The organism is Jeotgalicoccus aerolatus, assembly GCF_014635205.1.
Lineage (GTDB): Bacteria > Bacillota > Bacilli > Staphylococcales > Salinicoccaceae > Jeotgalicoccus > Jeotgalicoccus aerolatus.
Genome location: NZ_BMCN01000002.1, coordinates 345,768 through 401,705 on the forward strand (window position 1 = coordinate 345,768; position 55,938 = coordinate 401,705).

Below are 55,938 nucleotides of genomic sequence, written 5' to 3' on the forward strand. Positions count from 1 at the left end.
CGTCAGCTTTGTTCATCAAAACTTGTGTGCGCAAATTATTTACTGCAGATGCAGCATCGTCACGATAATACTTTCCAGGCTGCTCGCCAAGAATATTTTCACCGATAGAGTCTGATAAATCGTGGTCCGTTTGAGGTGATACAAAAGTTAACGGTAAATCTTTTTCTTTTGCCAGAGTTTCAACTTCTTCTCTCCAGCTGCTGTGTATTTCTCCTGCTAAATATACTGTTAAATCCATGAAATAACCTCCTAAATAGTCATTGCATATTAGTATATACCCTAAACTATTTATGGTAAAATATTTAAAGTAGACTAATTTTCCATGGAAAGGAATAGACCGAAATGAAAGTGGCATTATTTGATTTTGACGGCACGTTATATCCGCACGAAACATTTGAGACACTCCGTGCACATTTAAAAGATCATCCGAAATTTAAGAAGAACTATAAACACTTTGTCCGTCATTTTGCGCCGACATATTTTGGCTACAAAATGAAATTGGTGCCGAAAATTAAAATGCAGCACAGAGCGCTGGAATCATATGTTCTCTCTTTCAAAGGTTATTCCAAAAAAGATATAGACGGTTTTTTTGCAGATGTTGCGAAATCGATGAGTACAGAGCTGAGGACTACCCTGCTTGAGAAAATAAAAGAACTTAAAGATGAAAACTATTATGTTGTACTCATTTCCGGAGCTTTTATTCCCTTATTGGAATCGTTATTTAAAGGTGTTGGTTTTGATTATATTGTCGGGTCGAAGATTCACTACAAGGGTGAAACACTCGATTATAAATCGCGGTTTGAACGTGTTTTTGCTGACCGCAAAATTGATATTATTAAAGAGCATTTTAAAAATAAGGAAGTAGACTGGAAAAACAGTCAGGCATACAGTGACAGCATCACTGATATAAAAATGCTGGAGCTGGTAGGACAGCCGGTGGCTGTGACTCCGGATAACGACTTATTATCAGTCGCACAAGATAAAAATTGGAAAATACTAACGGATCTTTAGGAGGATAATGGTGGACTTAATTAATTTAACAGAAGCGGATCTTTATCCGACAGAGAAATTTGGACCTTCACTGGAAGGAACATTGTTGTACAAAGTGAGAGACCAATCTCACTTCCCAGGGGCATACATGACAACGAATGAGCGTCTGTTCATGAATGTGGATATGAATGGAGAAGCATACACGAGAGTATTCGCTTACCAGGACATTGTCCGCGCTTATGTAGAAGATGAGGTGCTGTTCATAGAATTTCCGGAAGGCATGGGTAAAATTGCTATGGTAGAAACAGTCTCAGGCGACATTGAAGCATTCGCTGATTACGTTAACGATAAAGCGGGAAAATAAGTGAGAAGAAGGATGTGCTGACACAGTACATCTTTTTTTGAGGCAATTAGTATAACACTTTTAGCAATTAGTATGACACATTAGATGATAAGGCTTTCAGATTATAAAAAAAAAGAGTATACTGTTATTGAATATTAATATACTAAACACGGATAAGGGGCATCAATTTAAGTATGACGACTTCTATCAGCAAAACGGATGTTGTTCTAATTGGTGGCGGGATTATGAGTGCCACACTTGGAACACTGTTAAAAGAATTAAAACCTGAATGGAACATCAAAGTTTTTGAAAAACTGGACGATGTGGCCATCGAAAGTTCAAACGCATGGAATAATGCCGGTACAGGGCATTCAGCCTTATGTGAACTGAACTATACACCAGAGCTGGCAGACGGCTCGATAGATACGACAAAAGCAATTAAAATTAACGAACAATTCCAGATATCTAAACAGCTTTGGTCTTATTTAATAGAGAAAGGCGATATCAAGAATCCTGAAGACTTTATTCGTACAGTTCCGCATATGAGTTATGTGGAAGGTGAAAAAAATGTCGAGTTTCTTAAGAAACGTGTGGATAAATTGACTGAAAGCCCTCTGTTTGAAGGCATGGAGTATACAGATGATCACAATATTCTGAAGGAATGGCTGCCGCTCATGATGAATGGCCGTACTCCAGATGAAGAAATTGGAGTCACGCGTATAGATTCCGGTACGGATATTAACTTCGGCAGTCTGACAAAAAAACTGTTTGATAAACTCCAGGAGCAGGGTGTGGAGCTGAATTTTAAACATGCTGTTCAGGATCTCCGCCGTACTCAAGGTGACAAATGGCAAGTAAAAGTGAAAAACTTAAACAACAGCAAAATGGAATATCATACTGCTGACTTTGTGTTTATTGGTGCGGGCGGCGGCAGTCTGCCGCTGCTGCAGAAAACGAACATTCCTGAATCTAAAAATATCGGTGGATTCCCGGTCAGCGGTCTGTTCTTAGTTTGTGACGACGAAGAAGTCGTCAATCAGCACGAAGCGAAAGTATACGGTAAAGCAAAAGTAGGCGCACCGCCTATGTCTGTGCCTCACCTTGATACACGTTATATCGACGGTAAACGCTCACTGTTATTTGGACCTTTTGCCGGATTTTCACCGAAATTCCTTAAAACAGGTTCATACTTTGACTTAATCGGCTCTGTTAAACCGAATAACGTTCTGACAATGCTGTCAGCAGGTGCTAAAGAAATGGGGCTCACTAAATATTTAGTGCAGCAAGTTCTGCTGAAAGACGAACAGCGCATGGAAGAATTGCGTGAGTTTATTCCAGAAGCACGTTCAGAAGACTGGAAAACAATCACTGCCGGTCAGCGGGTTCAAATGATTAAAGACACTGACAAAGGTAAAGGAACTCTAATGTTCGGTACAGAAACAATCGTATCAGAAGATGGTTCTATGACTGCACTTCTCGGTGCATCACCAGGTGCATCTGTTTGTGTAGATGCAATGCTGGAAATGCTGGGACGCGCTTTCCCAGAAGAATTCAGTTCATGGGAAGCTAAGATTAAAGAAATGATTCCAACTTACGGTATTTCTTTATCGGATAACCCTGATGTATTTAAAGAAATGAATGAAAGAACGACGGACACTTTAGGACTGAAAAGTCATAAAACAGGTGCCTTGTTGAGCTAATAATACAAAACGGCATCGGATTGTTAATATCCGATGCCGTTTTTTTGTTTAATTTTTTGCTTGGTTTAAGGCCTGTTCAATATCTTTAATGATATCTTCAGCATTTTCAATGCCGATAGATAGCCGGATTAAAGAATCATCTATACCGCGTTTGATACGCTCATCATCCGGCATTTCTGCATGAGTCTGTGTAAATGGAAATGTAATGAAAGTTTCCGTTCCGCCGAGGCTCTCGGCGAAAGTACAGACTTCAATATGTTCTAAAAAGGTGTGTACACTATGTGTATTTTTAAAACGCAGGCTCAGCATTCCGGTCGTCCCTGCGTAGAGCACCTGATCGATTGCCTCATGATTTTCAAAGTGTGTCGCAACTTTTCTCGCATTTTCAATGGACCGATCCATTCGAACGTGAAGTGTTTTTAAACCGCGTAGCAGCAGAAAACCATCAAATGGTGACAGTGTGGCGCCGATCATATTATGGTAAAGACCGAGAGTTTCTGCGAGTTCTTTATCTTTTACAGTGACAACCCCGGCAAGAACATCGTTATGCCCGCCGATATATTTCGTTGCGGAATGAAGGACGATATCAGCCCCGTCTGTCAGCGGACGCGATAAGTAAGGTGTTAAAAATGTATTGTCTATAATCGTTAAAATATTATTCTTTTGAGCCAGGTCATAAAGCGGTGCAAGTTCAGTCTTTTCCATAGAAGGGTTAGTAATCGGTTCAATGAAAAATGCCCGGGTATTACTGTTAATTGCTGAGAGCAGCTGCTCTTGATTATTAAAATCTACATAATGAAATTTAACATTATATTTCTCTTCGTAGAAATTAAAGATGCGGAATGTTCCGCCGTATAAATCAAAGCTCACGAGCACTTCATCATTAGTATTAAATAAATTACAGCACAATTGAACGGCGGCCATGCCGCTTGAAGTTGCAAAAGATTGAACGCCGCCCTCTAAGTCAGCGAAAGCCTCTTCAAATTGAGAACGGGTCGGATTTTTAGTACGTGTGTAGTCGAAGCCTGTCGATTTTCCAACCCCCTCATGTTCAAATGCAGTTGATAAATATATCGGGCTTGTTGTTGCCCCTGTATGATCCGGTTTTAATGAAATTTGAGAAAGCTTAGTATCCAATATTTATCATCCTTTTGCTCTGTATTTTTAGAAAGATATGTTAAATATATAAACTAAGGTGAGACAAGTCAATGATTTCATGGAATATTTAGAAAATTCTATAATAGTAACGGTGATATAATGCATAATATACGGTAGATAAAAATAACGATAAGCGTTATAATAGGGATAATTAAATTACAGGAGTGATACGAGTGAGTCAGTCACAGAACGTTATATACTATACAACAGCTCAAGTAACAGACATGGTGGAACTGTCTGATCAGAACGTTAGAAAGTACGTTAGATTACTTGAAAATAGAAATTATGAAGTTGCTAAAGATGAGCATAATAGACGTCTGTTTTCTAAAAAAGATGTGAATGTATTAAAAGAAATGATTAGAATTGCAAAAGCTCCGGGCAATACGCTGGACTCTGCAGCAGATACAATCATTGAAAGTCAGGATGAATTTGAAGAAACGGAAAGTGAAAATCAAGTATCGAAAATGTCGGATAATGATATTTCCCGACTGCTTGCGATAGTACTTGAAAAGCTCGATGAAATTCAAAATGAAAATAAAGAATTAAAATCTAATATCAGTACACTCGTTCACAGATTAGAAGAATATGATCTGAAAGCACTTGAGTATAGCCCTGAAAAATCAGAAGAAGAAGAAACGGCTTTTGTGGAAGATACTTTTGAAGAAGAGGAATCGCCGCAAGTGACAGAAGAAACTGAACCTGAAGTCGAGGCAGCAGCTGTTGAAGAGGAAACGGTTGAAGAAGAAATGTCAGAAGAGGAAACGGCAAGTGCAGCAGAGACTGTCGAGGAAGCAACTGTTCCAGCTTCGGAGGAACTTGTTGAAGAAGCACCGGCAGAAGAAAGTGCTGATGAAGAAGCTGCTGCAGAACCGGAAGTTCAGACGGAAACAGCAGCTTCAGAAAAAAATAACGGTACAGTTGATCTAAGTCAGCAGGAAGAACAAACACAAACGGTCACAGAAGAAAAAGAAGTAAATAGTGAAGATATAGCAAAAGAGCAAATCGAAGCCCCGAAAAAAGGGTTCTTTGGTAAACTGGCGAGCATGTTTAAAGGATAGAATCGAAATTTATTTCGATTCTTTTTTTATTTTGTGTCACTATCATTGACTTATGATATTAAAACCACTACAATACCTATTGGCGAACGAGATTATAATATAAGTTAAATAATATACGGATTAGAGGAGCGTTTTATCATGGATAGCGTTTTTGATTATGAGGATATACAGTTAATTCCGAACAAATGTATTGTAGACAGTCGTTCTGAATGTGATACTTCTATAAAGTTTGGGAAGCATACATTTAAACTGCCGGTAGTACCTGCGAATATGCAGACTATCATTGATGAAAATATTGCAACTTACTTAGCAGAAAACGGATACTTTTATATCATGCACCGTTTCAACCCTGAAACACGCATTGAATTTATTAATAAAATGAAAGAAAGAAATCTTATTTCTTCTATAAGTGTGGGTATTAAACCCGAAGAATATGATTTTGTACTGAGCCTGAAAGAACAGAACCTTGTACCAGATTACATGACGATCGATATTGCACACGGTCACTCGGACAGAGTAATGGATATGATTAAACACATTAAAAAACATATTCCTGAAACTTTCCTAATCGCAGGTAATGTGGGAACACCTGAAGCAGTGAGAGAATTAGAGCACGCTGGTGCAGATGCGACTAAAGTGGGTATCGGTCCAGGTAAAGTATGTATTACTAAAATTAAAACAGGCTTTGGCACAGGCGGATGGCAGCTCGCTGCACTGCGTTTATGTGCAAAAGCAGCATCTAAGCCGATTATTGCAGACGGCGGAATCCGTACACATGGAGATATCGCTAAATCTGTAAGATTTGGAGCATCTATGGTGATGATCGGATCACTATTTGCAGGGCACGAAGAATCACCAGGTACAGTTTACGAAGAAGATGGCAAGAAATATAAAGAATATTTCGGTTCAGCATCTGAATTCCAAAAAGGTGAACACAAAAACGTTGAAGGTAAAAAAATGTATGTAGAGTATAAAGGACCTTTAGCTGATACTCTGACAGAAATGCAGCAGGATCTTCAGTCTTCTATCTCATATGCCGGCGGCAATGAGCTGGACTCAATCCGCACTGTAGATTACGTCGTAGTTAAAAACTCAATCTTTAATGGCGATAAAGTATACTAATCGAATTTAATTTTCAGGACCGCATGTGCGGTCCTTTTTTTGTTGGATTTTGATAGGGGGTGAAGTGGTGGTGTTGCCCTGTGTTTATAAGCTGAGTCCTGTTCACAGTGTCATTCAAACCCATTTGTCTGACAGTGTGGCCCTAGAAGTATCTGATTTGACTCTTTTTTGAGCTGGACCCTGTTCACAGTGTCATTCAAACCCATTTGTCTGACAGTGTGGCCCAAAAGTATCTGTCTCGACCCGTTTTTGAGCTGGATCCAGCCCACAGTGTCACTCAAACCCATTTGACTGACAGTGTGGCCCGAAAAGTATCTGTCTCGACCCATTTTTGAACTGGATCCAGCCCATAGTGTCATTCAAACCCATTTGTTTGACAGTGTGGCCCAAAAAGTATCTGTCTCGACCTTTTTTTGAGCTGGATCCAGTTCACACTGTCATCACCCGCAACAAAAAACTCCCAAAACAAAAAGCACCGGATTCGCAATGAATCCGGCGCCAACTGGCTATCACATCTAATAAGCGATATTTTCACTTAAAGTTATTCAATATTGTGCAAATCTTTATAACGCTTCGTACTTTCAAGCATCATTTCTTCCATTGTTTCAACGTCTTCGCTTTGTATGGCGTGATTGAGTTTATCGAGCTGGGTTTGAAAGTTGTCGATGTGTTTAACGAGGTGATCTTTATTCATCATAAACAGTTCTGGCCACAGTTTTTCATTGATGTTCGTAATGCGTGTTAAATCCCGGTAACTGTCACCTGTGTATTTTTTAGTATTGCGGGCAACATCATCGCTGTTTATAAGTGATATTGCGATGACGTGAGCGAGCTGGCTGGTAAATCCAATGACTTCATCGTGGAAGTCGGGTGTAATGACTGAAATCGTGCCGAATCCCAGCTTTTTAACAAATTTTTTCAAGTAATCGATATTTTCTTCTTTATTACGCGAGGTCGGTGTGATTAAATAGTTCGCACCTTCAAATACTTCTTTGCTGCTGAATTCAAGTCCGCGATTTTCCCGGCCGGCCATAGGGTGGCCGAAAACAAAGTCTGCATGTGCCGGCAGCAGGGGTTCTACATCACCGATAATTGAAGTTTTGACACCCGTCACGTCTGTTATGATGCAGCCTTCTTTTAAATAAGGCGCATAGTCACTCACCAACTGGACGAGCAGTTTTGGATAAACGGCGAAGATGATTAAATCTGCGTCAGGTATCACTTCTTTAAAGTCCAGTGAGCCGTCCTTTATAATATTTTGTTCTTTAGCTTTCTGTATGGCAGCGGCATCGATGTCTACAGCATATGTTTCAGCTTCTGGTAAATTTGCTTTGATAGACAGAGCGAATGATCCGCCGATGTTTCCTAAACCGATAATTGCAATTTTCATATATTTCATGCCTCCGTATTTTCCCGATTATACTATAAAATTGAATATACCTTAATTAACTAAATTATGTAAACATTTAATCAATTCAAATAAATAGTTTGACAAATTAAATAGCCCGGCATATAATTACATTCAAATACATTACAAAAGGAGCGGTTATTATGTTAACCAACACCACTTCACAACTTAATAACCATCTTTACTTTAGCTATTTTTGATACCGTTTGTACTCATCATTTGTACAAACGTAAAACAAACTGTTTGTATCAATGATGGCTGAAGATTTTGTAATGTCTAGCCATTTACTTTAAATAAGTGGCTGGGAGTCAGGACTTCTACATATTTTTCTATACTCACTGCCACTTAATTTATAGTTAAGTGGCAGTTTTATTTTTAAAAATTTTAGGAGGCTGTTTAATTATGATAATTCATGTAAAGCGCGATGCAACTGAAAGTAATATTAAAGCACTTGTTTCTAACATTGAGGAAGCTGGCTTCAGAGTACACCGCTCTGATGGTGAAAGACGTACGATTATTGGCTTAATCGGTGATACATCTAAAGTCTCCGAGAATGATTTTAAAAAATACAGTATCGTAGACGGGGTGTACAGAATTCAAAAGCCATACAAGAAAGCGAATAGAAGTTTCCAGGAAGATGACAGCATTATTGATGTCGGCAACGGCGTTAAGGTCGGTGCTGAAAACTTCATGGTCTGTGCAGGTCCATGTTCCGTAGAGGATCTGGACAGTACAGTAGAATTAGCAATTAAATTAAAGGATGCAGGGGCAAACTCACTGCGCGGCGGAGCATTTAAACCGCGTACTTCACCGTACAGTTTCCAAGGTCTCGGTGTCGAAGGGTTAAAAATATTAAATGAAGCGAAGAAAGAAACGGGGCTGCCGATTGTTTCAGAGCTGATGGGCACAGATCACTTAGATACTTTTGTCGACATGGTCGATGTAATTCAAATTGGTGCACGCAATATGCAGAACTTTGATCTGCTGAAAGCACTCGGTCAAACAAACAAACCGGTTTACTTAAAACGCGGAATGTCTGCAACGATTCAGGAGTGGTTAATGTCTGCTGAGTACATTATGGCCGGCGGCAACAACAATGTCGTTCTAGTTGAACGCGGTATTCGTACATTTGAAACAGCGACACGCAATACACTCGACATCCAGGCAGTACCGGTGGTTCAAAAAGAGTCTCACTTGCCAATTATCGTTGACCCTTCTCATGCAGCAGGAGTCAGATATTTAATTCCTTCAATGGCGAAATCAGCTGTCATGGCTGGAGCAAACGGACTGCAAATTGAAGTTCATGAAGATCCGGAAAATGCATGGAGCGATGGTCAGCAGTGTCTGACACCAGCTGAGTTCAAAGAGCTAATGGACACGATAAAAGTCTTGCTGGAAATTGAAGGTAAAACGATTAACGAAATCGTTCAAACAAAATAAAAAGGAGGCTAACCATGGGGAAACATGAAGCGTTGCGTCAACAAATTGATCAGATAGACCGCGAGCTCGTTCAGCTTTTCGAAAAAAGAATGGAAGTATCGACGGAAATCGCAGCTTATAAACTTGCGAACGATATCCCTGTGCTCGATGCTGAGCGTGAAAAAACTGTGATTAATAAAAATATATCCTATTTACACGATCGTACATTGGACAGTTACGTCTCAGAATTCAGCAAACACCTCATGGAGCTTTCCAGAGCAAGACAAAAAGAATGTCTCCACACACAGCATTCAAAAATGTCTTAAAAAAGAGCGCCGTATAGGCGCTCTTTTTATTTCAATTCATGAAGTTTAGTAAGATCATATAAGGTATTTTGATACGTTTCGTTCAACCAGTTGTTAAACAGCAGGTGGCCGTGGCTTCGCCATTGGAATTTCGGGTTTTCCGACGGATTATCATTTGGATAGTAGTTCACTGGGATGTCAACATCCTGCATGGATTCTATATCGCGATCATATTCTTTCTTTAAAGTCTCTCTATCGTATTCAAGGTGACCAAAAATATAAATATCACGCTGGTTTTTAGAAGTGATAATATCCGGCCCGAGCTGACTGTTCGATGTTAAAATTTCCAAGTCCGGTATATCATTTAAAGCAGTATAATCAATTCTAGTGTGTCTGGATTGGGGCACCTGATAGATATCATCAAAGCCTCGGATATAAGGGTGTTCGGGTTTGACGTTCTGATAATCAAAGACACCAAACAGTTTTTCAGTTAAAGCAATCTTTTCTATATTATAATAGTGATTCAATGCAAACTGTGCGCCCCAGCAAATGTAAAAGCGGGAAAAGACATGTGTTGCTGCCCAATCTGTAATTGCTCTAAGCTCGTTGATATATCCGACCTGGTCAAACTCAAATTTTTCAACTGGAGCACCGGTTACTATCATACCGTCAAAGTAATCATCTTTCACTTCTTCGTGTGTTTTATAAAACTTTTGCAGATAACTGGTCGGCGTATTTTTACTTTGATGCGTCGACATATGTAAAAATTCAATATCAATTTGAAGCGGGGAGTTGCCAAGCAGACGGAGCAGCTGTAATTCTGTCGTTTCTTTTAAAGGCATCAGGTTTAAAATAAGAATTTTTAATGGACGAATGTCCTGAGATATCGCGCGGGAAGTTTCTATGGTATATACTTGTTCTTGCTGAAGTTTTGTCTTTACAGGAAGCCCCTCTATAATTTTAATGGGCATACATCCACATCCTTAAGTAGCAATTTAGTAAGTATTATATAATGTAACAGTGAAAGCGAATAACAGTCAATGTCAAAATTGTCTAAAAAGTTTGAATGATTTAAAATTCAGATGTTTTGGAGGTAAGTAAATGAATTCAGTTTTAATTGCCATTCTAGTAATGGTCATCTTAAGCTTGTGCCGTCTTAACGTTATACTGGCATTATTTATTGGGGCTTTGGCCGGCGGTCTTGTGTCGGGCATGGGTGTCGATGAAGTCATCAGTGTTTTTACCGGCGGTATAGTTAACGGAGCAGAAATTGCACTCAGTTATGCACTGCTTGGCGGTTTCGCTGCATTAATCGCCTACAGCGGTATCACCGACGTTATGGTCGATAAAATACTCAGTTTGTTAAATTCATCAAAAACAGCTAAAGCACGGGTCATTGCGAAAGTATCGATTATTGTAACGCTGCTCGTTATTTCTATGATCAGCCAAAATTTAATTCCTGTACATATTGCTTTTATTCCTATCTTAATACCGCCGCTGATCAGCTTATTTAATGAACTGCAATTAGATCGCAGATTATTGGCGATTATTATGACTTTTGGTCTGACGTTCACATACGCAGTATTACCTTTCGGTTACGGGCAAATATTTCAGAATACAATTGTCACAAGTTTTCAAAGTGCTGGAGTCACGATTGAATTTGGTGATGTCGCACCAAATATGATTATTCCTGCGCTCGGTTTCGTAGCGGGTTTGATTATTGCCTTCTTTTATTTCAGAAAGCCGCGTAAGTATTTAAATAAAGACAGTGAATTATCTGCAGAGAAAATGAAAGTCAGTACGAAAACAATTGTAACTGCGACAATCGCTATCATTGTGACATTTACAGTCCAGTTCTTTACAGATTCTATGATTTTTGGTGCCTTAGGCGGGATAATGGTTTTCTTCTTGTCACTGCAATTTAAATGGGCAGATCTCGACAGAGAGCTCGTTAACGGTATTAAAATCATGGCCTATATCGGTATGGTTATGCTGGCTGCCAATGGCTTTGCCGGCGTTATCACTTCGACAGAAGACGTGCTGCCTCTAGTTACTGGAATCTCAGATGTACTCGGTAACAATAAGGCACTGATTGTTATGGGAATGCTCGCTGTTGGTCTAGTCGTAACGATGGGCATCGGTTCATCGTTTGCGACACTGCCAATTATCGGTGCAATCTTTGTGCCGATGGGCGCAGAGCTCGGTCTGTCCATGGCTGCGATTATAGCAATCGTCGGTACTGCCGGTGTGCTGGGTGATGCAGGATCGCCTGCCTCTGATTCAACACTTGGACCGACTGCAGGTTTAAATGTAGACGGCCAGCATGACCATATATGGGATACTTGTGTTCCAACATTTATCTTCTTAAATATACCTGTTCTTATTACAGGATTTATAGCAGGTATGATACTATAAAAGAAGACACTGTAATCTAAGGTTAAAATATCATCGTTATCTTGAAAAGTAAGGGATAATGTAGTTTAATTAATCTACTGAGTAAAACAGTCACTCATTGGCAGCGAACTTGTCCGGAGCTTCATATTAATCAGTAATCGATTCGTCGATGTGAGACGGATTGTATAAGCTCTCGATAATTAATTACATTTTGAACAGGTGATTATATGGAGACAGATTTAAACATTTTAAAAGGCAATTTAACTGCATATCAAATCAGTGAAGCGATTGGTATTTCAATTGAAGAGGCGGCAGATTTACTTGAACAGCGTATTACAGTAGAGTCCCTTGATGAGGAAAACCAGGAAAAGTTGAAACAATTAGAAGCAGTTCTATTTGACTAGCAAAAAAACAGCGTTATTATATTAAACATAAATATGAGACTGACATTGTCAGTCTCATTTATTTTGTTCGGAGGGTGTCATGGATAAGATAAAAGAAAATATCCCATTTATATTGCTGCTTATCGTCATGGCGTTATTTATACTGGCATTCTTCGTGTCGGAAACATCATTATTTAAAACGGAGGAGATTTCTACGTATACTTTTGATGAAGCAGTCAGTATGCAAGTCAATAATAATACTGATGACTTAAAAATGACGGGGAATACTGCTGAATATGCAGATGAGAACGATGTAAAAGAAGCGATGACTATGAGTAACAGCAATGATTTTCAATTCTTGCCGCTGGATACTGAGTCAGGAGCAACGGCTGAACAGCTGAACAGCATTTTGGAAGATAAAGGAGTCTTGGAAGGCAGCGGTGAAGCATTCGCTGAAGCTGAAAAAACTCATAACATTAATGCGCTCTATTTGATCAGTCATGCACTTCTTGAAACCGGACACGGCCAGTCAGAGCTGGCATCTGGCATAGAAGTAGACGGGGCGACGTATTATAACTTCTTCGGGATTGGCGCTTTTGACCATGCTGTAGTTGCAGAAGGTTCAAGTTATGCACGTGAAGCGGACTGGACATCGCCAAAAGCAGCGATTATCGGCGGGGCTGAGTTTATCCGCAGCAATTATTTAGACAACAATCAGGACACTTTATATCGTATGCGCTGGAATCCAGCTGAACCGGGCACACATCTCTATGCGACGGATATTGCATGGGCCGAAAAAATTGCGAGTATAATGAACACCTTTTACAATGAACTGGGTCTCGATTACGAAGAATTAGACACTGAAAACTATAACGAACAGTAAAAAAGACTGGATCATAAATATCTGCAAAATAAATCCGTACACCAGACTCCGAGGAGAATAGTGTACGGATTTTTTGTCTTGTACTAAATTGATGACGTTCTATGACCTTTTGTCCAGCCTTATTCTTGTCTCTTATTCGAGGTCATCTGATCCCGTAATACGCCAAGGATGGCTGTATATGTTAAATGAACTGCCACGGATAAATCCTGCAGCTGTAATATTTAAATCGTGTGCCAGCTTAATCGCAAGATCTGTCGGTGCAGATTTACTGAGTACAATACCGACACCGATTTTTGACGCTTTTGTCAATACTTCAGACGAGATGCGGCCGCTGAACACAATGACCTTATCTTTAACGGAAATATTATTCTGCAAGCAGTGGCCGTATAGTTTGTCGAGTGCGTTATGACGGCCGATATCACCTTTATGAACAATCGTGCCTTCCGGTGAAGCGATACTGGCATTATGAATGCCGCCCGTATCTTTAAAGATAGTACTCTCTTCCTGCATTTCTTTCATCAGGCTGATGCATTGTTCTGGTGTCAATTTTGTATCTGACAGAGAAAATTTAGATGTTTCAACATCGGCCTGGAAGTAAAATTGACGGCTTTTGCCGCAGCATGAGCCGAGCACGCGTTTTGAGAATGAGCCGTAATCTTTCGGCAATTCCCGCGATACTTTAACATGGCAAAAACCGCCGCGTTCATCGATATTCATCGATTCAATTTCCTTAAATGAACGCAGTGCCCCTTCAGATGCTAAAAACCCGATTACGAGCTCTTCGAGATCATCCGGTGAACATACTAAAGTAGCAAACTCAACATCGTTTAAATATATAGTCAGTGGAAATTCTTCGGCAATGATATCGTCCGTTTCGATAAATTTCCCGTCCGTGTACCGGCGGATTGTATTTTTAGTAACGATTTCCATAAGACATACTCTCCCACTTTAAAACTTATTGTAAAGGCTTCCTTTTCTTTATATAATCACATTTAAGACGAAATTACAATTTTCGAAATTCCGTCAAAACAATAGGGGGAAGCAAAATGCAAACAAAGAAAAATCGATGGCTGATTGCACTAGCCGGGGTGGGGATACATATTTCCATCGGTTCGGTATACGCATGGAGTGTATTTACTACACCGCTTCAAGAGTCAATAGGCTGGTCACTGAGTCAAGTTTCTATTACGTTTAGTATCGCTATTTTATTTTTAGGACTTTCCGCGGCATTCATGGGACATTTTGTAGAAGCGAAGGGGCCGAGAAAATCGGGATTAGTTTCTACAGTATTCTTTGCACTCGGAATGATTACTGCAGGATTTGGCATACAACTTGAGATGCTTTGGCTTTTGTATGTCGGCTACGGTGTACTTGGAGGCATCGGGCTCGGTATAGGATATATCACGCCAGTATCAACATTAGTAAAATGGTTCCCGGACAGAAGGGGGATGGCGACAGGCTTAGCAATTATGGGATTCGGTTTTGCTGCAATGATTGCCAGTCCGGTAATGCGTATGCTGATTGAATCCGTCGGCATTCCAAACACATTCTTTACGCTCGGTGCAATTTATTTTGTAATTATGCTTTGTGCCAGTCTTTACTTGGAAAAACCGCCTGAAGGATATCATCCAAAAGGAGCTGTTGCACAAGACAATGAGTCTCCAGTTGCTAAAGATCTTGCACAGCTGACGGCGAATGAAGCAGTAAAAACGAAACGCTTTTATTTCTTATGGCTGATGCTGTTTATAAATGTTACTTGCGGTATAGCAATTCTTGCAGTAGCGAGCCCGATGGGTGTTGAAATCGCAGGATTAAGTGCAGGTGCTGCAGCATTTATGGTGGGTATTATGGGCGTATTCAATGGTGCCGGACGTTTAGTATGGGCTTCAATTTCGGATTACATTGGAAGAACGAACCTTTATACTCTATTTTTTGTCCTCCAAATAGGGATTTTTGCTATATTGCCGTTCACTACAAATGAATGGGTATTCCAAATTTTACTGTTTATTATGATTTCATGTTACGGTGGCGGCTTCTCAGCAATTCCCGCATATATCGGAGATATCTTTGGCACGAAACAGCTCGGAGCCATTCACGGCTACATTTTAACGGCTTGGGCAGCTGCCGGACTTGCGGGTCCATTTATAGTCGCGAGAATTTATGAAGCAACACAAAGTTATGCTTTATCGCTCTACATTTTTGCCGGCTTATTTGTAGTCGCTCTCGTAATTTCACTTTTAATTAGACAGGATATTAAGAAACTCAAAAGAAAAAATGAGCTGGATTCTGTCAGCGCTTTCGTAAAATAGTGTACAATGGAATTACTATAATATAGAGGGAGTGTCTACATGGGGAAAACTCTGCACCCGGGTCCAATTAATAAAACTAAAAAGTGGGATCCGAAATTATGGGTCAGTCCTGTGCCATTCGGTTTAACGAAAGTAAAGCCGCATCATATGAGAGATACGGCGAAAATCGTCTGGAAAAACAGAGATAATCTAAACTATGCGAAGAACATTATATTAAAAGGTGTGTGTGACGGCTGTGCGCTCGGCGTATCCGGCCTTCAGGACCAGACCTTAAACGGTCCGCACATGTGTACAACTCGGTTTAACGTCTTGCGTTTAAATACTGCACCGCCGATTAAACCTGAAATTCTACATCAGGATATCGATGAATTGCGTAAAATGGACAGTACAGAACTGCGCGAACTTGGCCGCATTCCGTATCCAATGATCCGCCGTAAAGGCGACCGCAAGTTCATCAGAGTCTCTTGGGATGAAGCGATGACAACGATTGCAGATAAGATGAAAACGCTCGATCCAAAACAATATGCGTTTTATTTAACGAGCCGCGGTATTACGAATGAGTCGTATTATGTTGCGGCGAAAACGGCGCGTTATTTAGAAACAAACCATATTGATAATGCATCACGTATTTGCCATTCACCGAGTAAATCAGCAATGAAACGTTCGGTAGGCGTCGGTGCGTCAACTTGTAACTACCAGGATTGGCTCGGTACGGATGTTCTCGTATTCTGGGGCAGTGTGGCATCGAATGCTTCACCCGTATCGACTAAGTATATGATGGAAGCTAAAAAACGCGGTACGAAAATTATCGTTATTAATCCATACAGAGAACCATCGATGGAAAACTACTGGGTACCTTCAGTAGTTGAATCTGCACTTTTCGGTACAGAAATTGCTGACGAATTTTACGAAGTGAACATTGGCGGAGACATTGCCTTAATGCACGGTGTGATGAAGCACTGGTTTGATCTTGAAGCAGAAAATGAAGGATCAGCTGTGAATCACGACTTCGTTAAAGAACATGTTAATAACTATGAAGATCTTAAGGCGAACGTTCAGTCTCAAAACTGGGATGATATTGTTCAGTCTTCTGGTGTGTCAAAAGATAAAATTATCGAACTGTCAAACAGTCTCGCTAAAGCTAAAAATGGTGTCATGGTCTGGGCACTTGGCTTAACGATGCACAAACATGCAACAGACAATATTTCTCAAGTTGCTAACCTGGCGCTCTTACGCGGCTGGTTAGGCGGTAAAAATAAAGGGCTTATGCCGCTTCGCGGCCATTCATCTGTACAGGGTTCAGGTGAAATGGGTGCAGATCCATTTTCACTGCCCGGCGGGGATTACAACGATGAAAACCGTCCGCGCATCGAAGATTTATGGAAATTTAAGTTACCTTCATGGCCGGGAGATACAGTCGGCGTAACGATTGAAAATGCTATGCTTCCGGAAGATAACGAAAGAAAACTTAAGCTCTACTATATGTCAGGCGGTAACTTCCTGGAAACAATGCCGGATCCTAATTTTGTCAGAAAGGCCTTAGAGAACCTTGATATCCGTGTTCACCAGGACATCATTTTAAATACATCAACGCTGCTTGATGCGAAAGAAACTGTAGTCGTTCTGCCTGCTAAAACACGTTATGAACAAGATGGCGGCGGACTGTCAACGTCTACTGAACGTATGATTTACTTCTCGCCTGAAATTGAAGGCAACCGCAACCGTATTGCTGAAGCGAGAAGTGAATGGCAAATTTATGTGGATCTTGCTAAACGCGTCAAACCGGAAGAGTCACACTTAATTGATTTCCAGTCAGGACAGGAAATCCGGGATGAAATTGCCAAAGCGAACCCGCAGTATGACGGCGTGCAGCACTTGAAAAAAGCCGGTGATGTTTATCAGTACGGCGGCGCCTGGTTATGTGAAGGCGGCGTTTGCCCGACACCTGACGGCAGAGGCAACTTGATTACAATGGATATACCGGATAACAACAAAAAAGCCGGTGAATTTAAACTCTTAATGAGACGCGGTAAACAGTTTAACGCGATGATTTACGGCGATCACGATGCCTTTAATAACATGGGACGCTACGACGTTCTTGTCAGTAAAAATGATGCGCGCCGCGAAGGTTTAGAAGATGGTGAAGCGGTCGTTCTTTATAACAAGAATGGTGTGTTCCAGGGATTCGTTAAATACGCAAGTATTAAAGACGGCAACATCGGGGTACAGTTCCCTGAAGGTAACTTCTTAGTAGAAAAAGGTATTTACGAAAGTTTCGTCGAAATGCCTGACTATGTTACCGATGTGAAGATGGAAAAAGCAGACCACTTTAACGCAAATAAAGACCGTATGTATTTGGAAAAATCGATACCTGAACTGGAAGATAATCCAAACTAAGCAGTCAGATGACATGTGTCTTGAACCGGGAGAGATGACTCTCCCGGTTTTTTCTTATATAACAATTCGCTTTAGTGTGGTAAAATACCAACATTAATGATTGAAAAGAGGTATAAATTTGTCGGAGAATAATTGGAACTCAAGAATAGGTTTTATACTGGCTGCAGCAGGGTCTGCAATCGGTCTCGGAGCAGTATGGCGTTTTCCGTATATGACAGCTGAACACGGCGGCGGAGCATTCCTATTCGTCTTTTTATTATTTACCATTCTTATAGGGCTGCCGCTTTTAATCAGTGAATTTGTTATCGGCCGGGCGTCTGGAAGAAATCCGATTGATGGTTTCGAGTATTTAAGCGGTAAGAAAAGCTTAAGACTCTTCGGCTGGATTGGTCATTTCGGAACGATGCTGCTGCTGTCATTCTACAGTGTTATCGGCGGCTGGATATTAATTTATCTGCTGATTGCTTTATTAGATCTCTTGAATCTGTACACTGTCAATGATTATACAGCTATGCTTGGTGATGTAATCTCAAACCCTGTATACGTTATAGCCGCTCAAGGTATCTTTATATTTATTACGGCATTTGTCGTTGCACAGGGGATTCAAAAAGGCCTGGAACGCGCATCAAAAATTATGATGCCGCTGCTGTTCATTTTATTCCTGTTTATTATTATCCGGTCACTGTCGCTGCCAAATGCGATGGAAGGTGTGAAGTACTTCCTGACACCTGACTTCAGCGAGCTGAGTGCCAATGGTGTGATGTTCGCGCTCGGTCAGTCGTTCTTTGCGCTCAGTGTCGGTATTACTCAGATGATGACTTATGCTTCGTATTTAAAAGCAGATCAGAATCTGCCTAAATCTGCATCGTATATTGTGCTGATGAATATCGCAGTATCCGTAATGGTCGGCCTGGCAATTTTCCCGGCTATCGCATCCTTCGGCATGGAGAGCGTAGAAGGTCCTGGACTTGTATTTGTTGTCCTGCCTGAAATATTTAACGCGGTTCCATTCGGTATTATTTTCTATCTGATGTTCTTGCTCGCATTCCTATTTGCGACATTGACATCCGCTTTCTCAATGATAGAAATTAATGTAGCGAATACAGTAAAAGGCGACCAGTCTAAACGTAAGAAAACGACTTATATTTACGCTGTGATCGTGTTTGCTATCGGTATACCGTCTGCACTTTCGGAAGGACTGCTGAATGATTTTCAATTCTTTGCCGGAACGATATTCGACAATGTCGATTTCCTGGTATCGAATATACTGCTGCCGGCAGGCGCCTTATTCTCATCCATTTTTGTCGGTTATATATTAGACAAACGCATTGCAATGGAACAGTTGAATGTGACAGAAGGCAGCAAGTCAATGCTTGTATTTAAAGGCTGGATCTTCATGCTAAGATATATTTTACCGGCGATTATATTATTTGTATTTATTATGAATATCGCCGGAGTATTTTAATTCAGCGGAAAACAAGTCCTGATTCAGGGCTTGTTTTTTAGTTTAAGGTAAAATGTTAATTGCGTGTAAAAACTGCTTGTGGTAATATTTGCACATGAGTTTTCAACATGATTGTCATCAAATTATATTAAGGGCGTGGGGTATGGAAGGTTTAACCAGAGACAAAATTATTGATATTGCAAAAGCAGAAAACGTCAGGTTTATCAGACTTCAATTTTCGGACATTCTCGGAACGATTAAAAACGTGGAAGTGCCGCTGAGCCAAATTGATAAAGCACTGGAAGGCCAAATGATGTTCGACGGGTCTTCTATCGAAGGATTTACGCGCATTGAAGAATCGGATATGTACCTGGTACCTGATTTAAACACATGGACGATATTCCCATGGACAACATCCAGAGGGGACAAAGTAGCACGTTTGATTTGTGACGTTTATAAAATTGACGGCACACCATTTGAAGGCGATCCCCGGACTAATTTAAAAACTGTCTTAAAAGAAATGGAAGATATGGGCTTCACTTCCTTTAATCTTGGACCAGAACCGGAATTCTTTCTGTTTAAACTGGATGAACGAGGAAAACCAACGACTGAATTAAACGACAAGGGTGGATATTTTGATCTGGCTCCGACGGATTCAGGTGAGAACTGCCGCCGTGATATCGTTATTGAGCTTGAGGACATGGGCTTTGATATCGAAGCATCCCATCACGAAGTAGCAGAAGGACAGCACGAAATTGATTTTAAATATGCAGATGCTGTTACAGCATGTGATAATATACAAACGTTTAAACTGGTAGTAAAAACAGTCGCAAGAAAACATAATCTGCATGCAACATTTATGCCGAAACCATTGTTTGGTATTAACGGCAACGGCATGCATTTTAATGTCTCTCTGTTCAGAGGAAATAAAAATGCATTCTTTGATGAGTCTGCAGAAGATGGTTTGAGTGAAGAAATGAAATACTTTATGGCGGGTGTGCTGAAACACGTTAAAGGATTTACTGCGGTCACAAATCCGCTTGTAAACTCATACAAACGTCTGGTGCCGGGTTACGAAGCACCCAGTTACATTGCCTGGAGTAAAAAGAACCGCTCTCCATTGATGAGAATCCCTTCATCGCGCGGTTTATCAACGCGTGTTGAAGTCCGTTCTGTCGACCCATCAGCGAATCCTTATCTGGCACTTGCTGTTATATTAAAAGCAGGGCTTGATGGCATAAAAAACAAACTGGAATTGAGAGAGTCAATCGACTTAAATCTCTATGAACTGACGAGAGAAGAACGGATTCACCATGGTGTGGAAGATTTACCGTCAACGCTGTATAATGCATTAAAAGTAATGCGGGACAGCGAGATGACAAAAGAGGCACTCGGCAGTCATATATTCAAAGCATTTTATGAACACAAGATGCTCGAATGGGACGGATACCGGGCCAATGTATCGGATTGGGAAATCAATCAGTACATGGATAAATATTAGAATGAGAAAAACGCTCAGGGAATTTTCCCTGAGCGTTTTTAATATCAGTCGTAAACTGTAAAGTCATCGTGTAAGAACTCTTCATTGACGATGTTTAAGTTTGTCTCTGTAATATTTCTTGCATTGTAGCCAATACGTTCGAGATTACTGATTAATTCTACATAAAGTGCGCCGCCGTCCGTTGAACATTCGCCTCTTGAAAGGCGTTTGATATGTTCTTTGCGGAGTTTGTTTTCAATTCTGTGAGATTTCTGGCTTAATCTAATCACCTGTTCAAGCGCTTGAGGATTGTACACATCAAGTGTTTCAAGTGACTTGGTGAATGATTCGTAGACGTGACTGTATAAGTCTTCCAGACCATCTTTCGCTTCATCTGACAGCTGAATTTTATTTTCGTACTTCATGTGGTACTGATCAGCAAGGTTTTTAGCTTGTGTACTGACTTTTAATAAGATTCTCGAAACTTCAAGCAGGGTACTGACCCGTTCGGTGTCTTCCTGCGAAATCTCGTACTTGGAAGCGTCGAGTAAGTAGCTGCGTATGCTGTCTTGCAGCGTGCCGGTGACATTGACTTTATCTTCAATCTGCTTAAAGAGTTTAGCGTCCTCTTTGTCACTGTACTTACGTGCATCCTGCAGTGTGCTGAGAACAAGTTCTCCTAAATTTTTTACTTCACTTTGAGCACCCTGGATTGCGATACCCGGTGATTGTTTTAATAATAACGGGTCTAGATGCTGAGGCGTAAAGTCTTCTGAGAAATCCCGCCCCGGAATAATTTTAACAACCAGCCATGCGAGGGCACCAACGAATGGTATATGAATCAAAGTGTTGATAATGTTATAGGAACCATGAGCAAAGGCAATTGTCATTGGTTTATTCAGGCTGAGGAAATCTTCCAGAGAGCCGACATACATTATAAACACAGGCATCAGAATCATGAATATCGTTGCCCCGATTAAGTTGAACGTTACATGGACGAGTGCAGCGCGTTTTGCTGCAATAGATCCTGCTAAGGCTGCAAGTACTGCTGTAATTGTCGTACCGATATTGTCGCCGAGCAGAATAGGCAGTGCTGCCTGCAAGTCAACCATATCATTGGCATAGAAATTTTGCAGTATTGCAATCGTCGCGCTGGAACTTTGTACGATTACAGTGAGTATCACACCAACGGTCAGACCGAGGAATGAGTTGTCACTCATAGCAAGCATCAGATTTTGGAAATATTCAAGATCAGCAAGCGGACCGACACCGTCTCCCATTAACTCGAGACCGTAGAAGAGTGCACCGAAGCCGAAAAGAATTCTCCCGATATTAATAATCTGGTTGCTCTTAAAGAAAAACAGCATAAATGAACCGACAGCGAGAATAGGTAAAGAATAAGCGCCGATATCAAGACCGATAATAAATGCTGTTACAGTCGTACCGATGTTGGCACCTAAAATAACACCGATAGCCTGTCTTAAAGTGAGGAAGCCTGCACTTACTAAACCGATAGTAATTGCAGTTGCACCGGAACTGCTTTGAATTAAAACAGTAACGATAATTCCGGCGATAACGCCTCTGACAGGGTTAGAAGTCATGCGGTTTAAGATATCCCTTAAACGATCACCGGCAGCGGCCTGAAGACCGTCACCCATTTGTTTAATACCGTACAAGAAGATACCGAGTCCTCCGAGGAACATAAAGATAACTTCCATTGGACTAAGAGACATAAAGAGTCCTCCATATAATATTTAATTTACAAACTTTACAATACCTTAATAAGCTTAGAGATAAATTTACAATCTACTAATTATCATAGTACAAAAGCGTATATTTTAAAACATAAAATTGATATATGACATAAAAGTTCAAGTTGCCAGAAAATTTGTAAAAATAGTCGACAATCTTATGGGGGTGTGAGAAACTGAAAACATCAAAAAAATTACTGGAGTGTTATCATGACAACGATTCTGTTTGATGTTGACGGTGTGTTTTTAAGCGAAGAGAGATGTTTTGATGTATCGGCACTGACAGTCGAAGAGCTTCTTTATAATCCGCGCTATTTAAACTTAGATGGCAGGAAGTTTGTCACGGATTATTCTGAAGAAAATATAAAAGAAATACGCTCTGTTATTTTTGCAGAGGATCAGATTCTGAAACGCTTTAAAGAGGCGGGTCTGAATTCGAACTGGGATATGCTGTTTATTACGTTTGCAATTATATACATAGATATTTTAAAACAGGAGAACTTAAACCTTGCAGATATAGATATTACTAACTTAAATGAAGTGGGTGATATGCTCGGAGAAGTTTCAGTTAATCCTGAAGCAGTGCTGGAGTTTATTTCCCGGGAAAATTTCACGAAAGACGAAATATATACTGCACTAATTGAGCATGCAGCAACGCTGCAGAACATCCAGGATCCGGAAGTCTTTAAAATGTACGGTCCAATTTGGGAACAGGGGCATTTTAAATATCAGGAGTGGTATCTCGGCAGCGATCTGGTTGAAGCGGATACTGGAATTCCGGCAGAAGAACTTGGTAAAACAGGATTTATATATGATGAGGAATGGATCGTAGATCCGGCGGAAATTAAAGCGATGCTAAACAGTCTGACTGAACAGGGCTATACGATTGGTGTAGCGACGGGACGTCCGAGACAGGAAACACTCCTGCCTTTTGAGCAAGCTGGACTTTTGGAAGTATTCGATGAGAATAGAATTTCTACAGCGAGTGAAGTGATGGCTGCAGAAGATAAAAGCGCTGTGTCTCATGCTCTGACAAAACCTCACCCATTCAGTTATCTGTGGAGTTTATATATGCAAAATGACACGCTGTTTAACGCTGCAGTCCATGGTCAAAATGAAAGTGATGAACAGATTTTTATCGTCGGAGACTCAGTAGCTGATTTTTACTGTGCAGATAAAATTGGCGCAACTTTTATTGCGACATTGACCGGTTTAACAGGTGATGACATAATAACTACTTTTGAGGACTTAAATGTAGCTAAAGCGCAGATGTTAAAAAATGTACTGAGTGTTCCGGATTTAGTAAATCATCTGCTTGAGCAGTAAGATAGTAAAGAAATATATTTAATAAAAAAAGATCCGTACACTAGACTCCTTTGAGACTAGTGTACGGATTATTTTTGTTCAGCTAATTTTTTAATTGAATAGTGTGGACCTTATGGATGTTCATTATATCCTCGATTTTTCTGTGCGTTTCTTCGGCAGGCGGGTTATCGAGTGTGAATAAGACCATAGCGTCTCCTTCTTTTGATAAGCGTGCCAGCTGCATCGAAGCAATATTGACCTGGTGTTCGCCGAGTAAGGCACCGAGTTCCCCTATAATACCGGGACGGTCTGTATGTTCGATAATGAGTATATTCTCTTCGGGTTTGAAGTCGATTGGATAATCGTTAATTTTAACCAGACGCTCGCCGTAGCCCGGAATCGTAGAAGCACCGAGAGTAACGTGTTCATTGCCGTTGATCAGTTCGATTTCCAAATAGTTTGTGTAGCCGTCAGCTTTTGCCTTCTTTTCCACTTTATATGTGACATCGAGCTCATTTAAATAATAGAGAGCATTAATAATGTTCACTTCTTCTCCGAAATGCGGTTCTAAAAGATGTGTTACAAAGGTGCGGGTTAATATGCTCGTATCATCAACGGCAATATCGCCGTGATATTTCAGCTTGATTTCCTGAGGGGGTGTATCGAGCAGCTGAATGCCAAATTGACCGAGATGTTTCACGATAGACATATACGGTTTTAATTCTTCATTGACCGAACTGCTGACACGCGGCGCATTCACCGCATGTGTAATTTTATTATCAGTGAAATACTCGATGATTTCTTTAGATACGCTGACTGCTACTTTTTGCTGAGCTTCAGTTGTAGATGCGCCGAGATGCGGTGTAACTACTGTGCGCCGGTGATTTAACAGCGCAGTTTTCTCAGGCGGTTCAGTGACGAAAACGTCGAGTGCGGCACCTTTGACAATACCTGCGTCGAGAGCTTCTAAGAGTGCATCCTCATCGACGATGCCGCCTCGAGCGACATTGATAACGTAAATACCCTCTTTTTTACATCGTCTGAAAAAGTCTGCACCGATAATTCCTTTAGTCTGCGGAGTTAAAGGGGTATGGACAGTAACGAAATCTGCAGCCGCAGCGACTTCATCAACTTCCATTTTTGTAATTTCATTGTCCCGGGCCTTTTCATCGGATAAGTAAGGATCGAAAGCGACAATTTTCATTCCGAAACTTTTGGCACGTCTTGCAACACCAAAGCCAATTTTACCTGCACCGATAATTCCGAGTGTCTTGCCGTATAACTCAACACCTTTGTGGGCGCTGCGATTCCAAGTGCCCCCGGTGAGTTCCTTATAAGCTTCTGGAATGTCTCTCGCCATGGACAGCATCATTGCGAGTGTATGTTCCGTAGCGGAAATTGTATTGCCTTCCGGTGCATTGACAACGATAACACCGTGTTTTGTCGCGGCATCAATATCGATATTATCGACACCGACACCCGCACGGGCAATCATTTTTAAGTTTTTAGCATGCTGGATAATTCTTTTTGTCACAGTTGTCTGACTGCGGACAATGACTGCGTCGAAATCATGAATGATGTCGATGATCTGGGCTTCCGTCAGACCTTCCTGACGCGTCACTTCGAAATCATCATGGTCGATCAGAGCCTGGATACCTTCTTGGCTGACAGGGTCAAGGACGATTACTTTATGCTTGCTCATATAAACTCTCCTGGGCGGCTGTTAATGCTTTGCCGTAATAGTTTTTATTGCGCAGTCTGCTTAGGATATCTTCCAGTGCACTTAAAATTGCAAGCATGTCTTTCGGGAACATGAAGCCCATATGACCGATGCGGATAATCTTTCCAGCGAGATCTTTTTGTCCGCCGGCTACAGCAATGTGGTAATTATTTTCAAGTTCATCTTTTATATGGGCAATTTCTTCAGGTGATGATTTGACAGCAGTAACAGTCGGTGAGGCATCTTCTTCCTTGACTAAGAGTTCGAGTTCCAGTGCTTCAATGCCGCGGCGAAGCATTTTTTGCATATTTTTATGGCGCACATATACCTGTTCAAGCGTTTCGTCGTGAATCATATTGAGAACATCGTCAAGGCCCTGGTATAAAGTAACGGCTGGTGTCTGAGGCGTATAGTCAACTTCCAGTGATTTAAAATACATTTTTAAGTCGAGGTAGTAGCGGCCGTGTGCCGAACGGTTAATTTTACCGAGGGCTTTATCGTTAACAGCAACAAAGGCAAGTCCCGGCGGCAGCATCATTGCTTTCTGGCTGCCGGAAACGAGACAGTCAATCTTATCTCTGTCCATATGAATATCGGCACCGCCTAGTGCACTGACTGCATCGACGATAAAGAGCGCATCCTCTTTATAATCGTGAACAACTTTTGAAAGTTCAGCCAAAGGATGCAGGACGGATGTTGAGGTTTCGCATGCCTGAGTAAATACTGCAGCAAGATTATCAATACCATTTAAATATTCTCTAAAGGCTTCAGGGTCTGCCGCTTGGCCCCAGGTCACATCATAAATATGGACTTTAAAATTATAGCGGCCAGCGATATCAGCGAACTTTCCGCCGAATACACCGCTGACGATAATCACAACACTGTCGCCGTCATCGACAAGATTTACCATGGCAGCTTCTAAGGCGCTGGTGCCAGATGAAGTCAGTACGGCAACCGGATGATCCGTGCCGAACAAAGGCTGGAGCTTATTCTGGATATCAGCTGACAAAGCTTTGAAACGGTTAGTACGGTGACCAAAAATACCTTGAGACATTGCTTGATAAGTGCGGCGGGCAACAGGTGTCGGCCCTGGTGTGAGAAGTAATTCTTCCTGCATAGCGATTCCTCCTAATAATAAGTAAATATTAAATTACATTATAACAGAAAAATCTATAAATTCAGTTATCTTTTCCTTCTTCTAAAATTTCATCGATTAAAGCATGGGCTTTCAAATAATTGTTTTGATACGTATCGTCTAAAATAACAGTCTGATCGATCAAATTATAGTGTTTCAGCTGGTCTATAAGCAGTTCGTAGAATGTCACATCATATTCTGATGCATCTTGCTTTGGCGGCATAATAAAAATCAGACTCCAGGTCTGCAGGCGAATATAGTGCTCAAAAATTTGATTGACGTATTCTTTCTCTTCGTGAAGTGCGAACATATTATGGACTTTAGAATACAGGACATCGGTATCCGCAAAAAATACTTTACGGGTGGCATTCGAATGGATATGTTTGCGGTTCAGCTCGAATTGACCGATGCCGATAGCATGAAAGTCTTTAGCATCTAGATCGGGAGTTTTTAATTGATGTTCTTCAAAGTACTTACCGGCGTATTCTATTGAAAAACTCGTAGAATATCTCCGGGCAAGGTCTTCTGTCAGCATCGATTTTCCGCTGTTCGGGGCACCGGTTATCAGAACGTTTTGAACGAAAAACCGGCGGAATGGCCGGGTGACGTAATCCCAGTTTAAAATAGGGGTTTCTCTGATTTCCGTACCGCTGATACCGAGTATTTTTCTGTCGACCATCGTCATTCTAATATCGATATTTGGCCAGGCGGTATTAAAATAAGACTCAAGCGGTTCGACATAGTCGCTTTCTCCCATATAGAAAGTTACGCGTTTCACATCAAAATCGAGCGCATCCTTACTTTGAACAATTAATCGCTCCAGCATTTCCAGCCATGGCTGCCAGCCGTCCGGGTAGCGGGGAATATTAGATTCATCGAGCTGCAGTATAGATATGTTGCTGTCGTTTTTTAACAGCTGACGCATGGCTCTGGCTCTATGTTCAAGGTTCATGCCGATAGAATCACCGCGGTCTCCCTTGTAGCCGCTAATAATGACAACTGCATGCCTGTTTTCCCTTTTTGCTCGGACAATCTGTTCGAAATGGCCGACATGGCATGGTGCGAATGTACCAAAATAAATTCCAAGATCTCTCATATTTATCTACTCCTGTGTCAGATGATATCAAAAGAACTGATTATAGAAATGTGCTACAATATTGTAGAAATTAAATGTAAATTAAAATGATTGAAATGAAATGCAGCAAGCCTGTTAAAATTGTTGCGGCCGCGATAATTTTAAGACTTCTTGAAGCGCCGGCAATTAAAAATAAGGCGGACAGTATTATAGAAACTGCCATGAAAATAATTCTCGTGCTGAGCAGTGCAATTAAATCTTCGTGCTGATATGTGACGGAGATGTTTATCAGGCTGTAAATATTAATTGCTGCTAATATAATTAAAATGAATGGTTTCATTTTTACACGCTCCCTTTGGGGATTTATTATATCAGAAATAATAAAGAAATGATTGGTGAGGAAATATGGTGGAAGTATTAAATATTACAGATAAAGAACATGATGAATTCGTAATGTCGCACCCGTCAGGTGATTTACTTCAGCTGACTTCGTGGGCGGGGTCAAAAGAACTGACGGGCTGGTATTCGAGAAGAATCGCTGTCGGCCGTAATGGAAACACAGAAGGTGCGGCAATGCTGCTGTTTAAAAAAGTACCCAAAACCTTTTTTACAATGTGCTATGCATCCCGCGGCTTTGTATGCGACTACCAAGACGAGGAAGTTGTTAAAGCACTGCTCGATGAAGCGGTCAAAATTGCCCGGGATGAAAAATCCTACACAATTAAAATTGACCCGGATATACCTGCTGCAGGTAATGAGAATGTCATCAGCTATTTAGAGGCGCTCGGCTTTAATCATCACGGACTGACTGACGGTATGAGTAAAGATGTCATTCAGCCAAGGACGACAATGGTGACTGATGTCAGCCTGGACGATAAAGCCCTGCTGCAGAGTTTTGAGCGGAATAACCGAACTAAAGTCCGTAATTCACTGCGTGCAGGTACGGAAGTGATCAAAGCAGGCAGAAAAGACTTGACTGACTTCGTTAAATTAATGAAAGAGACCGGTGAACGCGACGGCTTTTTAACGAGAGATATCACTTATTTTGAATCATTGTATGATCATTTAAACCCCGCTGGGCATATGGAATTATTTCTCGTTAAGCTGATGCCTAAAGAAGCATCCGAATCTCTTGAAGAAGACATTAATAAAGTAAAGAAAGATATTGCTAAAGCTGACAAAATAAAAGATGAACAGAAGAAGTACAATCAGCTTGAAAATTTAAACAATCGTATGAATAAATTACAGGGCCAGCTTGACGGCATGCTTGAAATCAAACGGACGCATCCTGACGGCGTGCTGCTGTCAGGCGCCTTATACGCACAGTCCGGCCATAAGTCATACTATCTGTACGGTGCATCGTCTAATGATTTCAGGGAGTTTTTACCGAATCATCATATGCAATGGCACATGATGCAGTATGCGAGAGAACATGGTGCACAGACATATGACTTCGGCGGCGTGTCGGTTGAGCCTGACAAAGACGACGAACATTTCGGCTTATGGCAGTTTAAAAAAGTGTGGGGGACAGAAGTGTCTGATAAGATCGGGGAGTTTGATTATGTCATGAACCGGCCGTTATTCACATTGGCTGAAGTGATGTTCCCGCTGTTCCAAAAAGGCAAAATGAAGCTGAACAAAATTATCAAAAGAAAATAAGAAGAAAAGCCCCGTATATCTCTAGAAAGTAAGAGATATACGGGGCTTTGTATGCAAAAGAACTGTATGGCAAGATTTTATAAATAATACGGCTGCATAATTGCAATATACAAGATAAACAATACGGATGCGCACGACACAATAATTAAAGCGAGTGAAAAATAAGAATGCATATGCCGGCTTTCGTTTAAATGCGGTTCTGAGCGAAAGGCCCGGACACCTACGATAATTGCCAGTGCAGCGATAGTGAACCATATATAAATGTTATAAAATATAATGCCGTCATTAATCGTGTAATTAATAAAGAATAATATCTGAATTAACATCAGCAGTATTAAAATGACCCTTCTCATGGGCAGTTCCCCTTACAGTGTAATCAAAATAATAATCAGTACGAGTGCCATCGTCAGCGTGAACGCATGTATTAAAAATAAATTTGCGCGATCGCCTTTTGTTTCTTTGAAAGCTGTGATTTCAACTGACAGCACGATACATAGAGATAGTGCCAGAACGATATATAAATCCGGGCTCGTCAAGGACAGGCTGAATGTAATCATCATTATTAAAAATGCAGCACCTGATATGTAGCGTGCAATATCCAAAGTGCGCGATCTTAAATTAATAATTGTTGCGGCACTGATAACGATATAAATTAAAAGCATGAGGAGCGATAGTAAAGTCATGCGACTCTCCTTCTTTTTCTATAATATTGGAAAATAAAATGCGTCGATAATATAGTCATCAAGGCGCCGAAATAAAACGGTAGGCCGGCAGATATTAAAAATAGCGCATTAAAAACGAGCGGGCCGCAAATTCTGCCGAGACTGTCCATTGAATAAGTCGTCGCCGTGACACGTCCCATGTCGTGGGCGGATGCTTCTTTCGTAATCTGCGAGGTCATTAAAGTTTTTGCCAGTGCATTTCCTGTCATAAGCAGTACGATGCAGACGCCGGCATATATCAGACTGTTCATGAAGGGCAGCATTATAAATGCGATGACTGCCATAATCTGTCCAGCAACCATTGCTTTTTTCTCCTGACCGTCTTTAAGTTTCCTTATATATACGCCTTGAGTCAGGGCATTAAAAATACCGCCGATGAAAAATAAGGCGCCCATTTCAGTAGGTGTAATGTTAATGCGATCCTGGCCGAGCAGCTGGAAGGTACTTTCCATTCCGCTCATAAAGAACATTACAAAAAAGGTTCCAATCATCAGAATACCAATCGGCTGCATAAAATAATCTGTTGTCAGAGTAATCGTTTTTGGTGTCTCTTTTGTAGATTGTTGATAAGTTTCTTTGACTTTAAGGAAACTGAAAATCAAAGCACCTGTAATAACGACAGCGGTAACGTAGTAGGCAAGACTGAGACTTATACCAGCAAGCAGCCCGCCGACGCCCGGGCCGAAAATAAAGCCAAAACCGATGCACATGCCGACAAGACCCATATATTTAGTACGTTCTTCGCGTGTTGTGATATCTGCAACCATACTCGTCGTTGCAGTATACAGTGCACCTGAGGCGGCACCGCCGATAATTCTGCTGATGTATAAGATCGCCAGGTTATCGATAAACAGACCGAATATTAAAAAGCTGAACGCAAATGCCAAGAGGCCGCCGAGTAAGAGCGGACGCCGGCCGGTACGGTCGGACAAACGGCCGAAGAAGGGCGCTGACAGAAAACTTGCCAGGGAATAAACAGCGAGCAGCAGCCCCATATGTATCGTGCTGACGCCGAGTACATTAACGAGTTCAGGAATCACAGGGATAATCATGCTGAACCCGAAATATATTAAAAATTGAATGATCATAATTAGTGTAATCATTCTTTTCATTATATACACTCCTGAGCTTACTTATTTTTTAGAGCCTGGCGGACTTCTTTAATTTCTTCTTCAAGTTCGCTGAGGCGATCGGTCATTTTTGACGTGGGCTGTCCAGTGGATTCGATTTTTTCCAAATCACCCTGGAGATGTGTGTATTCATATTTAAGTTCCTGTAATTTACTTTCCAGATCCATTTTTACCACCACCTAAACTTCACTAATATCATATCATAAATGATGGCTCTTAAATGTGATGAGAAAGCAAGAATTTTTAGACAAACATTCCAGCTTAAATTATCAAAAATGTACGGATTTAGCATAGATTTCTGTGAGAATAGGTGTATAATATACTTGTATTTGAGATTAAATCAACTGTAAAGCATTATAGTTATTATACATAGGAGTGATAGTGTGTCGCGCAGTTTTGTGAAACGCTGCCTGTTTTACTTTGTAGGTTTAATCATTTTATCAATCGGTATTGCCATGCAGGTTAAAGGATTTCTTATGGGTTTGTCTCCATGGGATGTACTGCATTTTGGCTTATGGCAATCACTTGGACTGACGTTTGGAAGCTGGTCGGTCATTATCGGCATTATCATTGTGATTTCTACATCTTTAATTTTAAGAGCATTCCCTAAAGGCGGAGTCTATGTCAACTTAGTTACCATCGGTGCATTTATAGACTTTTTTGTCTGGCTGCTTCCCGATGTTGAATCATGGCCTGCTCAAGCTGTATTTTTTACAGCGGGTGTATTTATAGCAGCTTTCGGTTCTGCTTTTTACATGACGCCGAATCTCGGTGCGGGTCCGAGAGACTCTTTAATGATGGTTTTAGTTATGAAGTTTAATTTAAGGATGTCGAGAGCGCGCTTTTTGATGGAGTTAGTCGTTGCAGTGGCAGGATTAATACTCGGCGGTCCGGTCTTTATCGGTACGGTGCTGATCGTGCTGTTTTACGGTAAGATAATAGAAATGTTTTTCCCTTATACGAGAGAACTGCTGGTCCGCTTTATCGGTCACAATGATCCGCGGATAATAAAATTAAAATAATCATGATTTGATTGGAGTTAAATATGAAGAAGTTTTTTGGTTTCGATGAACTGGATACTAGCTTTAGAAAAGAAATAATAGGGGGGATCACGACCTTCCTGTCGATGGCCTACGTGCTGGCGGTCAACCCGTCAATCTTATCTCTGCAAGGTGTAGAGGGTGTGCCGGACTCGATGAAGATGGATATCAATGCTGTCTTTGTTGCGACGTGTTTGGCTGCTTTTGTCGGCTGTTTATTTATGGGGATTATTGCGAAGTATCCGATCGCACTTGCTCCAGGTATGGGGCTGAATGCATTTTTCGCATTTACAGTAGTGTTGACTATGGAAATCCCATGGCAGACAGCACTGACAGGTGTCCTATTCTCGGGAGTAATTTTTGTCATTCTGACTTTAACCGGTTTACGCGAATATGTGATTAACTCAATTCCGATGGAAATGAAGATGGCAGTCAGTGCAGGTATTGGATTTTTCATAACTTTTGTCGGACTGCAGTCATCGGGTGTGATTGCGGGTGATGAATCGACGCTTATCAGTCTCGGAGATGTACAGAGCGGCGGAGTACTGCTGACTTTTGCAGGTCTGGTTATTACTGTTATATTAATGACTAAAAAAGTTCCAGCTGCTATATTTATCGGTATGATTGCAACAGCCATATTGGGAATATTAACGGGGATTGTTCCAATGCCTTCGGCTATCGTCGGTTCTGTTCCAAGTGTAGCACCGACATTTGGTGCAGCATTTGAAGGATTGTTCGATTTCGACACGATATTTAACGTCCAGTTTCTGATCGTTGTACTGACATTCCTATTTGTAGATTTCTTTGATACAGCAGGAACGCTCGTTGGTGTCGCTTCACAAGCCAACCTGATCAAAGATAACAAACTTCCACGGGCGGGCAAAGCGCTGCTTGCAGACGCCTTTGCGACGATTACAGGTGCGATTTTCGGTACATCCACAACGACATCTTATGTAGAATCGACTGCGGGTGTGGCTGCGGGAGCCAGAAGCGGATTTGCTTCGGTTGTTACCGGTGTGTTATTCTTAGCAGCGGTATTCTTTTCTCCGCTGATTGTAACATTCACTTCTGAAGTAACGGCGCCCGCGCTTATAATAGTAGGAATTTTAATGGCCTCGAACTTATCGAAGATCAGCTGGGGCAGATTTGAAGTGGCAGTGCCGGCATTCTTAACAGTATTTATGATGCCGTTAACTTATAGTATAGCGACGGGGATTGCGATCGGCTTTATCTTCTATCCAATTACCATGATTATGGCGGGCAAAAGAAAAGAAGTTAATCCGATCATGTACGCACTGCTGGTTGTCTTTGTACTGTACTTTATTTTCATCAATTAATATTCAATCACATGCATATATTAAAGAATAGTAAAGAAATTTAAAAAAGAGTGAAGAAATCTTTAGATATCTATTGATTTCTTCGCTCTTTTACTGTATCATATCTAACGTTGGACTTAAGCGGACACCATTGTGTCCTTTATACGTGAAGTGCTGATCCAATGCACATCACACATCGATGAAGCGAGAGGTTACTGACACACCCGGCCGCATTGCCATGGCTGATGTGTAAGAAAATTTTCGCGGAGATAGTCTACCATTAATAGGATGACGACCATAAGGAGGTATAAATAATGGCAAAGCAAAAAATTCGTATTCGTTTAAAAGCGTACGACCACAGAGTGCTGGATCAATCAGCAGAGAAAATCGTTGAAACGGCAAAACGTTCAGGTGCAGATGTATCAGGACCGATTCCGTTACCAACTGAAAAAACAGTTTACACAGTTATTCGTGCCGTGCACAAATACAAAGATTCACGTGAACAGTTTGAACAACGTACGCACAAACGTCTTATCGACATTTTAAACCCTACACCTAAAACAGTTGATGCTCTAATGGGCTTAAACTTACCATCAGGCGTAGACATCGAAATCAAGTTATAAAATTATAGGAGGTGCGACTTTCGATGACCAAAGGAATCTTAGGCAGAAAAATTGGGATGACTCAAGTTTTCGGTGAAAACGGAGAATTAATCCCCGTAACAGTAGTAGAAGCTGCAGGAAACGTAGTAGTTCAAAAGAAAACAGAAGAAACAGATGGTTATAACGCAGTACAAATCGGCTTTGACGATAAACGCGATTATAACGCTAAAGGCAGAAGCAACAAATATGCCAACAAAGCAGAAGCAGGCCATGCTAAAGCATCAGGTGCTGCACCTAAGCGCTTCGTACGCGAATTCAAGAACTTAAACGCAGAAGAATTTGACGTAGGTCAAGAAGTCACTGTAGATACATTTGCTGCAGGCGATTTTGTAGACGTAACAGGAACTTCAAAAGGTAAAGGTTTCCAAGGCTCAATCAAGCGACACAATTTCAGCCGCGGACCAATGAGCCACGGTTCACGTTACCATAGAGGATCAGGTGCAATGGCGATGGCTGCCAGCCCGTCACGCGTTTTCAAAGGTAAAAAATTACCTGGACAAATGGGTGGTAAAAAGATTACTATGCAGAACTTAGAAATCGTTCGTGTAGACGCAGAAAAAAATGTTGTTCTTATTAAAGGCAACGTACCAGGACCTAGAAAAGGTTTTGTTAAACTTTCATCATCAATCAAAAAAGGTAACAAGTAATAAGGAAGGGAGGATAAACACATGGCAATCGATGTTTTATCAAAAGAAGGAACTAAAGTAAGTTCTATCGAATTAAATCAAGATGTATTTGGTATTGAACCAAATCAGCACGTATTATTTGAAGCAGTTCACTTACAGCGCGCGTCACTTCGTCAAGGGACTCACGCAGTTAAAAACCGTTCAGCAGTACGCGGCGGCGGAAGAAAACCGTTCAAACAAAAAGGTACAGGTAATGCACGCCAAGGTACAATCCGTGCACCGCAGTTCCGCGGAGGCGGCGTTGTATTTGGACCGACTGCTAGATCTTACAGCTACAGCATGCCGAAGAAAATGAGAAAACTTGCACTTCGTTCTGCGCTTTCAGCGAAAGTGAATGAAGAAGTACTGCAAGTGATTGACAACCTTGAAATGGAAGCGCCAAAAACTAAAGAATTCTTAACAGTTCTTGAAAACTTTGGTGCAGCTAAGAAAGTACTTCTTGTACTTGAAAATAAAGACGAGATCGTTGAAAAATCAGCGCGTAACATCCCAGGTGTTACAGTGTTGACTCCGGCTGGTCTTAACGTACTAGATATCCTTTCTGCTAACCATGTGATATTCACTGAGGGAGCAATCAAAAAAGCAGAGGAGGTACTTGTATAATGGAGGCAAGAGACATTATCAAGCGCCCAGTAATCACTGAGCGTTCTGCTGACTTAATGTCAGAAGACAAATACACATTTGATGTAGACTTGAGAGCGTCAAAAACTCAAGTGAAACACGCAGTTGAAGAAATCTTCGACGTTAAAGTAGACAAAGTAAACATTATGAATGTAAAACCTAAGAAAAAACGTATGGGCCGTTATGAAGGCTATACAAACAGAAGAAGAAAAGCGATTGTAAAACTTAAAGAAGGTTCAATCGAAATCTTCTAATAATAAAAGATACCAATAAGGAGGTATAACGAGGATGGCAATTAAAAAATATAAGCCTACCACGAATGGTCGTCGTAACATGACTGGTTCAGACTTTGCTGAAATCACTTCAACAACACCTGAACGTTCATTACTGACGCCGCTGCCGAAAAGAGCGGGACGTAATAACCAGGGTAAAATCACTGTACGTCACCAAGCAGGCGGACACAAACGTCAATACAGAACAATTGACTTCAAACGTAATAAAGATGGAATTCCTGCAACAGTTAAAACAATTGAGTACGATCCAAACCGTTCAGCTAACATCGCGTTAGTATTTTATGCAGATGGTGAAAAGAGATATATCTTAGCACCTAAAGGCATGACAGTTGGAACAGTAATCATGAGTGGACCTGAAGCAGATATCAAAACAGGGAACACATTAGCATTGTCTGATATCCCGGTTGGTACAACAATCCACAACATCGAATTAAAACCAGGTGCTGGCGGCCAAATGGTACGTTCAGCAGGTACAAGTGCACAGCTTTTAGGTAAAGAAGGCAAATACGCGCTGGTTAAATTAGCTTCCGGCGAAGTACGTATGGTACTTCTTACATGCAGAGCGACAATCGGACAAGTTGGTAACGAACAGCACGAACTTATCAACATTGGTAAAGCCGGTCGTTCTAGATGGAAAGGTAAACGCCCTACAGTCCGCGGTTCTGTAATGAACCCTAACGACCACCCACACGGTGGTGGTGAAGGTAGAGCGCCAATCGGCCGTCCATCACCAGTTTCTCCATGGGGTAAACCAACTCTTGGTAAGAAAACTCGTAAAGGTAAAAACCGTTCAACTAAGTTCATAGTAAGAGGACGTAAGAAATAAGTAATGTGAGTGTGCGGATAAAATCCGCACGCATTATTGGAAGGAGGCGCCTACATGGCACGCAGTCTTAAAAAAGGACCTTTCGTCGACGATCACCTCATGAAAAAAGTAGAGGCTCAGAACGAGGGCAGTAAAAAAAGTGTAATTAAAACATGGTCACGCCGTTCAACGGTTTTCCCGAACTTTATCGGACATACAATCGCTGTATACGACGGACGTAAACATGTACCTGTGTATATCACAGAAGATATGGTTGGCCACAAACTTGGTGAATTTGCACCAACAAGAACTTTCAGAGGTCACGGAAACGATCAAAAGACAAAAAGATAAATAACTAACCATATGCGATAAAGGAGGAAAGACTCATGCAATCGAAAGCTGTTGCTAAAACTGTGAGAATCGCTCCGCGTAAAGTACGCCTTATTCTTGACCTTGTAAGAGGAAAAGAAGTTGGAGAAGCGATTTCTATACTAAAACTTACAAATAAGAGATCTTCACCAGTAGTGGAGAAATTAGTTAAATCTGCTGTTGCTAACGCAGAACACAACTACGATATGGATATCGACAACCTGTATATTTCAGAAATCTATGCAGACGAAGGTCCAACGCTTAAAAGATTCCGTCCACGTGCACAAGGCCGTGCGACTAAGATCAACAAGCGCACTAGCCATATCACAGTAGTAGTTGAAGAGTATGCTAATGAAGCAGAAGTTGAAACTGAAGAGAACCAAGAAACAGAGAACGCTTAATTATATAAGGAGGGAATTAACTTGGGCCAAAAGATAAATCCAATTGGGTTTCGTGTAGGTGTCATTCGTGACTGGGAAGCAAAGTGGTACGCAGATAAAAACTTTGCAAGCCTATTACATGAAGACTTAAAAGTTCGTGAATATATCGAGACTAATTTAAAAGACGCTTCAATTTCTAAAGTTGAAATTGAACGTGCGGCAAACCGCGTAAACATTGCTTTACACACAGGTAAACCAGGTATGGTAATTGGTAAAGGCGGTAGCGAAATCAACAAACTTCGTACTGCGCTGACTAACCTGACTGGCAAGAAAGTTCATATCAACGTAATTGAAATTAAAAAGGTAGATATGGATGCGAAACTTGTTGCTGAAAACATTGCGCGTCAATTAGAAAACCGTGTATCTTTCCGTAGAGCACAAAAACAAGCGCTTCAAAGAGCTATCAAATCAGGCGCTAAAGGTATTAAAACACAAGTATCAGGACGTTTAGGCGGTGCGGACATCGCTCGTGCTGAAGGTTACAGTGAAGGAACAGTTCCACTTCATACACTTCGTGCAGACATTGATTATGCGCATGAAGAAGCAGACACGACTTACGGTAAGTTAGGTGTTAAGGTATGGATCTACCGTGGAGAAGTTCTTCCTACAAAAACTAATAAATAAGTAAGGAGGAAATTTGGAATGTTATTACCAAAAAGAGTAAAATACCGTCGTCAGCACCGTCCGGATACTAAAGGACGTTCAAAAGGCGGAAATCAAGTAAGCTTTGGTGAATACGGTCTGCAAGCTACGACAACATCTTGGATTACTGCAAGACAAATCGAAGCAGCACGTATTGCAATGACGCGTTACATGAAACGTGGCGGTAAAGTATGGATCAACATCTTCCCGCACACGCCATATACGAAAAAACCATTAGAAGTACGTATGGGTTCAGGTAAAGGGGCAATCGAAGGTTGGATTGCAGTAGTTAAACCAGGACGCATTATGTTTGAAGTTGCGGGTGTAGAAGAGGAAGTAGCGAAAGAAGCACTTCGTCTTGCAAGCCACAAACTTCCATTAAAAACGAAAATAGTAAAACGTGAAGAATTAGGTGGTGATACGAATGAAAGCTAAAGAAATCCGTGATTTAACGAATTCCGAAATTGAATCTAATGTTAAAGAATTGAAAGAAGAACTTTTCAATCTGCGCTTTCAGCTAGCTACAGGTCAGCTAGAAAACACTGCTCGTATCAAAGAAGTAAGAAAGACTATTGCTAGAATGAAAACGACGGTTCGCCAAAGAGAGATTGAAGAAGCACAAGCGAATCAATAATTAGAGGAGGTTCAAATCGTGGAAACTAAAAACGAACGCAAAGTTTACCAGGGCCGCGTTGTATCCGACAAGATGGATAAAACAATAACGGTACTTGTTGAAACTTACACTAAGCACCCGATCATCGGTAAACGTGTTAAATATTCTAAAAAATATAAAACACATGATGAAAATAACACTGCGAAAATGGGCGATATCGTAAGAATCCAAGAAACACGTCCATTATCTGCGACAAAACGATTCCGTCTAATTGAAATCGTTAAAGAATCTGTAATTATATAAAATATTTGAAACAGAAGGAGGGAATCACGCATGATTCAGTCAGAGAGCCGCTTGAAGGTAGCTGACAACTCAGGTGCACGTGAAGTGCTAACTATTAAAGTTTTAGGCGGAACAGGCCGTAAAACTGCGAACATCGGTGATGTAATCGTTGCAAGCGTTAAGAATGCAACACCCGGTGGGGTTGTCAAAAAAGGTGAGGTTGTAAAAGCCGTCATCGTCAGAACGAAAACAGGAATCCGTCGTGAAGATGGTTCATATATTAAATTCGATGAGAACGCATGCGTAATCATCCGTGATGATAAAGGTCCTAGAGGTACTCGTATTTTCGGACCAGTTGCTCGTGAACTTCGCGAAGGTAAATTCATGAAGATCATTTCATTAGCACCAGAAGTACTATAATCCAAAACCGAAGGAGGTGCGACAACTATGCACGTAAAAACAGGTGACCAGGTCGTTGTAATCAGCGGTAAGGACAAAGGTAAAAAAGGAACTGTACTAAAAGCAATTCCTTCAGATAACCGTGTCGTTATTGAGAACGTCAACGTAATTAAGAAACACCAGAAGCCATCTCAAATGAACCCAGAAGGCGGGATTCTAGAGGTAGAAGCTCCAATTCATGTTTCTAACGTCATGCATGTAGACCCTGAATCAGGTGAACGCACTCGTGTCCGTCATGAAATCAAAGATGGTAAAAAAGTGAAAATCGCTGTCAAATCAGGTAAAGAGATTAAATAAGTTTTAAACGGAAGGAGGTCCATCAATGACTCGCTTAAAAGACAAATACAATGAAACAATTAAACAAGAACTAGTAAATAAATTTAATTATACTTCAGTAATGCAAGCTCCTAAAATCGACAAAATTGTTGTAAACATGGGGATCGGTGATGCTGTACAAAACGCTAAAGTACTCGACACAGCAGTTGAGGAATTAAGCGCAATTACAGGTCAAAAACCGGTTATTACTAAAGCTAAAAAATCAATCGCTACATTCCGTTTACGTGAAGGTATGCCGATCGGTGCGAAAGTTACACTTCGCGGAGAAAGAATGTACGAATTCCTTGATAAACTTATCTCAGTTTCATTACCACGTGTAAGAGACTTCAGAGGTATTTCTAAAAAGGCTTTCGATGGCCGCGGTAACTACACTTTAGGTGTTAAAGAACAACTTATCTTCCCGGAAATTGACTACGATAAAGTATCAAAAGTAAGAGGTATGGATATCGTTATTGTAACAACAGCTAACACGGACGAAGAAGCTCGTGAACTGCTCACACAATTCGGTATGCCGTTCCAAAAGTAAGTAATAAGGAGGCAATATAGTGGCTAAAAAATCAATGATTGCTAAACAGCAAAAAGAACAAAAATTCAAAGTTAGAGAATATACTCGCTGTGAAAGATGTGGACGTCCGCATTCAGTATTACGTAAATTCAAGCTTTGCCGTATCTGTTTCCGTGAACTTGCTTACAAAGGGCAAATTCCTGGTGTAAGAAAAGCAAGCTGGTAAGATTCATTAATCGAAAGGAGGCAACTTAAATGACAGTGTCAGATCCAATTGCAGATATGCTAACACGCATTAGAAATGCGAACATTGTTAGACATGAAACTCTAGAAATTCCTGCTTCAAACATGAAAAAGGAAATCGCTGGAATTTTAAAAACAGAAGGTTTTGTAAAAAATGTAGAATACATCGAGGACGATAAGCAAGGCATCATCCGTGTATTCATGAAATACAGCAACGAAAACGAACGTGTTATTACTGGATTGAAACGTATTTCTAAACCAGGACTCCGCGTTTACGCTAAAAGAGAAGAGTTACCAAGAGTACTTAACGGTCTTGGAATTGCTCTAATCTCAACTTCAGAAGGTGTGCTTACAGATAAAGAAGCACGTAAAAGAAATCTAGGCGGGGAAGTTCTCGCATACGTTTGGTAATTTAATTAAACAGGAGGTGCAAAGTAATGAGTCGTGTAGGTAAACGTCTTATTGACATTCCAAGTGATGTAACAGTTGACATCAAGGGCAATACTATTACAGTTAAAGGTCCTAAAGGTGAGCTGGTTAACACATTTAATGAAGAGATGACATATAATCTTGAAGACACTACTTTAGAAGTAGTTCGTCCAAGTGAATCTAAAGAACACCGTACAGTTCACGGTACAACTCGTGCACTGATTAACAACATGGTTGTTGGTGTATCACAAGGGTTTGTAAAAGAACTTGAACTTATCGGGGTTGGGTACCGTGCGCAAATGCAAGGTAAAAAACTAGCACTTAACGTTGGTTTATCACACCCTGTAGAATTCGAAACAACTGAAGATCTTTCGATTACAGTTGACGGCAACACTAATATTAAAATCGAAGGTATCGATAAAGAGGCTGTAGGTGCTCTTGCATCTAACATCCGTAAAGTACGTCCACCAGAACCATACAAAGGTAAAGGTATTCGCTATAAAGGTGAAAACGTTCGCCGTAAAGAAGGTAAAACTGGTAAATAATAAATAAGTGAGGAGTGAACATCAATGATCGCGAAAATTGACAAGAATAAAGTACGTCAAAAAAGACATGGTCGCGTGCGTAACTTACTTTCAGGTACGTCTGAAAGACCACGTTTAAATGTTTATCGTTCAAACAAGCATATCTATGCTCAATTAATTGATGACACTGCGCAAATTACACTTGCAAGCGCATCTAGTAAAGATTCTGAATTCAAAGGTGAATCAGGTTCTAACGTAGAAGCAGCTAAAGAAGTCGGAAGTCTTATTGCAAAACGTGCAAAAGATAAAGGCCTTGAAAAAGTAGTATTTGACCGTGGTGGATATTTATATCATGGACGTGTGAAAGCATTAGCTGACGCAGCACGTGAAAACGGACTGGATTTCTAATAAAAAGGAGGGACATATTTCATGGCTCAAAGAAGAGAAAAAGAAGTACAAGAATTTGAAGAGCGCGTAGTAACGATCAACCGTATCGCTAAAGTAGTAAAAGGTGGTCGTCGTTTCCGTTTCTCAGCTTTAGTAGTAGTTGGGGACAGAAAAGGACGTGTCGGTTTCGGAACTGGTAAAGCACAAGAAGTACCAGAAGCAATTAAAAAAGCAATCGAAGCTGCTAAAAAAGATCTAATTGAAGTACCTATCGTCAATGGTACTGTACCTCATGAAGTAATCGGAAGATTCTCATCAGGTAACGTATTCATGAAACCTGCAGCTCCTGGTACAGGTGTTATCGCGGGCGGACCTGTTCGTGCCGTATTAGAGTTAGCTGGTATTACAGATATCTTAAGCAAGTCACTTGGTGCTAATACACCAATTAACGTAGTTCGCGCTACAATGACAGGCTTAACTGAACTTAGAGATGTTAAAGAAGTTGCAAAACTTAGAGATAAAACTGTAGAAGAGATTCTAAACTAAGGAGGGAATAGTCAATGGCAAAAGTGAAAGTTACCCTCACTAAAAGTGTTATCGGTAAACCGCAAACACAAAGAGACACAGTTAAAGCATTAGGACTTAGAAAAATGCATCAGACTGTAGAGCATGAAGATACTCCTCAGTTCAGAGGACAGATTGCTAAAGTTAGTCATTTAGTTACAGTAGAAGAGAAATAATGATAAAATAATGTAGGAGGTGCGAAGATGAAATTACACGAACTTAAACCAGTTGATGGCGCGCGCAACAAACGCAACAGAGTTGGACGCGGTATGTCATCAGGTAACGGTAAAACATCCGGTCGCGGTCATAACGGACAAAAGTCACGTTCAGGCGGTAAAATTGGTCTTACTTTCGAAGGTGGTCAATTACCACTATTCCGCAGTATTCCAAAACGCGGATTCACGAACATTAACCGTAAAGATTACGCTATTGTAAATGTTAGTGCGTTAAACCGTTTTGACAATGGTACAGAAGTTACACCTGCGCTTTTAGTAGAAGCAGGAATTGTTAAAAACGAAAAATCTGGAATTAAAATTTTAGGCAACGGTAACTTAGAGAAGAAGTTGACGATTAAAGCGCACAAATTTTCTAGTTCAGCTGTAGAAGCTATTGAGCAACAGGGCGGAACTCATGAGGTGATCTAATGATCGGGACGATATCGAATTTCTTTAAAATTAAAGAAATACGTAACAAGATACTGTTTACTTTGGCAATGCTAGTTATATTTAAAATTGGTACGTATATACCGGTTCCCGGCGTAGACCCAAGTGTATTTGACACTGGCGGCTCAGGGAGTGGAGTTTTAGATTTAATGAATACATTTGGCGGCGGCGCCTTGATGAACTTCTCTATTCTTGCAATGGGGATTATGCCGTATATCACGGCTTCAATCGTGACGCAGCTGCTCCAAATGGATGTAGTTCCAAAGTTTGCTGAATGGGCAAGACAAGGTGAAGTCGGCCGACGCAAACTTGCTCAATTCACTAGGTATTTCACTATCGTTTTAGCATTTATCCAAGCAATTGGTATGTCATTTGCATTTAACCAAATGTTTGGCGGCAACCTGATTGATGACAATAATGTTGGATCTTATCTGCTTATCGCTTTAATTTTAACTACAGGTACAGCATTCCTTATGTGGCTCGGTGAGCAAATCACTACACATGGTGTCGGTAATGGTATTTCTATCATTATCTTTGCAGGTATCTTAGGTGCACTTCCGGGTGCATTAATTCAGCTTTATCAGTCAAGATTCACAGGTAATGCGGATACGACAATGGCAGTGCTTCAAATCGCTGGTATTGTAATATTCCTTATTCTTCTGACTGCGTTTGCAGTGTTTATCTTACAAGCGATTCGTAAGATTCCAGTGCAATATGCAAAAGGTCAGAGAACATCTGGATCTCAACTGGCACCGCAATCAACATTCTTACCCTTAAAGGTTAACCCGGCAGGGGTAATACCGGTTATCTTTGCTATGGCATTCCTGATGATGCCTCAAACATTGACACTATTTTTCCCGGACGCTAACTGGGCGCAAACGGTAGCCCGTTTTGCTGACCCTTCGGACTGGATTGGTATGATTGTCTATGTTGTCCTGATTATCGCATTTGCTTACTTCTATTCATTTGTACAGGTGAATCCTGAGAAGATGGCTGATAACCTCAAAAAACAAGGCAGTTATGTTCCGGGTATCCGCCCAGGTAAAAATACACAGGACTACATTACTTCTGTATTGTACAGATTAGTATTTGTCGGTTCTCTGTTCCTTGCAGGCATTGCAATTTTACCACTCTTAATTACGAAGTTTATGGACTTGCCGCAGGCAATTCAAATTGGCGGAACGAGCTTGCTGATCGTTATCGGTGTAGCACTTGAGACGATGAAACAGCTGGAAGCTCAAGCGAACCAGAGAGAATACCGCGGATTTAGAAAGCGTAGATAAGTAGGAGGAAACAAAATAATGAACATTATTATTATGGGCTTGCCTGGTGCAGGTAAAGGTACTCAAGCTGCGAAAATAATCAAAAAATACTCGATTCCTCATATCTCTACAGGAGACATGTTCCGTCTCGCGATTAAAAACGATACGGATCTTGGAAGACAGGCTAAGGCATTTATGGATCAGGGCGAACTTGTTCCTGACGAAGTAACGGTTGGCATCGTTAGAGAGCGCTTGTCTCAAAGTGATGCGAAAGGCGGCTTCCTGCTCGACGGTTTCCCAAGAACTGTAGAACAGGCAGAAGCGCTGAATAATATCATGGAAGAGCTCGGCTCTCAAATCGACCAGACGATTTACGTCGAAGTGCCTGAAGAAGAATTAATGAACAGACTGACGGGAAGACGTATTTGTGAAACTTGCGGATCGACTTATCATTTAGTGTTTAATCCGCCTAAGACAGAGGGTATCTGTGACTTAGACGGCGGTAAATTATACCAGCGCGAAGATGACAACCCGGAAACAGTACAAAACCGTCTGGAAGTTAATACTAAACAGACAGCACCACTTTTAGATTTCTATAAAGATCTTGGAGTTCTAGCTACAGTAGATGGCTCAAAAGATATAGAAGAAGTTTTCGAAGAAGTCGATGAAATTCTTAATGAATTATAGAAATATTCACCTTGCGGCAATTTAGGTGAATGTTGCTATGTCTATATGTATACGAGAGAGTCGTTATTAGACGAAGTGAATCGTCACCTAGAGCAAATTTCTGTAATGGAATTGAAATGCTGTATAAGGAGGAAAAGAAGTGAGTAAACAAGATGTAATTGAACTGGAAGGTACAGTGCTTGATACTTTACCAAATGCAATGTTCAAAGTAGAATTAGAAAATGGTCATGAGATACTCGCTCATGTATCAGGTAAAATTCGTATGAACTATATACGCATACTTCCTGGTGATAAAGTAACAGTTGAGATGTCACCCTATGACTTAACACGTGGCAGAATCACTTATCGTTTTAAATAAGAGACTCCATATTCTAAGGAGGTAAAAAACATGAAAGTAAGACCATCAGTAAAACCTATCTGTGAAAAATGTAAAGTTATCCGCAGAAAAGGAAAAGTAATGGTAATTTGTGAAAACCCTAAACACAAACAAAAACAAGGTTAATATTTAATTTGGAGGTGCAAAGATATGGCTCGTATTGCAGGAGTTGACGTTCCACGTGACAAACGTGTTGTAATTTCTTTAACATATGTTTACGGTATTGGACCAACACGCGCTAGCGAAATTTTAGCTAAAGCATCAGTTGATGAAAGTACTAGAGTTAAAGATCTTACTGAAGATGAATTAAACAAAATTCGTGAAGTAGTAGATGTGTACAAAGTCGAAGGTGACTTACGCCGTGAACAAAACTTAAACGTTAAACGTTTAATGGAAATCGGTTCTTACAAGGGAATGCGTCACCGTCGCGGTTTACCAGTTAATGGTCAAAAAACTAAGAACAACGCAAGAACTCGTAAAGGCCCAATCAAAACAGTAGCGAACAAGAAGAAATAAATAGTTACTAAAGTAAAGGAGGATAAATAATGGCTCGCAAACAACAATCACGTAAACGTAGAGTGAAAAAGAATGTTGAAGCAGGTGTAGCACACATCCGTTCAACTTTTAATAATACTATCGTAACAATTACTGATGAGTTCGGTAATGCTCTTTCATGGTCATCTGCTGGTGCATTAGGGTTTAAAGGTTCTAAGAAATCTACACCTTTCGCAGCTCAAATGGCTTCTGAAACTGCTTCAAAAGCAGCGATGGAACACGGTCTTAAAACTGTAGAAGTTACAGTTAAAGGTCCTGGTGCCGGACGTGAAGCAGCAATCCGTGCGCTTCAGTCAGCTGGACTTGAAATTACAGCTATTAAAGATGTAACTCCAGTTCCACACAATGGCTGCCGTCCACCTAAACGTCGTCGTGTATAAGAAATTTTAAATCGCTTAAGTAGTTGGGAACTATATTATTTTCTAATATTTTCGGCGTTTAAAGGGAGGATATGTTACACATGATCGAAATCGAGAAACCTAGAATTGAGACAGTAGAAGTATCGGAAGATTCTAAGTTTGGTAAGTTTGTTGTAGAACCTTTGGAAAGAGGTTATGGAACAACACTTGGGAACTCCTTGCGTCGCATTCTTTTATCTTCATTACCAGGTGCGGCAGTTAAGACGATTGAAATAGAAAATGTACTTCATGAGTTTTCTACAATTGAAAATGTTGTTGAAGACGTGACTACAATTATTACAAACATTAAGAGCCTGGCTTTAAAAATCTATTCTGAAGATGAAAAAACTTTAGAAATTGATTTTAGCGGTGAAGGTGTTGTAACTGCAGCTGATATTACTCACGACAGCGATGTGGAAATTTTAAACAGAGACCTTAAGATTGCAACAGTATCTAAAGGCGGAAGCTTAAAAATCCGTATGACAGCTGACAGCGGAAGAGGATATACACTTGCAGACGGTAATAATAAAGCTGATATGCCAATTGGTGTAATTCCAATCGACTCTATCTATACACCGATAGAACGTGCGAATTATACAGTTGAAAATACACGTGTAGGACAAAGTACAAACTTCGATAAGCTGACTCTGGATGTATGGACTGATGGTTCAATTACACCTCAGGAAGCAGTATCATTGGGTGCTAAAATTCTTACTGAACACTTAAATATCTTTGTAGGTCTGACTGATGAAGCTCAGAATGCTGAAATCATGATCGAAAAAGAAGAAGATCAGAAAGAGAAAGTACTAGAAATGTCTATTGAAGAACTTGACTTATCAGTACGTTCTTATAACTGTCTGAAACGCGCTGGTATTAACTCTGTTCAGGAACTTACTGATAAAACAGAAGCTGATATGATGAAAGTGCGCAATCTGGGACGCAAGTCACTGGAAGAAGTTAAATTTAAACTTGAAGACCTTGATTTAGGTCTACGCAAAGAAGACTAGTCATAAAGGAGGAGAAATAATGGGTTACAGAAAACTTGGACGTACATCAGACCAAAGAAAAGCAATGTTACGCGACTTAGCAACATCTTTAATCGTAAGTGAGCGCATCACTACAACTGAAGACCGTGCGAAAGAACTGCGTAAACTTGCAGATCGTTTAGTCACACTGGGTAAACGCGGTGACTTAGCATCTAAAAGACGTGCCGGTCAAACTGTACGTAACGTAGAAATCATCAATGAAGATGGTTCAACAAGTTATGCACTTCAAAAATTATTTGAAGATATCGCTCCACGCTTCGCAGATCGTCAAGGCGGATACACAAGCATTAAAAAGCTTGGTTCACGTCGCGGTGACGGAGCTGAACTTGTAATTATCGAATTCGTAGAAGGCGCTCCAGTTACAACTGAAGAAGCGTAAACTTTTAAAAGCAGAGTGAGTGTTATGATGGTGAGCCCGTAAGGGCTCATTCGTCTAGCTCAACGTATCCTGCAGTATATTAATCAGTGCGCGACTCTAATTGCAGGGTACGCGCTTTTTTTTACATAAAATTTTAAAGGGGTGGAGATATGATTACATTAAATAACATTGCGTTTAAATATCGGGATGATGAAGTCTATGCTTTGGATCATATCTCCATCCGCTTTAACTCAGGTGAGTGGACGTCTATTATCGGTCATAACGGTTCTGGTAAAAGTACGCTGGTTAAAATCATTATGGGGATTATTGAAGAGTACGAAGGCGATATTTACGTTGACGGTGAACTTTTAAATATAGAAAGTAAGCAGACTTTAAGAAGAAAGTTTGCGATTGTCTTTCAAAATCCTGACAATCAGTTTGTCGGTGCGACAGTTGAAGATGATGTTGCATTCGGACTGGAGAACCTTGGACTCGACAGAGCAGAAATGGTTAAAAGAACGGAACATGCACTGGGTCTTGTTAATATGCTGGACTTTAGAAAGCATGAACCTCATCGTCTGTCCGGCGGTCAAAAACAAAGAGTAGCGATTGCAGGTGCTTTAGCTATGAAACCGGAAGTGCTGATTTTAGATGAAGCAACCTCTATGCTCGATCCATCAGGACGTAAGGAAGTATTGTCTATTTTAAGTGAGCTGCATGAACGCCTGGATACGACCATTCTGTTTATTACGCATGACTTAACTGAAATTGCTGAGAGTGATAAGGTGATTGTGATGAATAATGGACAGATTGTTGCCGAAGGATCTTTAGAAGAAGTATATAAAGATAAGAATCTGCTTTTAGAAAGTAACTTAAAAGTGCCGTATACAATGGAAATTTCCGATGCACTTTTAGATGGATCCTACATGACGCATGAAGAGCTGGTGAGACGCTTATGACAATTCAATTTAAAAATACCAGTGTGTTTTATCATCGGAAAACGCCGTTTGAGTATCAGGCCTTAAAAGATATTAATACGACTTTTGATGCAGGTAAATTTTACGGTCTAATCGGACATACGGGCAGCGGCAAGTCGACTTTGATTCAAACGATGAACGGTCTGCTGCTGCCGTCAGCAGGTACTGTTGAAGTGGATGGTATACAGCTGACAAAAAAGGTGAAACAGAAAGTGATTCATCTTGCCAAAATGAAAGTGGGCATGGTATTTCAGTTTCCTGAACATCAGCTGTTTGAAAGTACAGTGTTGAAAGATGTCATGTTCGGACCGATGAATATGGGACGCAGTGAAGAGACTGCAAGAAAAAAAGCATGTGATTATTTACAGCTCCTAAATGTTCATGAGTCCCTGCTCGATAAAAGTCCATTTGAATTATCCGGCGGTCAAATGAGAAAAGTTGCGATTGCAGGTATTCTTGCAATGGAGCCGAATATTCTCATACTGGATGAACCGACAGCGGGACTGGATCCTGTGAGTCACGATGAAACGATGCAGCTCTTTTACGATGTATATAAAAAGACCGGCATCACTGTTATTTTAATTACTCACGATATGAATGATGTGCTGAAGTTTACCGATGAAGTGAAAGTCATGTCACAGGGCAGTCTGATTAAAGAGGGAATCACGTCCGAGATTTTAAGTGACGGGAATTTCATGGAGCAGTATAATTTGGAAATTCCACATGTCATCCGGCTCGTACAGGATCTGAAGAAAAAAGGGATAAACTTAAAAGGTACGCCTAAAGACACGGCTGATTTTATTCAGCTGTATGAAGAGTGGAGGCAGAGCCATGCTTAGCTCAATGCTGCTCGGGAGATATATCCCGGGAAATAGTATCGTTCACAAGCTGGATCCAAGAGCGAAGCTTATTTCAGTCCTTTTATTTATGATTATTGTATTCTTTGCGAATCACTGGGTCGGCTATGGTTTGTTAATCTTGTTCGTTTTATCCGTCACTAAGCTGGCAGGACTGTCCATCAGATTTTTATTTAACGGTTTAAAGTTAATCTTTATCCTTTTAATCTTTACTTTTTTGATGCACCTTTTCCTGACAAAAGGCGGTACAGTATTGATCGACGGCGGTTTCTTCACCATTGAATCTGAAGGGCTGATTACCGGTATCTACATTACCATCCGTCTGGTCTTATTAGTGATCATTACGACGCTGATGACTCTGACAACGAGTCCAATAGAGCTGACGGATGCGATTGAAAAGCTATGTAAACCGCTTAAAAGCATCAAAGTACCCGTCCATGAAATTGCGATGATGATGTCTATTTCATTAAGATTCATACCGACTTTGATGGATGAGACAGAAAAAATTATTAAAGCACAGAGTGCACGGGGATCGACATTTATGACCGGCAGTTTAATAAAACGGATTAACGCTCTGGTACCGATATTTATACCGCTTTTCATGTCTGCCTTTAAACGTGCCGAAGAGATGGCAGTGGCAATGGAAGTAAGAGGGTATCAGGGAGATGCAGGCAGAACGCATTACCGTGTCTTATCCTGGAAAAACCGGGATACAATTGCACTGATAGTATTACTCTTATTCGGTGCACTATTATTATTTGTAAGGCAGTGAAATTGATGAGAGTATTAGTCAATATTTCGTATAACGGCCGCGATTTCAGCGGCTTTCAATACCAGCATGATTACAGAACCGTACAAGGCACGATAGAAAAACAGCTTAAGCGTATGCACAAAACTTTTGTTAGAATCCATGCATCTTCAAGAACGGATGCAGGCGTGCACGCCTTAAACCAGTATTTTCATTTTGATACAGAAATCGACTTGCCGCCGGAGAAATGGAAGTTTATTTTAAACCGGGCCATGCCAAAAGATATTTTGATTAACGATGTATCAATCGCTGCCGATGACTTTCACTCGCGATTTGATGCCAAAGGTAAGACGTATCGTTACAAAGTCTATACAGGTGAGAAAAATCCTTTTTATGACGGCTTGAAAACACATTATCCCTATAAATTAGACATCAGCAAAATGAAAGAAGCCATGGCGCCGTTTATCGGTACACATGACTTCACAACCTTTTCCAGTGCCAAAGCTGAAATAACCAATAAAGTCCGGACGATAACGGCATTTGAAGTGACAGAAACACCGGATGGCTATGAATTCACTATAACCGGAACAGGCTTTTTGTATAATATGGTTCGGGTGCTCACAGCTTATGTGCTGGAATGCGGGCGGGGAATCAGAACACCGGATACGCTGAACATGATCGCTGCGAAAGACAGAACAGTTATTCCAAAAACGGCACCGGCTGAAGGTTTGTATTTAGAAAAAGTTTGGTATGAAAAGTTGTAAAAATGCTGGATAGATATTGACATTATGGCACTTAAATTATATAATAATTAACGGTACATTTTTATATCCATCCATGATTAATAGGCCCCGGAAACTTATTAGGATTATGAATATAAAAAGACAAAAACGACTAATTTAAAACGACAATAGAGAACAGATTTAGGAGGAAATTACTATGCGTCAAACGTTTATGGCTAACGAGTCAAACATCGAACGTAAATGGTTTGTTGTAGATGCAGCGGGTAAAACTTTAGGTCGCTTATCTACAGAAGTAGCAACACTATTACGCGGGAAACATAAACCAACTTATACACCACACGTTGATACAGGTGACTACGTTATCGTTATCAATGCAAGTGAGATCGTATTAACTGGTAAAAAAGATTCACAAAAAATCTACTACAGACATTCAGGTCATGTTGGTGGAATCAAATCAGTATCAGCTGGTGAATTAAGAGACAAAAACCCTATGAGATTATTAGAAACTTCTATCAAAGGAATGTTACCTAAGAATCCATTAGGACGTAAACAAGGCAAAAAATTATTCGTATACGGTGGAGCTGAACACCCACACGTTGCACAACAACCTGAAAACTACGAGTTACGTGGTTAAGGACTAGGAGGGAAAACATTTGGCTAAAGTAGAATATCAAGGAACTGGACGTCGTAAGCACTCAGTTGCACGTGTACGTTTAGTACCAGGTGAAGGTAAAGTAACAGTTAACGGACGCGACATGAGAGACTATCTCCCATTCGAAAGTTTAATCTTAGATTTAAACCAGCCATTCGCAGTTACAGAAACAGAAGGTAACTACGATGTATTGGTAAATGTTCACGGTGGTGGCTTTACAGGTCAGGCACAAGCAATCCGTCACGGTATTGCTAGAGCTTTACTTGAAGCAGATCCAGAACACCGCGGCGCGCTGAAAAGAGCTGGACTCTTAACACGTGACCCACGTATGAAAGAACGTTACAAATACGGACTTAAAAAAGCCCGTCGTTCTCCACAATTCTCAAAACGTTAATATACGTTTTATATATTGGAAAGCACTCCCGATTTCGGGAGTGCTTTTTTTATTGCTCGATCAGCTGGATTAAATTGCCGCATGTATCGTTAAATACTGCGAGTTTCATATCGCCCGCAGCTGTCGGTGCCATAGTAAATTCAACACCGTGTGTTTTTAAGCGTTCGTATTCTTTATCGATATCATCGACGCCGAACATTGTCGCAGGTATGCCCTGCTGCATTAAACTGTTCTGATAGTCCTGTGCTGCGACGTTATCATTCGGTTCAAGCACGAGCTCTGTCCCATTCTCATCGTCTTTTGAGACGACTGTAAGCCATCTGAAATTACCTGCAGGTACGTCATGTTTCTTAACGAAGCCGAGGATATCGGTATAGAAAGCTAATGCTTTGTCCTGATTATCAACGAACAGGCTGGTAACGATTATATTCATCATTGCACCTCTTCTTCTTATTTTCTATCTTAAGAATATAATAATGATGAGGATAAATGAAGTATTGAGTCCGTTAATGATTATTGCTATGGTTGAATTTGAAAATGATAAAAAATGAACGGGGTCATTCTATGTATAAAGCGATATTTTTAGATATAGACGATACAGTGTTTAACTTTAAGAAATGTAGTGAGGGTGCTTTAAAAGAGACATTTTCACAGCTGAATCTTGAATACAATAATAATGTATTTGAGTCATTTACTGAGATTGATGAACGTTTGTGGAAACAGCAGAAAGAGGAATTGCTGTCAGTGGCGGATGTGCTCGATATAAGGTTCGCCGAGCTGTCGGAAACACTTGGTTTGGATTACGACAGTAATCTTGCCAAAGAGCATTTTGGAGAACTTCTCGGAGAGCAGTATATTATGGAGCCTGGTATTGAAGCAGTACTCGAGAAGCTGTCTCGCAGTTATAAGATTTACGCGGCTTCAAACGGTGTACTGTCAATGCAGGATAACAGACTGCAGCTGGCCGGATTGAGACAGTATTTTACGGATTTATTTGTCTCTGATGATATCGGCAGTGCGAAGCCAAATATTAGTTTCTTTAGTGAAAGTTTAGTCAGGTCCGATCTTAAAGCGTCAGAAGTGCTTATGGTGGGTGACAGTCTGATCTCTGATATCGCTGGAGCGAATAAGGCAGGGATTAATTCGGTCTGGTATAACCCGTACAGCTTGAAGAATGATACGGATACTCAAGCGGATTATAAAATTCAAAATCTGTATGAGTTATTGGAGATTTTGAAATCATAAATTATCTTAAAGATGATGAACATGATAAAATTATATATGAAAGTAATGACTGTAAAGGAGACATACACATGCAAAATATAAGCGGTAAAACAGCATTGATTACAGGTGCAGGACGCGGCATTGGCCGTGCAACAGCACTTGCTTTAGCAGCGGAAGGTGTTAATATTGGACTGGTTGGACGCACGCTAGAAAACCTTGAAAAAGTTCAGGAAGAGCTAAAAAGTTACGATGTTAAAACAGCAGTTGCTGCAGCCGATGTATCTGATTTAAACGACATCACATCAGCAGTAGAATCTATTCGCGGTGAACTCGGTGCGATTGATATTCTTCTGAATAATGCCGGGATTTCTAAGTTCGGCAGCTTCATGGAGTTAACCCCAGAAGAATGGACAAATATTTTAAACGTGAATGTTAACGGTGTGTATTACACAACTCGGGCAGTCTTGCCTGAAATGATCGAGCGTAATACTGGAGATATTATTAATATTTCCTCGACTGCAGGACAAAAAGGCGGACCAGTAACTAGTGCCTACTCTGCATCGAAAGCGGCAGTTATCGGTTTAAGCGAATCACTGATGATGGAAGTGCGTAAACATAATATCAGAGTGACGACTTTAACGCCAAGTACTGTAGCGACAGATATGGCAGTAGAACTGAATTTAACAGATGGTAATCCCGACAAAGTGATGCAGGCAGAAGATTTAGCTGAATTGATTGTCGCTCAGCTTAAACTGAATAAACGCGTCGTGCTGAAACATGCCGGTTTATGGTCGAATAACCCATAGGGTGAAAAGAATATTGCTGTCTGACTAAAAATCAGGCAGCATTTTTTTTATTTTACTGTAAATATGGGTATAGGATATTAATATTACATATCAAAATTTGGAATTTAAGGGGAAGGCAGATAGGAGGATTGCCATGAGGCGTATTATACTTACACTAATGATGCTGTTTACGATTGCGGCATGTTCTAATGAAGAGGCAGAGCCGAATGAAGACATGACAAATAGTGAAAATGAGAATGAAGAGACTGCTGACACAGAAACAGATACTGAATCAGAAGCGGCGGATGAAGAAGAAACAGATGAGTCTGCAAGTGTATCTTCAAACAGAGGGAATGGTAATACAGAAGATGACGAGTCAGACAGTGAGGATTCTGAAGAAACGACAGAGGGAGCTGCGTCAGATGATGAAGTGCCTGCAGAACCTGCCGACTTACTGGCAGATACTGAACGGGTAGAGGGCTATTGGATTAATTACAGCGGTGAAGATGATGCCAGAAGTCATATGACCCGAACAGAACCGATAGAGTATAACTCAGACCAGGATTATACGGTTACAGCTGCTTCTTACGTATCGTACTTTTACGGTAATGAGTTTATTAAAACGAATAACTACGGTCACGACGGTCCGCATGTGATTGAAAAAGTACCGGAAGCAAATCGGCTCGTAATCAGCTTTAGTGAACCGGAGCAGGATGATATAGAACTGATTGATGCTGCTACTGATGAAGCGTCTGCAGGCAACGAAGTGAACACGACGCCGGATGAACTGATCGGCAGAGGACAGCCTAATGAAGAAGAGATGTCGGGGACGATAATGTTTGGTCAGGATTTCCTGTCTGGTGACGAAGTATATACTGGAGAAAGGATTGACAGCGAGGGAGAATTCGTAGAAGATCCTGATTATTACGTAACGGGTGCACTGCCTTACAGTGCTTCTGGTGATTACGTTATTACAGCACCGGCTTTCGTCAGTTTTTATAACGGCAGGAATTTTATAGAAACGATAGAATTTACTTCAGTACCGGCATATTTGCCGCAAGTGAATGGAGCCAATTATATCAATATCAGTTTCCACGATGACAATCTGCTCGATTTAAATATTATTGAAATTGAATAAAAAAACCGCCTGAAAAATAATTCAGGCGGTTTTTTTAGAGTTTTACTCGTCACTATAATTTGTTAACCGGTTCTTCTTTGTCGATATTTTTACCGATGTTGTTAGAAATTGTCGCACCGACCTTATCCCAGTTCATTAAGTTTTCCATAGCGATGGAAATAATTGTTCCCATTAACAGTCCGCTTGAAAGTAATGGCTGTACATAGCCTGGTAAGCTTGCAAATGCTGAAGCGGGTACTGCCATCAGCACAAGACCTAAGAACATAGGAATGGCAGCGCGGTATATGTTTAAACTGTTGAATTCCACAAGTTTGAACCAGTCCCATGCAGAACCGAACAGCTGCACGTAAGATACAAATAATACCGCACAGCCGACACTTAACGGAATCATCGTAAAGAATGAGCCGATTTGAGGAATAATCCCCATTACGAAGAACATGACTGCCCCGAAAATAAACGGCATGCGTTCGTATATTTTAGTCTGCTGTATAAAACCGATTGACGATACGAATGGTGAATATGGCACCAGTCCTAAGAATCCTGGCAGGATAGTCATGACACCTGTAATCG

General features: G+C 40.8%; 72 protein-coding genes (2 of these 72 running past the window's edge). 56 read left to right on the plus strand and 16 right to left on the minus strand.

What is annotated here, in order from left to right; all coding sequences use genetic code 11:
* Positions 1-238, minus strand: partial view of a YtoQ family protein gene (locus IEU81_RS07900; RefSeq protein ID WP_092595715.1) — the 5' portion only. It extends 203 nt beyond the left edge of the window; 238 of the gene's 441 nt are visible here — the first part of the coding sequence; its start codon is at positions 236-238; its stop codon lies off the left edge, out of view.
* Positions 239-342: 104 nt separating this feature from the next.
* Here IEU81_RS07900 and IEU81_RS07905 point away from each other — a divergent pair, with 104 nt between their 5' ends.
* The 3 genes from IEU81_RS07905 (at position 343) to mqo (ending at position 3,033) form a co-directional block, all read left to right on the plus strand.
* A complete protein-coding gene (locus IEU81_RS07905) occupies positions 343-1,011 on the plus strand; it encodes an HAD family hydrolase (RefSeq protein WP_092595713.1) in 669 nt (222 codons plus the stop codon).
* Positions 1,012-1,021: 10 nt separating this feature from the next.
* A complete protein-coding gene (locus IEU81_RS07910; protein WP_092595711.1) occupies positions 1,022-1,354 on the plus strand; it encodes a hypothetical protein in 333 nt (110 codons plus the stop codon).
* Positions 1,355-1,527: 173 nt separating this feature from the next.
* Positions 1,528-3,033 carry a malate dehydrogenase (quinone) gene (gene mqo / locus IEU81_RS07915; protein ID WP_092595709.1) on the plus strand — a complete coding sequence of 502 codons (1,506 nt, stop codon included), beginning with the start codon at positions 1,528-1,530 and terminating at the stop codon, positions 3,031-3,033.
* A 48-nt stretch (positions 3,034-3,081) separates the two neighbouring features.
* Here mqo and IEU81_RS07920 read toward each other — a convergent pair whose 3' ends face one another.
* The gene (locus IEU81_RS07920) at positions 3,082-4,173 is read right to left on the minus strand and encodes a PLP-dependent transferase (protein ID WP_092595707.1); all 1,092 of its coding nucleotides are present in this window, start codon (positions 4,171-4,173) and stop codon (positions 3,082-3,084) included.
* 191 nt (positions 4,174-4,364) lie between these two features.
* On the opposite strand from IEU81_RS07920, the gene IEU81_RS07925 reads away from it, so the two are divergent.
* Complete coding sequence (locus IEU81_RS07925; RefSeq protein ID WP_186089413.1) at positions 4,365-5,249, plus strand: hypothetical protein; 885 nt, start codon at positions 4,365-4,367, stop codon at positions 5,247-5,249.
* 138 nt (positions 5,250-5,387) lie between these two features.
* Positions 5,388-6,371 carry a GMP reductase gene (gene guaC, locus IEU81_RS07930; RefSeq protein WP_092595703.1) on the plus strand — a complete coding sequence of 328 codons (984 nt, stop codon included), beginning with the start codon at positions 5,388-5,390 and terminating at the stop codon, positions 6,369-6,371.
* Between the two features lie 541 nt (positions 6,372-6,912).
* Here guaC and IEU81_RS07935 read toward each other — a convergent pair.
* Complete coding sequence (locus tag IEU81_RS07935) at positions 6,913-7,761, minus strand: prephenate dehydrogenase (protein ID WP_092595701.1); 849 nt, start codon at positions 7,759-7,761, stop codon at positions 6,913-6,915.
* Positions 7,762-8,181: 420 nt separating this feature from the next.
* Between IEU81_RS07935 and aroF the strand changes: the two genes are divergently transcribed.
* Together aroF and IEU81_RS07945 are read left to right on the plus strand one after the other, a co-directional pair.
* Positions 8,182-9,219 (plus strand): 3-deoxy-7-phosphoheptulonate synthase, encoded by a 1,038-nt coding sequence (aroF, locus tag IEU81_RS07940; RefSeq protein WP_092595699.1) that lies wholly within the window; start codon positions 8,182-8,184, stop codon positions 9,217-9,219.
* Positions 9,220-9,233: 14 nt separating this feature from the next.
* Positions 9,234-9,524: a chorismate mutase gene (locus IEU81_RS07945; protein WP_092595697.1), complete on the plus strand. Its 291-nt coding sequence runs from the start codon at positions 9,234-9,236 to the stop codon at positions 9,522-9,524.
* A gap of 26 nt (positions 9,525-9,550) precedes the next feature.
* Here IEU81_RS07945 and IEU81_RS07950 read toward each other — a convergent pair whose 3' ends face one another.
* The gene (locus IEU81_RS07950; RefSeq protein WP_092595695.1) at positions 9,551-10,474 is read right to left on the minus strand and encodes a homoserine O-succinyltransferase; all 924 of its coding nucleotides are present in this window, start codon (positions 10,472-10,474) and stop codon (positions 9,551-9,553) included.
* Between the two features lie 130 nt (positions 10,475-10,604).
* Between IEU81_RS07950 and IEU81_RS07955 the strand changes: the two genes are divergently transcribed.
* From IEU81_RS07955 to IEU81_RS07965, 3 genes are all read left to right on the plus strand, one after another.
* Entirely contained in the window at positions 10,605-11,918 is a 1,314-nt protein-coding gene (locus tag IEU81_RS07955) for a Na+/H+ antiporter family protein (RefSeq protein WP_092595693.1), read from the plus strand.
* 206 nt (positions 11,919-12,124) lie between these two features.
* A complete protein-coding gene (locus IEU81_RS07960) occupies positions 12,125-12,301 on the plus strand; it encodes a hypothetical protein (RefSeq protein ID WP_176760567.1) in 177 nt (58 codons plus the stop codon).
* Positions 12,302-12,380: 79 nt separating this feature from the next.
* Positions 12,381-13,163: an N-acetylglucosaminidase gene (locus tag IEU81_RS07965; protein ID WP_092595691.1), complete on the plus strand. Its 783-nt coding sequence runs from the start codon at positions 12,381-12,383 to the stop codon at positions 13,161-13,163.
* A gap of 132 nt (positions 13,164-13,295) precedes the next feature.
* Here the strand turns inward: IEU81_RS07965 and fdhD are convergent, their stop codons facing one another.
* Complete coding sequence (gene fdhD / locus IEU81_RS07970; RefSeq protein ID WP_092595689.1) at positions 13,296-14,093, minus strand: formate dehydrogenase accessory sulfurtransferase FdhD; 798 nt, start codon at positions 14,091-14,093, stop codon at positions 13,296-13,298.
* 116 nt (positions 14,094-14,209) lie between these two features.
* Between fdhD and IEU81_RS07975 the strand changes: the two genes are divergently transcribed.
* From IEU81_RS07975 to glnA, 4 genes are all read left to right on the plus strand, one after another.
* Complete coding sequence (locus IEU81_RS07975) at positions 14,210-15,472, plus strand: L-lactate MFS transporter (RefSeq protein WP_186089411.1); 1,263 nt, start codon at positions 14,210-14,212, stop codon at positions 15,470-15,472.
* 39 nt (positions 15,473-15,511) lie between these two features.
* Entirely contained in the window at positions 15,512-17,869 is a 2,358-nt protein-coding gene (locus tag IEU81_RS07980) for an FdhF/YdeP family oxidoreductase (RefSeq protein WP_092595685.1), read from the plus strand.
* Positions 17,870-17,987: 118 nt separating this feature from the next.
* Positions 17,988-19,334 carry a sodium-dependent transporter gene (locus tag IEU81_RS07985; RefSeq protein ID WP_186089410.1) on the plus strand — a complete coding sequence of 449 codons (1,347 nt, stop codon included), beginning with the start codon at positions 17,988-17,990 and terminating at the stop codon, positions 19,332-19,334.
* A 142-nt stretch (positions 19,335-19,476) separates the two neighbouring features.
* On the plus strand, positions 19,477-20,814 hold the full coding sequence (gene glnA / locus IEU81_RS07990; RefSeq protein WP_186089409.1) for a type I glutamate--ammonia ligase: 1,338 nt from the start codon (positions 19,477-19,479) through the stop codon (positions 20,812-20,814).
* 44 nt (positions 20,815-20,858) lie between these two features.
* Here the strand turns inward: glnA and IEU81_RS07995 are convergent, their stop codons facing one another.
* On the minus strand, positions 20,859-22,526 hold the full coding sequence (locus IEU81_RS07995; RefSeq protein ID WP_186089408.1) for a Na/Pi cotransporter family protein: 1,668 nt from the start codon (positions 22,524-22,526) through the stop codon (positions 20,859-20,861).
* Positions 22,527-22,754: 228 nt separating this feature from the next.
* Here IEU81_RS07995 and IEU81_RS08000 point away from each other — a divergent pair, with 228 nt between their 5' ends.
* Positions 22,755-23,870, plus strand: coding sequence for an HAD family hydrolase (locus tag IEU81_RS08000; protein ID WP_092595676.1), 1,116 nt, complete (start codon positions 22,755-22,757; stop codon positions 23,868-23,870).
* An 82-nt stretch (positions 23,871-23,952) separates the two neighbouring features.
* On the opposite strand, the gene serA is transcribed toward IEU81_RS08000, so the two are convergent.
* The 4 genes from serA to IEU81_RS08020 all read right to left on the minus strand — a co-directional run bounded on the left by serA (position 23,953) and on the right by IEU81_RS08020 (position 28,119).
* Positions 23,953-25,551 carry a phosphoglycerate dehydrogenase gene (serA, locus tag IEU81_RS08005; RefSeq protein WP_186089406.1) on the minus strand — a complete coding sequence of 533 codons (1,599 nt, stop codon included), beginning with the start codon at positions 25,549-25,551 and terminating at the stop codon, positions 23,953-23,955.
* Entirely contained in the window at positions 25,538-26,686 is a 1,149-nt protein-coding gene (locus IEU81_RS08010; protein WP_186089404.1) for a pyridoxal-phosphate-dependent aminotransferase family protein, read from the minus strand. Before IEU81_RS08010 ends, serA begins: the two co-directional genes overlap by 14 nt.
* 61 nt (positions 26,687-26,747) lie before the next feature.
* Complete coding sequence (locus IEU81_RS08015) at positions 26,748-27,800, minus strand: AAA family ATPase (protein WP_092595672.1); 1,053 nt, start codon at positions 27,798-27,800, stop codon at positions 26,748-26,750.
* 70 nt (positions 27,801-27,870) lie between these two features.
* Positions 27,871-28,119 carry a hypothetical protein gene (locus IEU81_RS08020; protein ID WP_092595670.1) on the minus strand — a complete coding sequence of 83 codons (249 nt, stop codon included), beginning with the start codon at positions 28,117-28,119 and terminating at the stop codon, positions 27,871-27,873.
* A 68-nt stretch (positions 28,120-28,187) separates the two neighbouring features.
* Here IEU81_RS08020 and IEU81_RS08025 point away from each other — a divergent pair, with 68 nt between their 5' ends.
* Positions 28,188-29,438, plus strand: a complete 1,251-nt coding sequence (locus tag IEU81_RS08025; protein ID WP_186089709.1) for a lipid II:glycine glycyltransferase FemX — start codon at positions 28,188-28,190, stop codon at positions 29,436-29,438.
* Positions 29,439-29,515: 77 nt separating this feature from the next.
* On the opposite strand, the gene IEU81_RS08030 is transcribed toward IEU81_RS08025, so the two are convergent.
* The 4 genes from IEU81_RS08030 to IEU81_RS08045 are packed head-to-tail and all read right to left on the minus strand — an operon-like array spanning position 29,516 to position 31,457.
* On the minus strand, positions 29,516-29,791 hold the full coding sequence (locus IEU81_RS08030; RefSeq protein WP_092595668.1) for a hypothetical protein: 276 nt from the start codon (positions 29,789-29,791) through the stop codon (positions 29,516-29,518).
* 12 nt (positions 29,792-29,803) lie between these two features.
* Positions 29,804-30,121, minus strand: coding sequence for a membrane stabilizing protein MspA (mspA, locus tag IEU81_RS08035; protein ID WP_092595666.1), 318 nt, complete (start codon positions 30,119-30,121; stop codon positions 29,804-29,806).
* Positions 30,118-31,272, minus strand: a complete 1,155-nt coding sequence (locus tag IEU81_RS08040; protein WP_186089402.1) for an MFS transporter — start codon at positions 31,270-31,272, stop codon at positions 30,118-30,120. Before IEU81_RS08040 ends, mspA begins: the two co-directional genes overlap by 4 nt.
* A gap of 17 nt (positions 31,273-31,289) precedes the next feature.
* Entirely contained in the window at positions 31,290-31,457 is a 168-nt protein-coding gene (locus IEU81_RS08045; RefSeq protein ID WP_176760565.1) for an SE1832 family protein, read from the minus strand.
* A 216-nt stretch (positions 31,458-31,673) separates the two neighbouring features.
* Between IEU81_RS08045 and IEU81_RS08050 the strand changes: the two genes are divergently transcribed.
* From IEU81_RS08050 to rpsI, 37 genes are all read left to right on the plus strand, one after another.
* Positions 31,674-32,312 carry a YczE/YyaS/YitT family protein gene (locus tag IEU81_RS08050; RefSeq protein ID WP_092595662.1) on the plus strand — a complete coding sequence of 213 codons (639 nt, stop codon included), beginning with the start codon at positions 31,674-31,676 and terminating at the stop codon, positions 32,310-32,312.
* A 23-nt stretch (positions 32,313-32,335) separates the two neighbouring features.
* Positions 32,336-33,667 (plus strand): NCS2 family permease, encoded by a 1,332-nt coding sequence (locus IEU81_RS08055; protein WP_186089400.1) that lies wholly within the window; start codon positions 32,336-32,338, stop codon positions 33,665-33,667.
* 293 nt (positions 33,668-33,960) lie between these two features.
* Positions 33,961-34,269, plus strand: coding sequence for a 30S ribosomal protein S10 (rpsJ, locus tag IEU81_RS08060; RefSeq protein ID WP_046789173.1), 309 nt, complete (start codon positions 33,961-33,963; stop codon positions 34,267-34,269).
* A 23-nt stretch (positions 34,270-34,292) separates the two neighbouring features.
* Entirely contained in the window at positions 34,293-34,955 is a 663-nt protein-coding gene (gene rplC, locus IEU81_RS08065; RefSeq protein WP_092595656.1) for a 50S ribosomal protein L3, read from the plus strand.
* Positions 34,956-34,976: 21 nt separating this feature from the next.
* Positions 34,977-35,597, plus strand: coding sequence for a 50S ribosomal protein L4 (gene rplD / locus IEU81_RS08070; protein ID WP_092595654.1), 621 nt, complete (start codon positions 34,977-34,979; stop codon positions 35,595-35,597).
* Positions 35,597-35,869 (plus strand): 50S ribosomal protein L23, encoded by a 273-nt coding sequence (gene rplW / locus IEU81_RS08075; RefSeq protein ID WP_092595652.1) that lies wholly within the window; start codon positions 35,597-35,599, stop codon positions 35,867-35,869. The genes rplD and rplW overlap by 1 nt, the downstream gene beginning before the upstream one ends.
* Positions 35,870-35,903: 34 nt before the next feature.
* On the plus strand, positions 35,904-36,734 hold the full coding sequence (gene rplB, locus IEU81_RS08080; RefSeq protein WP_092595650.1) for a 50S ribosomal protein L2: 831 nt from the start codon (positions 35,904-35,906) through the stop codon (positions 36,732-36,734).
* Positions 36,735-36,788: 54 nt separating this feature from the next.
* Positions 36,789-37,064, plus strand: coding sequence for a 30S ribosomal protein S19 (gene rpsS, locus IEU81_RS08085; RefSeq protein ID WP_092595648.1), 276 nt, complete (start codon positions 36,789-36,791; stop codon positions 37,062-37,064).
* Positions 37,065-37,099: 35 nt separating this feature from the next.
* The gene (gene rplV, locus IEU81_RS08090; RefSeq protein ID WP_092595646.1) at positions 37,100-37,483 is read left to right on the plus strand and encodes a 50S ribosomal protein L22; all 384 of its coding nucleotides are present in this window, start codon (positions 37,100-37,102) and stop codon (positions 37,481-37,483) included.
* Between the two features lie 21 nt (positions 37,484-37,504).
* The gene (gene rpsC, locus IEU81_RS08095; RefSeq protein ID WP_092595644.1) at positions 37,505-38,146 is read left to right on the plus strand and encodes a 30S ribosomal protein S3; all 642 of its coding nucleotides are present in this window, start codon (positions 37,505-37,507) and stop codon (positions 38,144-38,146) included.
* Positions 38,147-38,164: 18 nt separating this feature from the next.
* The gene (rplP, locus tag IEU81_RS08100) at positions 38,165-38,599 is read left to right on the plus strand and encodes a 50S ribosomal protein L16 (RefSeq protein ID WP_092595642.1); all 435 of its coding nucleotides are present in this window, start codon (positions 38,165-38,167) and stop codon (positions 38,597-38,599) included.
* Positions 38,589-38,798, plus strand: coding sequence for a 50S ribosomal protein L29 (gene rpmC, locus IEU81_RS08105; RefSeq protein ID WP_026859101.1), 210 nt, complete (start codon positions 38,589-38,591; stop codon positions 38,796-38,798). Before rplP ends, rpmC begins: the two co-directional genes overlap by 11 nt.
* An 18-nt stretch (positions 38,799-38,816) precedes the next feature.
* The gene (gene rpsQ / locus IEU81_RS08110; RefSeq protein ID WP_092595640.1) at positions 38,817-39,080 is read left to right on the plus strand and encodes a 30S ribosomal protein S17; all 264 of its coding nucleotides are present in this window, start codon (positions 38,817-38,819) and stop codon (positions 39,078-39,080) included.
* Between the two features lie 30 nt (positions 39,081-39,110).
* Complete coding sequence (gene rplN / locus IEU81_RS08115) at positions 39,111-39,479, plus strand: 50S ribosomal protein L14 (RefSeq protein ID WP_092595638.1); 369 nt, start codon at positions 39,111-39,113, stop codon at positions 39,477-39,479.
* A gap of 27 nt (positions 39,480-39,506) precedes the next feature.
* Positions 39,507-39,815 carry a 50S ribosomal protein L24 gene (rplX, locus tag IEU81_RS08120; RefSeq protein ID WP_035809691.1) on the plus strand — a complete coding sequence of 103 codons (309 nt, stop codon included), beginning with the start codon at positions 39,507-39,509 and terminating at the stop codon, positions 39,813-39,815.
* A gap of 25 nt (positions 39,816-39,840) precedes the next feature.
* On the plus strand, positions 39,841-40,380 hold the full coding sequence (rplE, locus tag IEU81_RS08125) for a 50S ribosomal protein L5 (RefSeq protein ID WP_092595634.1): 540 nt from the start codon (positions 39,841-39,843) through the stop codon (positions 40,378-40,380).
* A gap of 19 nt (positions 40,381-40,399) precedes the next feature.
* On the plus strand, positions 40,400-40,585 hold the full coding sequence (locus IEU81_RS08130; RefSeq protein WP_026859096.1) for a type Z 30S ribosomal protein S14: 186 nt from the start codon (positions 40,400-40,402) through the stop codon (positions 40,583-40,585).
* Positions 40,586-40,614: 29 nt separating this feature from the next.
* Positions 40,615-41,013 carry a 30S ribosomal protein S8 gene (gene rpsH / locus IEU81_RS08135; RefSeq protein WP_092595632.1) on the plus strand — a complete coding sequence of 133 codons (399 nt, stop codon included), beginning with the start codon at positions 40,615-40,617 and terminating at the stop codon, positions 41,011-41,013.
* Positions 41,014-41,039: 26 nt separating this feature from the next.
* On the plus strand, positions 41,040-41,576 hold the full coding sequence (rplF, locus tag IEU81_RS08140) for a 50S ribosomal protein L6 (protein WP_092595630.1): 537 nt from the start codon (positions 41,040-41,042) through the stop codon (positions 41,574-41,576).
* Positions 41,577-41,600: 24 nt separating this feature from the next.
* On the plus strand, positions 41,601-41,963 hold the full coding sequence (gene rplR, locus IEU81_RS08145; RefSeq protein ID WP_092595628.1) for a 50S ribosomal protein L18: 363 nt from the start codon (positions 41,601-41,603) through the stop codon (positions 41,961-41,963).
* A 21-nt stretch (positions 41,964-41,984) separates the two neighbouring features.
* A complete protein-coding gene (rpsE, locus tag IEU81_RS08150) occupies positions 41,985-42,488 on the plus strand; it encodes a 30S ribosomal protein S5 (protein ID WP_092595626.1) in 504 nt (167 codons plus the stop codon).
* A 14-nt stretch (positions 42,489-42,502) separates the two neighbouring features.
* The gene (gene rpmD, locus IEU81_RS08155; protein ID WP_092595624.1) at positions 42,503-42,682 is read left to right on the plus strand and encodes a 50S ribosomal protein L30; all 180 of its coding nucleotides are present in this window, start codon (positions 42,503-42,505) and stop codon (positions 42,680-42,682) included.
* A gap of 27 nt (positions 42,683-42,709) precedes the next feature.
* The gene (gene rplO / locus IEU81_RS08160) at positions 42,710-43,150 is read left to right on the plus strand and encodes a 50S ribosomal protein L15 (protein ID WP_092595622.1); all 441 of its coding nucleotides are present in this window, start codon (positions 42,710-42,712) and stop codon (positions 43,148-43,150) included.
* Positions 43,150-44,451, plus strand: a complete 1,302-nt coding sequence (secY, locus tag IEU81_RS08165; protein WP_092595620.1) for a preprotein translocase subunit SecY — start codon at positions 43,150-43,152, stop codon at positions 44,449-44,451. The genes rplO and secY overlap by 1 nt, the downstream gene beginning before the upstream one ends.
* Before the next feature lie 18 nt (positions 44,452-44,469).
* On the plus strand, positions 44,470-45,117 hold the full coding sequence (locus tag IEU81_RS08170) for an adenylate kinase (protein WP_092595618.1): 648 nt from the start codon (positions 44,470-44,472) through the stop codon (positions 45,115-45,117).
* Between the two features lie 139 nt (positions 45,118-45,256).
* Entirely contained in the window at positions 45,257-45,475 is a 219-nt protein-coding gene (gene infA, locus IEU81_RS08175; protein WP_017547668.1) for a translation initiation factor IF-1, read from the plus strand.
* A 30-nt stretch (positions 45,476-45,505) separates the two neighbouring features.
* Positions 45,506-45,619, plus strand: coding sequence for a 50S ribosomal protein L36 (gene rpmJ / locus IEU81_RS08180; RefSeq protein WP_003156543.1), 114 nt, complete (start codon positions 45,506-45,508; stop codon positions 45,617-45,619).
* A gap of 24 nt (positions 45,620-45,643) precedes the next feature.
* On the plus strand, positions 45,644-46,009 hold the full coding sequence (gene rpsM, locus IEU81_RS08185; RefSeq protein ID WP_092595616.1) for a 30S ribosomal protein S13: 366 nt from the start codon (positions 45,644-45,646) through the stop codon (positions 46,007-46,009).
* A 29-nt stretch (positions 46,010-46,038) separates the two neighbouring features.
* Positions 46,039-46,428, plus strand: coding sequence for a 30S ribosomal protein S11 (gene rpsK / locus IEU81_RS08190; RefSeq protein WP_035809663.1), 390 nt, complete (start codon positions 46,039-46,041; stop codon positions 46,426-46,428).
* An 80-nt stretch (positions 46,429-46,508) separates the two neighbouring features.
* Positions 46,509-47,453, plus strand: a complete 945-nt coding sequence (locus tag IEU81_RS08195; RefSeq protein WP_092595614.1) for a DNA-directed RNA polymerase subunit alpha — start codon at positions 46,509-46,511, stop codon at positions 47,451-47,453.
* Positions 47,454-47,472: 19 nt separating this feature from the next.
* Positions 47,473-47,871, plus strand: a complete 399-nt coding sequence (gene rplQ / locus IEU81_RS08200) for a 50S ribosomal protein L17 (protein WP_092595612.1) — start codon at positions 47,473-47,475, stop codon at positions 47,869-47,871.
* 149 nt (positions 47,872-48,020) lie between these two features.
* Positions 48,021-48,809, plus strand: a complete 789-nt coding sequence (locus IEU81_RS08205) for an energy-coupling factor transporter ATPase (RefSeq protein WP_092595610.1) — start codon at positions 48,021-48,023, stop codon at positions 48,807-48,809.
* Positions 48,806-49,666 (plus strand): energy-coupling factor transporter ATPase, encoded by an 861-nt coding sequence (locus IEU81_RS08210; RefSeq protein ID WP_092595608.1) that lies wholly within the window; start codon positions 48,806-48,808, stop codon positions 49,664-49,666. The genes IEU81_RS08205 and IEU81_RS08210 overlap by 4 nt, the downstream gene beginning before the upstream one ends.
* Positions 49,659-50,456: an energy-coupling factor transporter transmembrane component T family protein gene (locus tag IEU81_RS08215; RefSeq protein WP_186089398.1), complete on the plus strand. Its 798-nt coding sequence runs from the start codon at positions 49,659-49,661 to the stop codon at positions 50,454-50,456. The genes IEU81_RS08210 and IEU81_RS08215 overlap by 8 nt, the downstream gene beginning before the upstream one ends.
* A 5-nt stretch (positions 50,457-50,461) precedes the next feature.
* Positions 50,462-51,196 (plus strand): tRNA pseudouridine(38-40) synthase TruA, encoded by a 735-nt coding sequence (gene truA, locus IEU81_RS08220; RefSeq protein ID WP_092595603.1) that lies wholly within the window; start codon positions 50,462-50,464, stop codon positions 51,194-51,196.
* A 175-nt stretch (positions 51,197-51,371) separates the two neighbouring features.
* Positions 51,372-51,809, plus strand: a complete 438-nt coding sequence (rplM, locus tag IEU81_RS08225) for a 50S ribosomal protein L13 (protein ID WP_092595601.1) — start codon at positions 51,372-51,374, stop codon at positions 51,807-51,809.
* Between the two features lie 19 nt (positions 51,810-51,828).
* On the plus strand, positions 51,829-52,221 hold the full coding sequence (gene rpsI, locus IEU81_RS08230; RefSeq protein WP_092595599.1) for a 30S ribosomal protein S9: 393 nt from the start codon (positions 51,829-51,831) through the stop codon (positions 52,219-52,221).
* 49 nt (positions 52,222-52,270) lie between these two features.
* Here the strand turns inward: rpsI and IEU81_RS08235 are convergent, their stop codons facing one another.
* Positions 52,271-52,654, minus strand: a complete 384-nt coding sequence (locus IEU81_RS08235) for a VOC family protein (protein ID WP_186089708.1) — start codon at positions 52,652-52,654, stop codon at positions 52,271-52,273.
* Between the two features lie 131 nt (positions 52,655-52,785).
* On the opposite strand from IEU81_RS08235, the gene IEU81_RS08240 reads away from it, so the two are divergent.
* The 3 genes from IEU81_RS08240 to IEU81_RS08250 all read left to right on the plus strand — a co-directional run bounded on the left by IEU81_RS08240 (position 52,786) and on the right by IEU81_RS08250 (position 55,368).
* Entirely contained in the window at positions 52,786-53,466 is a 681-nt protein-coding gene (locus IEU81_RS08240) for a YjjG family noncanonical pyrimidine nucleotidase (RefSeq protein WP_186089396.1), read from the plus strand.
* Between the two features lie 68 nt (positions 53,467-53,534).
* Entirely contained in the window at positions 53,535-54,251 is a 717-nt protein-coding gene (locus IEU81_RS08245) for a 3-ketoacyl-ACP reductase (protein WP_092595587.1), read from the plus strand.
* A gap of 133 nt (positions 54,252-54,384) precedes the next feature.
* Positions 54,385-55,368, plus strand: a complete 984-nt coding sequence (locus IEU81_RS08250) for a hypothetical protein (protein ID WP_231957213.1) — start codon at positions 54,385-54,387, stop codon at positions 55,366-55,368.
* Between the two features lie 52 nt (positions 55,369-55,420).
* On the opposite strand, the gene IEU81_RS08255 is transcribed toward IEU81_RS08250, so the two are convergent.
* Positions 55,421-55,938: the 3' end of a uracil/xanthine transporter gene (locus IEU81_RS08255; protein ID WP_186089394.1), read on the minus strand. Its footprint extends 853 nt past the window's final position; the window shows 518 of its 1,371 coding nt (coding positions 854-1,371); its start codon lies off the right edge, out of view; the stop codon is at positions 55,421-55,423.

Coding starts and splice junctions, on each gene's coding strand:
- IEU81_RS07905 (WP_092595713.1), top strand. CDS start 343: ATGAAAGTGGCATTATTTGATTTTGACGGCACGTTATATCCGCACGAA.
- mqo (WP_092595709.1), top strand. CDS start 1,528: ATGACGACTTCTATCAGCAAAACGGATGTTGTTCTAATTGGTGGCGGG.
- guaC (WP_092595703.1), top strand. CDS start 5,388: ATGGATAGCGTTTTTGATTATGAGGATATACAGTTAATTCCGAACAAA.
- IEU81_RS07935 (WP_092595701.1), bottom strand. CDS start 7,761: ATGAAAATTGCAATTATCGGTTTAGGAAACATCGGCGGATCATTCGCT.
- aroF (WP_092595699.1), top strand. CDS start 8,182: ATGATAATTCATGTAAAGCGCGATGCAACTGAAAGTAATATTAAAGCA.
- IEU81_RS07945 (WP_092595697.1), top strand. CDS start 9,234: ATGGGGAAACATGAAGCGTTGCGTCAACAAATTGATCAGATAGACCGC.
- IEU81_RS07950 (WP_092595695.1), bottom strand. CDS start 10,474: ATGCCCATTAAAATTATAGAGGGGCTTCCTGTAAAGACAAAACTTCAG.
- IEU81_RS07955 (WP_092595693.1), top strand. CDS start 10,605: ATGAATTCAGTTTTAATTGCCATTCTAGTAATGGTCATCTTAAGCTTG.
- IEU81_RS07960 (WP_176760567.1), top strand. CDS start 12,125: ATGGAGACAGATTTAAACATTTTAAAAGGCAATTTAACTGCATATCAA.
- IEU81_RS07965 (WP_092595691.1), top strand. CDS start 12,381: ATGGATAAGATAAAAGAAAATATCCCATTTATATTGCTGCTTATCGTC.
- fdhD (WP_092595689.1), bottom strand. CDS start 14,093: ATGGAAATCGTTACTAAAAATACAATCCGCCGGTACACGGACGGGAAA.
- IEU81_RS07975 (WP_186089411.1), top strand. CDS start 14,210: ATGCAAACAAAGAAAAATCGATGGCTGATTGCACTAGCCGGGGTGGGG.
- IEU81_RS07980 (WP_092595685.1), top strand. CDS start 15,512: ATGGGGAAAACTCTGCACCCGGGTCCAATTAATAAAACTAAAAAGTGG.
- glnA (WP_186089409.1), top strand. CDS start 19,477: ATGGAAGGTTTAACCAGAGACAAAATTATTGATATTGCAAAAGCAGAA.
- IEU81_RS07995 (WP_186089408.1), bottom strand. CDS start 22,526: ATGTCTCTTAGTCCAATGGAAGTTATCTTTATGTTCCTCGGAGGACTC.
- IEU81_RS08000 (WP_092595676.1), top strand. CDS start 22,755: ATGACAACGATTCTGTTTGATGTTGACGGTGTGTTTTTAAGCGAAGAG.
- serA (WP_186089406.1), bottom strand. CDS start 25,551: ATGAGCAAGCATAAAGTAATCGTCCTTGACCCTGTCAGCCAAGAAGGT.
- IEU81_RS08010 (WP_186089404.1), bottom strand. CDS start 26,686: ATGCAGGAAGAATTACTTCTCACACCAGGGCCGACACCTGTTGCCCGC.
- IEU81_RS08015 (WP_092595672.1), bottom strand. CDS start 27,800: ATGAGAGATCTTGGAATTTATTTTGGTACATTCGCACCATGCCATGTC.
- IEU81_RS08020 (WP_092595670.1), bottom strand. CDS start 28,119: ATGAAACCATTCATTTTAATTATATTAGCAGCAATTAATATTTACAGC.
- IEU81_RS08030 (WP_092595668.1), bottom strand. CDS start 29,791: ATGAGAAGGGTCATTTTAATACTGCTGATGTTAATTCAGATATTATTC.
- mspA (WP_092595666.1), bottom strand. CDS start 30,121: ATGACTTTACTATCGCTCCTCATGCTTTTAATTTATATCGTTATCAGT.
- IEU81_RS08040 (WP_186089402.1), bottom strand. CDS start 31,272: ATGAAAAGAATGATTACACTAATTATGATCATTCAATTTTTAATATAT.
- IEU81_RS08045 (WP_176760565.1), bottom strand. CDS start 31,457: ATGGATCTGGAAAGTAAATTACAGGAACTTAAATATGAATACACACAT.
- IEU81_RS08055 (WP_186089400.1), top strand. CDS start 32,336: ATGAAGAAGTTTTTTGGTTTCGATGAACTGGATACTAGCTTTAGAAAA.
- rpsJ (WP_046789173.1), top strand. CDS start 33,961: ATGGCAAAGCAAAAAATTCGTATTCGTTTAAAAGCGTACGACCACAGA.
- rplC (WP_092595656.1), top strand. CDS start 34,293: ATGACCAAAGGAATCTTAGGCAGAAAAATTGGGATGACTCAAGTTTTC.
- rplD (WP_092595654.1), top strand. CDS start 34,977: ATGGCAATCGATGTTTTATCAAAAGAAGGAACTAAAGTAAGTTCTATC.
- rplW (WP_092595652.1), top strand. CDS start 35,597: ATGGAGGCAAGAGACATTATCAAGCGCCCAGTAATCACTGAGCGTTCT.
- rplB (WP_092595650.1), top strand. CDS start 35,904: ATGGCAATTAAAAAATATAAGCCTACCACGAATGGTCGTCGTAACATG.
- rpsS (WP_092595648.1), top strand. CDS start 36,789: ATGGCACGCAGTCTTAAAAAAGGACCTTTCGTCGACGATCACCTCATG.
- rplV (WP_092595646.1), top strand. CDS start 37,100: ATGCAATCGAAAGCTGTTGCTAAAACTGTGAGAATCGCTCCGCGTAAA.
- rplP (WP_092595642.1), top strand. CDS start 38,165: ATGTTATTACCAAAAAGAGTAAAATACCGTCGTCAGCACCGTCCGGAT.
- rpmC (WP_026859101.1), top strand. CDS start 38,589: ATGAAAGCTAAAGAAATCCGTGATTTAACGAATTCCGAAATTGAATCT.
- rplN (WP_092595638.1), top strand. CDS start 39,111: ATGATTCAGTCAGAGAGCCGCTTGAAGGTAGCTGACAACTCAGGTGCA.
- rplX (WP_035809691.1), top strand. CDS start 39,507: ATGCACGTAAAAACAGGTGACCAGGTCGTTGTAATCAGCGGTAAGGAC.
- rplE (WP_092595634.1), top strand. CDS start 39,841: ATGACTCGCTTAAAAGACAAATACAATGAAACAATTAAACAAGAACTA.
- rpsH (WP_092595632.1), top strand. CDS start 40,615: ATGACAGTGTCAGATCCAATTGCAGATATGCTAACACGCATTAGAAAT.
- rplF (WP_092595630.1), top strand. CDS start 41,040: ATGAGTCGTGTAGGTAAACGTCTTATTGACATTCCAAGTGATGTAACA.
- rplR (WP_092595628.1), top strand. CDS start 41,601: ATGATCGCGAAAATTGACAAGAATAAAGTACGTCAAAAAAGACATGGT.
- rpsE (WP_092595626.1), top strand. CDS start 41,985: ATGGCTCAAAGAAGAGAAAAAGAAGTACAAGAATTTGAAGAGCGCGTA.
- rpmD (WP_092595624.1), top strand. CDS start 42,503: ATGGCAAAAGTGAAAGTTACCCTCACTAAAAGTGTTATCGGTAAACCG.
- rplO (WP_092595622.1), top strand. CDS start 42,710: ATGAAATTACACGAACTTAAACCAGTTGATGGCGCGCGCAACAAACGC.
- secY (WP_092595620.1), top strand. CDS start 43,150: ATGATCGGGACGATATCGAATTTCTTTAAAATTAAAGAAATACGTAAC.
- IEU81_RS08170 (WP_092595618.1), top strand. CDS start 44,470: ATGAACATTATTATTATGGGCTTGCCTGGTGCAGGTAAAGGTACTCAA.
- rpmJ (WP_003156543.1), top strand. CDS start 45,506: ATGAAAGTAAGACCATCAGTAAAACCTATCTGTGAAAAATGTAAAGTT.
- rpsM (WP_092595616.1), top strand. CDS start 45,644: ATGGCTCGTATTGCAGGAGTTGACGTTCCACGTGACAAACGTGTTGTA.
- rpsK (WP_035809663.1), top strand. CDS start 46,039: ATGGCTCGCAAACAACAATCACGTAAACGTAGAGTGAAAAAGAATGTT.
- IEU81_RS08195 (WP_092595614.1), top strand. CDS start 46,509: ATGATCGAAATCGAGAAACCTAGAATTGAGACAGTAGAAGTATCGGAA.
- rplQ (WP_092595612.1), top strand. CDS start 47,473: ATGGGTTACAGAAAACTTGGACGTACATCAGACCAAAGAAAAGCAATG.
- IEU81_RS08205 (WP_092595610.1), top strand. CDS start 48,021: ATGATTACATTAAATAACATTGCGTTTAAATATCGGGATGATGAAGTC.
- IEU81_RS08210 (WP_092595608.1), top strand. CDS start 48,806: ATGACAATTCAATTTAAAAATACCAGTGTGTTTTATCATCGGAAAACG.
- IEU81_RS08215 (WP_186089398.1), top strand. CDS start 49,659: ATGCTTAGCTCAATGCTGCTCGGGAGATATATCCCGGGAAATAGTATC.
- truA (WP_092595603.1), top strand. CDS start 50,462: ATGAGAGTATTAGTCAATATTTCGTATAACGGCCGCGATTTCAGCGGC.
- rplM (WP_092595601.1), top strand. CDS start 51,372: ATGCGTCAAACGTTTATGGCTAACGAGTCAAACATCGAACGTAAATGG.
- IEU81_RS08235 (WP_186089708.1), bottom strand. CDS start 52,654: ATGAATATAATCGTTACCAGCCTGTTCGTTGATAATCAGGACAAAGCA.
- IEU81_RS08240 (WP_186089396.1), top strand. CDS start 52,786: ATGTATAAAGCGATATTTTTAGATATAGACGATACAGTGTTTAACTTT.
- IEU81_RS08245 (WP_092595587.1), top strand. CDS start 53,535: ATGCAAAATATAAGCGGTAAAACAGCATTGATTACAGGTGCAGGACGC.
- IEU81_RS08250 (WP_231957213.1), top strand. CDS start 54,385: ATGAGGCGTATTATACTTACACTAATGATGCTGTTTACGATTGCGGCA.